The 52,843-nt window shown below is 72.6% G+C and carries 77 protein-coding genes (1 of these 77 cut by a window edge); 12 read left to right on the top strand and 65 right to left on the bottom strand.

What is annotated here, in order from left to right; all coding sequences use genetic code 11:
• Both PSD17_RS20230 and PSD17_RS20225 read left to right on the top strand, forming a co-directional pair.
• Positions 1–791, top strand: partial view of a permease gene (locus tag PSD17_RS20230; protein WP_339124140.1) — the 3' portion only. 190 nt of this gene lie to the left of the window's left edge; 791 of the gene's 981 nt are visible here — the last part of the coding sequence; its start codon lies off the left edge, out of view; the stop codon is at positions 789–791.
• Positions 791–1,483, top strand: coding sequence for a TIGR03943 family putative permease subunit (locus PSD17_RS20225; protein ID WP_013672860.1), 693 nt, complete (start codon positions 791–793; stop codon positions 1,481–1,483). The genes PSD17_RS20230 and PSD17_RS20225 overlap by 1 nt, the downstream gene beginning before the upstream one ends.
• A 6-nt stretch (positions 1,484–1,489) precedes the next feature.
• Here the strand turns inward: PSD17_RS20225 and PSD17_RS20220 are convergent, their stop codons facing one another.
• From PSD17_RS20220 to PSD17_RS20210, 3 genes are all read right to left on the bottom strand, one after another.
• Positions 1,490–2,149 (bottom strand): hypothetical protein, encoded by a 660-nt coding sequence (locus tag PSD17_RS20220; RefSeq protein WP_013672859.1) that lies wholly within the window; start codon positions 2,147–2,149, stop codon positions 1,490–1,492.
• Complete coding sequence (locus tag PSD17_RS20215) at positions 2,146–3,045, bottom strand: ABC transporter ATP-binding protein (protein WP_339124139.1); 900 nt, start codon at positions 3,043–3,045, stop codon at positions 2,146–2,148. Before PSD17_RS20215 ends, PSD17_RS20220 begins: the two co-directional genes overlap by 4 nt.
• Before the next feature lie 75 nt (positions 3,046–3,120).
• On the bottom strand, positions 3,121–3,411 hold the full coding sequence (locus PSD17_RS20210; RefSeq protein WP_013672857.1) for a Dabb family protein: 291 nt from the start codon (positions 3,409–3,411) through the stop codon (positions 3,121–3,123).
• Between the two features lie 124 nt (positions 3,412–3,535).
• On the opposite strand from PSD17_RS20210, the gene PSD17_RS20205 reads away from it, so the two are divergent.
• Complete coding sequence (locus PSD17_RS20205) at positions 3,536–4,909, top strand: acyltransferase family protein (RefSeq protein ID WP_339124138.1); 1,374 nt, start codon at positions 3,536–3,538, stop codon at positions 4,907–4,909.
• On the opposite strand, the gene PSD17_RS20200 is transcribed toward PSD17_RS20205, so the two are convergent.
• Positions 4,857–5,630 (bottom strand): GAF and ANTAR domain-containing protein, encoded by a 774-nt coding sequence (locus PSD17_RS20200; RefSeq protein ID WP_013672855.1) that lies wholly within the window; start codon positions 5,628–5,630, stop codon positions 4,857–4,859. The genes PSD17_RS20205 and PSD17_RS20200 overlap by 53 nt on opposite strands.
• A 119-nt stretch (positions 5,631–5,749) precedes the next feature.
• Here PSD17_RS20200 and PSD17_RS20195 point away from each other — a divergent pair, with 119 nt between their 5' ends.
• Positions 5,750–6,823 (top strand): carboxylate-amine ligase, encoded by a 1,074-nt coding sequence (locus PSD17_RS20195; protein WP_339124137.1) that lies wholly within the window; start codon positions 5,750–5,752, stop codon positions 6,821–6,823.
• A gap of 115 nt (positions 6,824–6,938) precedes the next feature.
• Here the strand turns inward: PSD17_RS20195 and PSD17_RS20190 are convergent, their stop codons facing one another.
• Together PSD17_RS20190 and PSD17_RS20185 are read right to left on the bottom strand one after the other, a co-directional pair.
• A complete protein-coding gene (locus PSD17_RS20190; protein ID WP_339124136.1) occupies positions 6,939–9,101 on the bottom strand; it encodes a 3-hydroxyacyl-CoA dehydrogenase NAD-binding domain-containing protein in 2,163 nt (720 codons plus the stop codon).
• A 1-nt stretch (position 9,102) separates the two neighbouring features.
• Positions 9,103–10,323: an acetyl-CoA C-acetyltransferase gene (locus PSD17_RS20185; protein ID WP_103380739.1), complete on the bottom strand. Its 1,221-nt coding sequence runs from the start codon at positions 10,321–10,323 to the stop codon at positions 9,103–9,105.
• Positions 10,324–10,432: 109 nt separating this feature from the next.
• Here PSD17_RS20185 and PSD17_RS20180 point away from each other — a divergent pair, with 109 nt between their 5' ends.
• Complete coding sequence (locus tag PSD17_RS20180; protein WP_339124135.1) at positions 10,433–11,212, top strand: MerR family transcriptional regulator; 780 nt, start codon at positions 10,433–10,435, stop codon at positions 11,210–11,212.
• Positions 11,213–11,328: 116 nt separating this feature from the next.
• Here the strand turns inward: PSD17_RS20180 and PSD17_RS20175 are convergent, their stop codons facing one another.
• Positions 11,329–11,541, bottom strand: coding sequence for an FDXHR family putative zinc-binding protein (locus tag PSD17_RS20175; RefSeq protein WP_233899284.1), 213 nt, complete (start codon positions 11,539–11,541; stop codon positions 11,329–11,331).
• A 127-nt stretch (positions 11,542–11,668) separates the two neighbouring features.
• On the opposite strand from PSD17_RS20175, the gene PSD17_RS20170 reads away from it, so the two are divergent.
• Together PSD17_RS20170 and PSD17_RS20165 are read left to right on the top strand one after the other, a co-directional pair.
• A complete protein-coding gene (locus tag PSD17_RS20170; protein ID WP_013672849.1) occupies positions 11,669–11,992 on the top strand; it encodes a cupin domain-containing protein in 324 nt (107 codons plus the stop codon).
• On the top strand, positions 11,989–12,408 hold the full coding sequence (locus tag PSD17_RS20165) for an acyl-CoA thioesterase (protein WP_013672848.1): 420 nt from the start codon (positions 11,989–11,991) through the stop codon (positions 12,406–12,408). Before PSD17_RS20170 ends, PSD17_RS20165 begins: the two co-directional genes overlap by 4 nt.
• Before the next feature lie 36 nt (positions 12,409–12,444).
• Here the strand turns inward: PSD17_RS20165 and PSD17_RS20160 are convergent, their stop codons facing one another.
• Both PSD17_RS20160 and PSD17_RS20155 read right to left on the bottom strand, forming a co-directional pair.
• Positions 12,445–13,608: a fumarylacetoacetate hydrolase family protein gene (locus PSD17_RS20160; RefSeq protein WP_013672847.1), complete on the bottom strand. Its 1,164-nt coding sequence runs from the start codon at positions 13,606–13,608 to the stop codon at positions 12,445–12,447.
• 199 nt (positions 13,609–13,807) lie between these two features.
• On the bottom strand, positions 13,808–14,560 hold the full coding sequence (locus tag PSD17_RS20155; RefSeq protein ID WP_013672846.1) for an enoyl-CoA hydratase/isomerase family protein: 753 nt from the start codon (positions 14,558–14,560) through the stop codon (positions 13,808–13,810).
• 127 nt (positions 14,561–14,687) lie between these two features.
• On the opposite strand from PSD17_RS20155, the gene PSD17_RS20150 reads away from it, so the two are divergent.
• From PSD17_RS20150 to PSD17_RS20135, 4 genes are read left to right on the top strand one after another with little or no spacing between them, the layout of a single operon-like run.
• Positions 14,688–15,773 carry an S-(hydroxymethyl)mycothiol dehydrogenase gene (locus PSD17_RS20150; protein ID WP_103380736.1) on the top strand — a complete coding sequence of 362 codons (1,086 nt, stop codon included), beginning with the start codon at positions 14,688–14,690 and terminating at the stop codon, positions 15,771–15,773.
• Positions 15,773–16,492, top strand: a complete 720-nt coding sequence (locus tag PSD17_RS20145) for an MBL fold metallo-hydrolase (protein WP_339124134.1) — start codon at positions 15,773–15,775, stop codon at positions 16,490–16,492. Before PSD17_RS20150 ends, PSD17_RS20145 begins: the two co-directional genes overlap by 1 nt.
• The gene (locus tag PSD17_RS20140) at positions 16,485–16,673 is read left to right on the top strand and encodes a hypothetical protein (RefSeq protein ID WP_339124133.1); all 189 of its coding nucleotides are present in this window, start codon (positions 16,485–16,487) and stop codon (positions 16,671–16,673) included. The genes PSD17_RS20145 and PSD17_RS20140 overlap by 8 nt, the downstream gene beginning before the upstream one ends.
• A 44-nt stretch (positions 16,674–16,717) precedes the next feature.
• Positions 16,718–17,014 carry a hypothetical protein gene (locus tag PSD17_RS20135; RefSeq protein WP_339124132.1) on the top strand — a complete coding sequence of 99 codons (297 nt, stop codon included), beginning with the start codon at positions 16,718–16,720 and terminating at the stop codon, positions 17,012–17,014.
• Positions 17,015–17,169: 155 nt separating this feature from the next.
• On the opposite strand, the gene PSD17_RS20130 is transcribed toward PSD17_RS20135, so the two are convergent.
• The 37 genes from PSD17_RS20130 to PSD17_RS19950 form a co-directional block, all read right to left on the bottom strand.
• Positions 17,170–17,442, bottom strand: a complete 273-nt coding sequence (locus PSD17_RS20130; RefSeq protein WP_339124131.1) for a hypothetical protein — start codon at positions 17,440–17,442, stop codon at positions 17,170–17,172.
• Positions 17,439–17,609, bottom strand: a complete 171-nt coding sequence (locus PSD17_RS20125; RefSeq protein ID WP_339124130.1) for a hypothetical protein — start codon at positions 17,607–17,609, stop codon at positions 17,439–17,441. Before PSD17_RS20125 ends, PSD17_RS20130 begins: the two co-directional genes overlap by 4 nt.
• 190 nt (positions 17,610–17,799) lie before the next feature.
• Complete coding sequence (locus PSD17_RS20120) at positions 17,800–18,240, bottom strand: hypothetical protein (protein ID WP_339124129.1); 441 nt, start codon at positions 18,238–18,240, stop codon at positions 17,800–17,802.
• Positions 18,237–18,512 (bottom strand): hypothetical protein, encoded by a 276-nt coding sequence (locus PSD17_RS20115; RefSeq protein WP_339124128.1) that lies wholly within the window; start codon positions 18,510–18,512, stop codon positions 18,237–18,239. Before PSD17_RS20115 ends, PSD17_RS20120 begins: the two co-directional genes overlap by 4 nt.
• 3 nt (positions 18,513–18,515) lie before the next feature.
• Positions 18,516–18,737 (bottom strand): hypothetical protein, encoded by a 222-nt coding sequence (locus tag PSD17_RS20110; RefSeq protein ID WP_339124127.1) that lies wholly within the window; start codon positions 18,735–18,737, stop codon positions 18,516–18,518.
• The gene (locus PSD17_RS20105; RefSeq protein ID WP_339124126.1) at positions 18,734–18,949 is read right to left on the bottom strand and encodes a hypothetical protein; all 216 of its coding nucleotides are present in this window, start codon (positions 18,947–18,949) and stop codon (positions 18,734–18,736) included. Before PSD17_RS20105 ends, PSD17_RS20110 begins: the two co-directional genes overlap by 4 nt.
• Complete coding sequence (locus PSD17_RS20100) at positions 18,946–19,359, bottom strand: hypothetical protein (RefSeq protein ID WP_339124125.1); 414 nt, start codon at positions 19,357–19,359, stop codon at positions 18,946–18,948. The genes PSD17_RS20105 and PSD17_RS20100 overlap by 4 nt, the downstream gene beginning before the upstream one ends.
• A gap of 234 nt (positions 19,360–19,593) precedes the next feature.
• Complete coding sequence (locus PSD17_RS20095; RefSeq protein ID WP_339124124.1) at positions 19,594–19,827, bottom strand: hypothetical protein; 234 nt, start codon at positions 19,825–19,827, stop codon at positions 19,594–19,596.
• Between the two features lie 2 nt (positions 19,828–19,829).
• The gene (locus PSD17_RS20090) at positions 19,830–20,273 is read right to left on the bottom strand and encodes a hypothetical protein (protein WP_339124123.1); all 444 of its coding nucleotides are present in this window, start codon (positions 20,271–20,273) and stop codon (positions 19,830–19,832) included.
• Positions 20,270–20,509, bottom strand: a complete 240-nt coding sequence (locus tag PSD17_RS20085; RefSeq protein ID WP_339124122.1) for a hypothetical protein — start codon at positions 20,507–20,509, stop codon at positions 20,270–20,272. Before PSD17_RS20085 ends, PSD17_RS20090 begins: the two co-directional genes overlap by 4 nt.
• The gene (locus PSD17_RS20080) at positions 20,506–20,862 is read right to left on the bottom strand and encodes a hypothetical protein (RefSeq protein ID WP_339124121.1); all 357 of its coding nucleotides are present in this window, start codon (positions 20,860–20,862) and stop codon (positions 20,506–20,508) included. The genes PSD17_RS20085 and PSD17_RS20080 overlap by 4 nt, the downstream gene beginning before the upstream one ends.
• 3 nt (positions 20,863–20,865) lie before the next feature.
• A complete protein-coding gene (locus PSD17_RS20075; RefSeq protein ID WP_339124120.1) occupies positions 20,866–21,327 on the bottom strand; it encodes a hypothetical protein in 462 nt (153 codons plus the stop codon).
• The gene (locus PSD17_RS20070) at positions 21,324–21,803 is read right to left on the bottom strand and encodes a YkgJ family cysteine cluster protein (RefSeq protein ID WP_339124119.1); all 480 of its coding nucleotides are present in this window, start codon (positions 21,801–21,803) and stop codon (positions 21,324–21,326) included. Before PSD17_RS20070 ends, PSD17_RS20075 begins: the two co-directional genes overlap by 4 nt.
• Positions 21,800–21,997 (bottom strand): helix-turn-helix domain-containing protein, encoded by a 198-nt coding sequence (locus PSD17_RS20065; protein WP_339124118.1) that lies wholly within the window; start codon positions 21,995–21,997, stop codon positions 21,800–21,802. The genes PSD17_RS20070 and PSD17_RS20065 overlap by 4 nt, the downstream gene beginning before the upstream one ends.
• Complete coding sequence (locus PSD17_RS20060; RefSeq protein ID WP_339124117.1) at positions 21,994–22,302, bottom strand: hypothetical protein; 309 nt, start codon at positions 22,300–22,302, stop codon at positions 21,994–21,996. Before PSD17_RS20060 ends, PSD17_RS20065 begins: the two co-directional genes overlap by 4 nt.
• Before the next feature lie 8 nt (positions 22,303–22,310).
• The gene (locus tag PSD17_RS20055; RefSeq protein WP_339124116.1) at positions 22,311–22,790 is read right to left on the bottom strand and encodes a hypothetical protein; all 480 of its coding nucleotides are present in this window, start codon (positions 22,788–22,790) and stop codon (positions 22,311–22,313) included.
• Positions 22,787–23,413, bottom strand: a complete 627-nt coding sequence (locus tag PSD17_RS20050) for a histone-like nucleoid-structuring protein Lsr2 (protein ID WP_339124115.1) — start codon at positions 23,411–23,413, stop codon at positions 22,787–22,789. The genes PSD17_RS20055 and PSD17_RS20050 overlap by 4 nt, the downstream gene beginning before the upstream one ends.
• Positions 23,414–23,439: 26 nt before the next feature.
• Complete coding sequence (locus PSD17_RS20045) at positions 23,440–23,949, bottom strand: hypothetical protein (protein ID WP_339124114.1); 510 nt, start codon at positions 23,947–23,949, stop codon at positions 23,440–23,442.
• Positions 23,946–24,389: a hypothetical protein gene (locus PSD17_RS20040; protein ID WP_339124113.1), complete on the bottom strand. Its 444-nt coding sequence runs from the start codon at positions 24,387–24,389 to the stop codon at positions 23,946–23,948. Before PSD17_RS20040 ends, PSD17_RS20045 begins: the two co-directional genes overlap by 4 nt.
• Before the next feature lie 625 nt (positions 24,390–25,014).
• Positions 25,015–25,227 (bottom strand): hypothetical protein, encoded by a 213-nt coding sequence (locus tag PSD17_RS20035; RefSeq protein ID WP_339124112.1) that lies wholly within the window; start codon positions 25,225–25,227, stop codon positions 25,015–25,017.
• A 147-nt stretch (positions 25,228–25,374) separates the two neighbouring features.
• Positions 25,375–25,563: a hypothetical protein gene (locus PSD17_RS20030; RefSeq protein WP_339124111.1), complete on the bottom strand. Its 189-nt coding sequence runs from the start codon at positions 25,561–25,563 to the stop codon at positions 25,375–25,377.
• A gap of 215 nt (positions 25,564–25,778) precedes the next feature.
• Entirely contained in the window at positions 25,779–26,441 is a 663-nt protein-coding gene (locus tag PSD17_RS20025; RefSeq protein ID WP_339124110.1) for a hypothetical protein, read from the bottom strand.
• 3 nt (positions 26,442–26,444) lie between these two features.
• Positions 26,445–26,801 (bottom strand): hypothetical protein, encoded by a 357-nt coding sequence (locus tag PSD17_RS20020; protein ID WP_339124109.1) that lies wholly within the window; start codon positions 26,799–26,801, stop codon positions 26,445–26,447.
• Between the two features lies 1 nt (position 26,802).
• The gene (locus PSD17_RS20015; RefSeq protein ID WP_339124108.1) at positions 26,803–28,074 is read right to left on the bottom strand and encodes a hypothetical protein; all 1,272 of its coding nucleotides are present in this window, start codon (positions 28,072–28,074) and stop codon (positions 26,803–26,805) included.
• Positions 28,071–28,793, bottom strand: coding sequence for a hypothetical protein (locus PSD17_RS20010; RefSeq protein ID WP_339124107.1), 723 nt, complete (start codon positions 28,791–28,793; stop codon positions 28,071–28,073). Before PSD17_RS20010 ends, PSD17_RS20015 begins: the two co-directional genes overlap by 4 nt.
• On the bottom strand, positions 28,793–29,101 hold the full coding sequence (locus PSD17_RS20005) for a hypothetical protein (RefSeq protein ID WP_339124106.1): 309 nt from the start codon (positions 29,099–29,101) through the stop codon (positions 28,793–28,795). Before PSD17_RS20005 ends, PSD17_RS20010 begins: the two co-directional genes overlap by 1 nt.
• Entirely contained in the window at positions 29,098–29,505 is a 408-nt protein-coding gene (locus PSD17_RS20000; protein ID WP_339124105.1) for a hypothetical protein, read from the bottom strand. Before PSD17_RS20000 ends, PSD17_RS20005 begins: the two co-directional genes overlap by 4 nt.
• Positions 29,489–29,842, bottom strand: a complete 354-nt coding sequence (locus PSD17_RS19995; RefSeq protein ID WP_339124104.1) for a hypothetical protein — start codon at positions 29,840–29,842, stop codon at positions 29,489–29,491. The genes PSD17_RS20000 and PSD17_RS19995 overlap by 17 nt, the downstream gene beginning before the upstream one ends.
• Positions 29,842–30,237, bottom strand: coding sequence for a hypothetical protein (locus PSD17_RS19990; RefSeq protein ID WP_339124103.1), 396 nt, complete (start codon positions 30,235–30,237; stop codon positions 29,842–29,844). The genes PSD17_RS19995 and PSD17_RS19990 overlap by 1 nt, the downstream gene beginning before the upstream one ends.
• Positions 30,221–30,481, bottom strand: coding sequence for a hypothetical protein (locus tag PSD17_RS19985; RefSeq protein WP_339124102.1), 261 nt, complete (start codon positions 30,479–30,481; stop codon positions 30,221–30,223). Before PSD17_RS19985 ends, PSD17_RS19990 begins: the two co-directional genes overlap by 17 nt.
• Positions 30,478–31,218, bottom strand: a complete 741-nt coding sequence (locus PSD17_RS19980; protein ID WP_339124101.1) for a peptidoglycan-binding protein — start codon at positions 31,216–31,218, stop codon at positions 30,478–30,480. The genes PSD17_RS19985 and PSD17_RS19980 overlap by 4 nt, the downstream gene beginning before the upstream one ends.
• Complete coding sequence (locus tag PSD17_RS19975; protein ID WP_339124100.1) at positions 31,218–31,589, bottom strand: hypothetical protein; 372 nt, start codon at positions 31,587–31,589, stop codon at positions 31,218–31,220. The genes PSD17_RS19980 and PSD17_RS19975 overlap by 1 nt, the downstream gene beginning before the upstream one ends.
• A gap of 66 nt (positions 31,590–31,655) precedes the next feature.
• Positions 31,656–31,892 (bottom strand): hypothetical protein, encoded by a 237-nt coding sequence (locus PSD17_RS19970; RefSeq protein ID WP_339124099.1) that lies wholly within the window; start codon positions 31,890–31,892, stop codon positions 31,656–31,658.
• A complete protein-coding gene (locus PSD17_RS19965; protein ID WP_339124098.1) occupies positions 31,892–32,992 on the bottom strand; it encodes a DUF5047 domain-containing protein in 1,101 nt (366 codons plus the stop codon). Before PSD17_RS19965 ends, PSD17_RS19970 begins: the two co-directional genes overlap by 1 nt.
• Positions 32,993–34,447 carry a hypothetical protein gene (locus PSD17_RS19960; RefSeq protein WP_339124097.1) on the bottom strand — a complete coding sequence of 485 codons (1,455 nt, stop codon included), beginning with the start codon at positions 34,445–34,447 and terminating at the stop codon, positions 32,993–32,995. It lies immediately after the preceding gene.
• 3 nt (positions 34,448–34,450) lie between these two features.
• Positions 34,451–35,314, bottom strand: a complete 864-nt coding sequence (locus PSD17_RS19955) for a hypothetical protein (protein WP_339124096.1) — start codon at positions 35,312–35,314, stop codon at positions 34,451–34,453.
• A 6-nt stretch (positions 35,315–35,320) separates the two neighbouring features.
• Positions 35,321–38,275, bottom strand: coding sequence for a phage tail tape measure protein (locus PSD17_RS19950; protein ID WP_339124177.1), 2,955 nt, complete (start codon positions 38,273–38,275; stop codon positions 35,321–35,323).
• Between PSD17_RS19950 and PSD17_RS19945 the strand changes: the two genes are divergently transcribed.
• On the top strand, positions 38,240–38,599 hold the full coding sequence (locus tag PSD17_RS19945; RefSeq protein ID WP_339124180.1) for a hypothetical protein: 360 nt from the start codon (positions 38,240–38,242) through the stop codon (positions 38,597–38,599). The genes PSD17_RS19950 and PSD17_RS19945 overlap by 36 nt on opposite strands.
• Before the next feature lie 399 nt (positions 38,600–38,998).
• Here the strand turns inward: PSD17_RS19945 and PSD17_RS19940 are convergent, their stop codons facing one another.
• The 19 genes from PSD17_RS19940 to PSD17_RS19850 form a co-directional block, all read right to left on the bottom strand.
• On the bottom strand, positions 38,999–39,490 hold the full coding sequence (locus tag PSD17_RS19940) for a hypothetical protein (protein WP_339124095.1): 492 nt from the start codon (positions 39,488–39,490) through the stop codon (positions 38,999–39,001).
• 37 nt (positions 39,491–39,527) lie between these two features.
• On the bottom strand, positions 39,528–40,106 hold the full coding sequence (locus PSD17_RS19935) for a phage tail tube protein (RefSeq protein WP_339124094.1): 579 nt from the start codon (positions 40,104–40,106) through the stop codon (positions 39,528–39,530).
• 72 nt (positions 40,107–40,178) lie between these two features.
• Complete coding sequence (locus tag PSD17_RS19930) at positions 40,179–40,592, bottom strand: hypothetical protein (RefSeq protein ID WP_339124093.1); 414 nt, start codon at positions 40,590–40,592, stop codon at positions 40,179–40,181.
• On the bottom strand, positions 40,589–40,876 hold the full coding sequence (locus tag PSD17_RS19925; RefSeq protein WP_339124092.1) for a hypothetical protein: 288 nt from the start codon (positions 40,874–40,876) through the stop codon (positions 40,589–40,591). Before PSD17_RS19925 ends, PSD17_RS19930 begins: the two co-directional genes overlap by 4 nt.
• The gene (locus PSD17_RS19920) at positions 40,873–41,163 is read right to left on the bottom strand and encodes a hypothetical protein (protein WP_339124091.1); all 291 of its coding nucleotides are present in this window, start codon (positions 41,161–41,163) and stop codon (positions 40,873–40,875) included. Before PSD17_RS19920 ends, PSD17_RS19925 begins: the two co-directional genes overlap by 4 nt.
• A 13-nt stretch (positions 41,164–41,176) precedes the next feature.
• Complete coding sequence (locus tag PSD17_RS19915) at positions 41,177–41,524, bottom strand: hypothetical protein (protein ID WP_339124090.1); 348 nt, start codon at positions 41,522–41,524, stop codon at positions 41,177–41,179.
• The gene (locus tag PSD17_RS19910; RefSeq protein WP_339124089.1) at positions 41,524–42,060 is read right to left on the bottom strand and encodes a hypothetical protein; all 537 of its coding nucleotides are present in this window, start codon (positions 42,058–42,060) and stop codon (positions 41,524–41,526) included. The genes PSD17_RS19915 and PSD17_RS19910 overlap by 1 nt, the downstream gene beginning before the upstream one ends.
• A 5-nt stretch (positions 42,061–42,065) precedes the next feature.
• The gene (locus PSD17_RS19905; protein WP_339124088.1) at positions 42,066–42,332 is read right to left on the bottom strand and encodes a hypothetical protein; all 267 of its coding nucleotides are present in this window, start codon (positions 42,330–42,332) and stop codon (positions 42,066–42,068) included.
• Positions 42,333–42,456: 124 nt separating this feature from the next.
• Positions 42,457–43,809, bottom strand: a complete 1,353-nt coding sequence (locus PSD17_RS19900; protein ID WP_339124087.1) for a phage major capsid protein — start codon at positions 43,807–43,809, stop codon at positions 42,457–42,459.
• Between the two features lie 22 nt (positions 43,810–43,831).
• The gene (locus tag PSD17_RS19895; RefSeq protein WP_339124086.1) at positions 43,832–44,788 is read right to left on the bottom strand and encodes an HK97 family phage prohead protease; all 957 of its coding nucleotides are present in this window, start codon (positions 44,786–44,788) and stop codon (positions 43,832–43,834) included.
• A gap of 70 nt (positions 44,789–44,858) precedes the next feature.
• Positions 44,859–46,844, bottom strand: a complete 1,986-nt coding sequence (locus PSD17_RS19890) for a phage portal protein (RefSeq protein WP_339124085.1) — start codon at positions 46,842–46,844, stop codon at positions 44,859–44,861.
• A 3-nt stretch (positions 46,845–46,847) separates the two neighbouring features.
• Positions 46,848–47,138 carry a hypothetical protein gene (locus PSD17_RS19885; protein WP_339124084.1) on the bottom strand — a complete coding sequence of 97 codons (291 nt, stop codon included), beginning with the start codon at positions 47,136–47,138 and terminating at the stop codon, positions 46,848–46,850.
• On the bottom strand, positions 47,135–48,877 hold the full coding sequence (locus tag PSD17_RS19880; protein ID WP_339124083.1) for a terminase large subunit: 1,743 nt from the start codon (positions 48,875–48,877) through the stop codon (positions 47,135–47,137). The genes PSD17_RS19885 and PSD17_RS19880 overlap by 4 nt, the downstream gene beginning before the upstream one ends.
• Complete coding sequence (locus PSD17_RS19875) at positions 48,849–49,316, bottom strand: phage terminase small subunit P27 family (protein ID WP_339124175.1); 468 nt, start codon at positions 49,314–49,316, stop codon at positions 48,849–48,851. The genes PSD17_RS19880 and PSD17_RS19875 overlap by 29 nt, the downstream gene beginning before the upstream one ends.
• Complete coding sequence (locus PSD17_RS19870; protein WP_339124082.1) at positions 49,309–49,974, bottom strand: formyltransferase family protein; 666 nt, start codon at positions 49,972–49,974, stop codon at positions 49,309–49,311. The genes PSD17_RS19875 and PSD17_RS19870 overlap by 8 nt, the downstream gene beginning before the upstream one ends.
• Entirely contained in the window at positions 49,971–51,140 is a 1,170-nt protein-coding gene (locus PSD17_RS19865) for an ABC transporter ATP-binding protein (protein WP_339124081.1), read from the bottom strand. The genes PSD17_RS19870 and PSD17_RS19865 overlap by 4 nt, the downstream gene beginning before the upstream one ends.
• On the bottom strand, positions 51,140–51,706 hold the full coding sequence (locus PSD17_RS19860) for a ParB N-terminal domain-containing protein (RefSeq protein WP_339124080.1): 567 nt from the start codon (positions 51,704–51,706) through the stop codon (positions 51,140–51,142). The genes PSD17_RS19865 and PSD17_RS19860 overlap by 1 nt, the downstream gene beginning before the upstream one ends.
• A gap of 52 nt (positions 51,707–51,758) precedes the next feature.
• Positions 51,759–51,962 carry a hypothetical protein gene (locus tag PSD17_RS19855; RefSeq protein WP_339124079.1) on the bottom strand — a complete coding sequence of 68 codons (204 nt, stop codon included), beginning with the start codon at positions 51,960–51,962 and terminating at the stop codon, positions 51,759–51,761.
• A 194-nt stretch (positions 51,963–52,156) separates the two neighbouring features.
• Positions 52,157–52,552 (bottom strand): hypothetical protein, encoded by a 396-nt coding sequence (locus PSD17_RS19850; protein ID WP_339124078.1) that lies wholly within the window; start codon positions 52,550–52,552, stop codon positions 52,157–52,159.
• Positions 52,553–52,843: the final 291 nt, after the last annotated feature.

Genomic DNA, 52,843 nt, shown 5'->3' with positions numbered 1-52,843 from the left:
CGGGGGCGATCGCCGCGTTCGTGTCGCCCGCCGCGCTGCGCCGCGTGCTGCCCCGGCGCCCGGGCGCGGCCGTCCCGGTCGCCGGCCTCGCCGGGCTGGCCCTGCCGGGCTGCGAGTGTGCATCGGTCCCGGTGGCGCGCAGGCTGATCGGGCAGGGTGTGCCCGAGGCCGCGGCGCTCGCGTTCCTGCTGGCCGCGCCCGCGGTGAACCCCGTCGTCCTGGTCGCGACGGCGGTCGCGTTCCCCGGCGAACCGGGCATGGTCCTCGCCCGGGCGGCGGGGTCGCTCGCGACGGCGTGCGTCATGGGCTGGCTGTGGCAACGGGCCGGCAGGGCGGAGTGGATCGCGGCACGGGTACGGAGCCCTGCCCACGCGGGCGGCGGCCGGTGGGCGGTGTTCGCCGAGTCGGCGCGGCACGACCTCGTGTCGGCCGGCGGGCTGCTCGTCGTCGGGGCGCTGGTCGCGGCGGTCCTGTCGGTGCTGGTCCCGACGTCGTGGACGGTCGGGCTGGCCGACCGGTGGCTGCTCGCGGTGCTCGTCATGGCCGTGCTCGCGGTCGTGCTGGCGCTGTGCAGCGAGGCCGACGCGTTCGTCGCCGCGTCGCTCTCGGCGCTGCCGCTGGTGCCGCGGCTGGTGTTCCTGGTCGTCGGGCCGGCGGTCGACGTCAAGCTCGTCGCGCTGCAGGCCGGGACGTTCGGCCGGGGGTTCGCGGCCCGGTTCGCGCCGGCGACGTTCGTCGTCGCGGTGCTGTGCGGGGTCGCCGCCGGAGTGCTCACGCTCGGGGTGCGGTGATGCGTCGGGAGACCCAGCACGCCGTGCTGTTCCTGCTGGGCGGGGCGCTCGTGCGGATCGCGGCCGACGAGACGTTCCTGCGCTACGTCCGCCCCGCGCAGCGCTGGTGGCTGATCGGCGCCGGCGTCGTGATGATCGGGCTCGCGGTGGTGGCGACGGTCCGCGACGTCCGCGGCCGTACCGTCCCCGGCGCCGACGGCCACGACCACCGGACCGGCCCGTCGCCGTGGCTGCTCGTGCTGCCCGTCCTGGTCGTCGCGCTCGTCGCGCCGCCCGCCCTCGGCGCCGACGCGGTCGCCCGGCAGCCGACGACGGCCCCCGCGGACCTCGCCGCGCCCGCGTTGCCACCGGGACCGGCCGAGCTGGGGATCGGCGAGGCCGTCGCCCGCTCGATCGACGGCACGCTCGGCGACGGCCGCGACCTCACCGTGACGGGGTTCCTCGCCCACCGCGACGGTGACGTCGTCGTCGCCCGGCTCACGATCTCCTGCTGCGCCGCCGACGCCCGACCGCACACGGTGCGGTTGCGCGGCCCGGGGCTGCAGGGCGCCGCGGCGCTGCCCGTCGACACCTGGGTGCGGGTGCGCGGCACGGTCGTGGCGCAGGCGGCGAAGGACAACCGCTGGTCGCCCGATCTCGAGGTCGCCGAGCTCACCGTCGTCGCCCCGCCGGACGACCCGTACGAGCTCTGATCCGGGTCAGTCGGTGCGCGCCCCGACCCGCGCCGACACCGCGGCGGCCCCGACGGCCAGCAGCGCGCCGAGCGCCACCCCGGTGACGACGACCGTGCCCGAGCCGGGGAGCCCGCCCTGGGTGATCGCCCGCACCACCGTGCCGACCGGCGGCACCCGCGACTGCGTCCCGGTCACGACGACGACCGTGCCCGCTGCCAGCAACGACCAGCCCACCTTGCCGATCAGCGGCCGCGCGCACAGCAGCCCGACGGCCGTCCCGGTGAGCGCGCACGCCAGGTGGGCGCCGAACCCCAGCGCCAGGACGGACAGCGGATGCGGATAGTGCGTCGTCACCATCGGCCACACCACCGACAGCGCGGAGAGGACGACGTCGCCCGCGACCGCCAGCAGCAGCACCCCGCCGACGACGCGCCGCACCCCGCCCGCGGAGACCACGGTGACGTGCCGCTGGACCGGGTCCTCGGTGTTCGCGACGACGATCCCCAGCCAGGCCGCGATCGGGTACAGCGCGAGCGCCGACGCGGCCCAGGGCGCGGGCAACGGCCCGGGGTCGCCGCCGAAGAGCACGGCGAGGAGCACGGCCTGGCCGACGACCGGGACGATCGCCCGCTGCGACCGGTAGAGGTCCGACAGCAGGAACCGGGAGACGGCGACGGCGCTCACCGGTGCGCCTCCTGCGCGTGGCGCCCCGCGGCCACCGGCCGGTCGACGGGCTCGCGGCGCACGGCCAGCACCGTCGCCCCGCGCGCGATCGCGGCGGCCAGCACGGCGTCGCCCTCGCTCGCGGGGACCCGCAGGCGCAGCCGCCAGGACGCCGGTCCGGGGCCCGGCACGACGCGCGTCTCCGCGCCCGGCGGCAGCGTCCGGACGGCGGCGCGCGGATCACCGTCGCCCGCGAGTTCGATGACGGTGATCTCGTCGGCCACGGGCGCGGGCTCCTCCGGGCGCAGCGTCCCCGCCTCGACCCGGTACACCTGGGCGCCCGCCAGCCGCGGTCCGTGCGCGGTGTGGTCGGCGACCAGCACGACGATGCCTGCCGCGGACATCGCGTCGAGCCGGGCGGCGAGGACCGGCGACGCGTCGGCGTCGAGACCGGACCAGGGCTCGTCGAGCACGACGAGCCCCGCCCCGCAGGTCAGCGCCTGCGCCAGGCCGACCTTCTGCGCGTTGCCCTTCGACAGCTGCAGCATCGGCGTGGCCGCGCCCGCGGTGAAGCCGAGGACGGCGAGCAGCTCGGTGGCCTCACGGACGGCGTCGGGCCCGGCGCCGTGGATCGCGGCGAGGTGGCGCAGGTACACCCCGACGGGCATGCGCTGCTGGGCGGGGAACCGATCGGGCACGTAGCCGACGGTCCGCGGCCGCCCGACGACACGTCCGGCCGTCGGCGACGACGCCCCCGCGGCGATGCGCAGCAGCGTCGACTTGCCCGAGCCGTTGCCCCCGCGCAGCACGACGGGACGGCCCGGCCGCAGGTGCAGGTCGATCCCTACGAGGACCTCCGACGACCGCCTGCCGTACCGCTTGCGCACCCCCTCCAGGCGCACGCCCTCGACCTCCATGACCGTCATCGTGCCCCGGGCCACACCCGGCCGGAACCGCGGAACCGCCGGGCGGGCGTCCGGTGCAGGGAACGGTCAGAGCGTGAACTGGATCCGGTCGATCGACGCGCTGATCGGCGCGAACAGCTCGCGGCGGACCCGGTTGTGCTCCTCGTCGGCGTCGTAGCGCCGGTAGGCGTCCTCGTCGGGCAGGTCGACGGTGATCGCGAAGTTCGCGTTGCCGTCGCGCAGCCCGAGGTCGACACCCGTGCGCACATCCATCTCGACCCCGTCGATCGAGAGCGCGCGGATGGCCGCGAGGGCCTCCTCGATCTGCTCGACCGTGACGCCGTCCTTGACCTTGCCGACCACCACGTTTCGGATCACCCGCTCACGGTGCCACAGCGTCCCGGGGGTGGGGACAGCCCCACCCCCGGGAGTCGGGAAGCCCGCGCCGACGACGCCTGCTGACCCCGCTGTCCTCGCCGCTCCCCGGCGACAGGCTCGACGCATGACGACGCCCACCGCCACGCCGCCCCGCGATCGGGCCGCGGCCGCCCACGGCCGAGGTCGCGACGTGCTGCTCGACCTGATCCGCAGCGGCGCGATCGCGCTCGTCGTGGTGCAGCACTGGCTCATGCCGGTGATCACCCGTGACGGCGACGCGCTCGTCGCCGGGAACGCGCTCGCGGCGCCCGGCGCCTGGGTGTGGACGTGGGCCGGGCAGGTCATGCCGCTGGTCTTCTTCGCCTCCGGCGCGGCGGGCGCGATCTCGTGGGCGCGTACCCGCGACCGGGGTGGCGACGCCGCGGGCTGGCTCGTCGGCAGGGTCCACCGGCTGGTGCTGCCCGTCGCGGCACTGGTCGTGGTGTGGCTGCCGCTGCCGGTCCTGCTGCTCGCGCTCGGGGTGCTGGGGCAGCCGGTGCACCTCGCGGCGAGCACGGTGCCGCAACTGCTGTGGTTCCTCGTCGTCCAGCTGGTCCTGGTCGCGCTGACGCCGCTGACGGTCGCGCTGCACCGCCGGTTCGGCCTGGCCGTGCTCGTCCCGCTCGTGGTCGGCGCCGCCGCGATCGACGCCCTGCGGTTCGCGGGCGTCCCGCTCGTCGGCTACCTCAACGCGGTCCTCGTCTGGGTCGCCGTGCACCAGGTCGGCGTCGCCTACGCCGACGGCCGATTCGCCACGCCGGGCCGCCGCGGGGCGGCGCTCGTCGGGTTCACCGGCCTGGCCGCGACGGCCGCCCTCGTCGGGTTCGGGCCCTACCCCGCGTCCATGATCGGGATGCCCGGGGCGCCCGTCTCGAACATGAGTCCGCCCACGCTGTGCCTGGTGACGCTGGCGATCGCCCAGCTGGGTCTGCTGCTCGCGCTGCGCCCCGCGCTGGTCCGGTTCGCGTCGTCGCGACCCGTCGCCGCCGGGCTGGCCGTGCTCGCCCCCCGCACGATGACCGTCTTCCTGTGGCACATGAGCGCGCTGGTCGTCGGCGTCGGGGTGCTGACGCTGGGCTTCGGCTCGCACACGCCCGACCCGTTCGGCCCGGTCTGGCTGGCCGGTTCACCGCTGTGGATCGTGGGGCTGCTGGTGGTGCTCGTCGTACTGGTCCGCGCGTTCGGGTCCCTGGAGACGCGCTCGGCCGCGGCCGCCCGCCGGGGCGCGTCGCCCGCGGCCGTGTACGCGGGACTGGTGCTGGCCGCGGCCGGGATGCTCGGCCTGGCCGCACGCGGCTTCGCCTCGCACGTCGACGCCGGGCTGCTCGCCGTCGTCGCCGAGCCGGCGGCCTGGTCGGCGCTGGTGGCCGTCGGCTACCTGCTGGCGACCCGCCCGTTCCCTCGCGTCACAGTTCCGCGCGCCGGGACGCCAGCGTCTCGGCGAGCTGCGCGAGCTTGACGTTGAGCGACTGCGACGCCGACCGCAGCACGTCGAACGCCTCCGCGGCGCTGATGCCGCGCCGCTCCATCAGGATGCCCTTGGCCTGCCCGATCACGTCCCGGCTGGCCAGGGCCTCCTTCAGCTGCGCCGCCTCCAGCTCGGCGGCCGTCACGGCCTTCGTCCCGACCAGCGCCGTCGACGCGTGGGCCGCGAGCACCAGTGCGATGTCCGGGTCGGCGGCGGTGAACCCGTCCGGCGCGAACGAGTAGAGGTTCAGGGCGCCGAGCCGCGGGATCTCGCCGCCGGGGAACAGGCCCACCGCCAGCACGCTGCGCACGCCCGCCCGCGCCGCCGCGGGTCCCCACGCCGGGAACTCCGCGCCTGTCGCCAGGTCGGCGCTCGCGACGAGGCCCAGCCCCGGCGTGCGGGTGGCCTCGACGCAGGGACCCTCGTCGAGCCGGTACTGCAGCTCGTCGAGCCGCGAGGCCAGTGAGTCCGTCCCGACCGGGGTGTGGAACTGCCCGTCGGAGTCGCGCATCGTCACGCTGACGAGATCGGCTCCGGCGACGACGGCCCTACCTGCGTCGACGACCCGCGTGAGGACCTCGTGCACCGTCGAGGCCTCGAGCAGCCGTTCGGCCAGGCGGACGAACTGCCCCGCCAGCAGCCCGCTCGACGCCCCTTCGAGGCCCTCGACGAAGGCGTACCGGTCACCGGCCCAATCGTTCTCGGTCGCCACGCCACTCCTTCGTCGTCCCGTCGGGGGAACACATGTTGCGACGGCCGTCACCGACTGACAAGCCGCCCGCCCGACCCGGCACCAGGATGCCTGCTGCCGTGCCCGCTACGTTGCTGCCCGTGACCGTACGCACTGTCGGCGTCGAGGAAGAATTCCTGCTCCTCGACCCGGACTCCGGACGTCCGAGCGCCGTGGGCGGCGTGGTGCTGCGCCGGGCGGACGACGACGGGCCCGAGCTCACGGCCGAGCTGCACGCCGAGCAGCTCGAGACGGGTACCGACCCCGCCCGCACGCTCGACGAGCTCGACCGCGGTCTGCGCGCGGCCCGCGCCGCCGCGGTGTCGGCCGCCGCGACCGCGGGCACGGTCCCTGCGGCGATCGCGACGTCTCCGCTGCCCGCGGAACCCACGCTGTCCGACGGGCCCCGCTACCGCCGGATGGCCGAGCGCTTCGGCATCACCGTCGCCGAGAGCCTCACCTGCGGGTGCCACGTGCACGTCGCGGTCAGCTCCGACGAGGAGGCCGTCGCCGCGCTCGACCGGGTCAGGCCGTGGCTCGCGCCGCTGCTGGCGCTGACCGCCAACTCCCCCCTGTGGCAGGGCGAGGACTCCGGCTACTCGGCCTACCGCCAGCAGGTGTGGTCGCGCTGGCCGTCGGCCGGGCCGACGCCCGCGTTCGGCTCGGTCGCCACCTACCGCGAGACCGTCGAGACGATGGTGCGCAGCGGGACCGTCCTCGACGAGGGGATGGTCTACTTCGACGTCCGTCCGTCGGCGCAGCACCCGACGCTGGAGATCCGGGTGGCCGACGTCTGTCGCGACCCCGCCGACGCCGTGCTGCTCGCCGCGCTGGCCCGGGCGCTCGTCGAGACGGCCGTGCGGTCGTGGCGGGCGGGCGAGGCGGCGCCGCAGGTGCGCGTCGAGGTGCTGCGGCTGGCGTCGTGGCGGGCGGCCCGGTCGGGTCTGGACAGCTCCCTGCTCGATCCCCGCACCTGGCGCCCCGCCCCGGCGCCCGACGTGCTCGACCTGCTGCTGCGGCACGTCGGCGACGCGCTCGACGAGGCGGGCGACGCGGCGACGGTCAAGTCGCTGCTCGCCGACGTGCAGTCCCGCGGCACCGGCGCCGTGGCCCAGCGTGCCGTCCTCGCCCGCGGCGGCGACCTGCGCGACGTCGCCCTCTCCGCCACCCTGTGAGCGGCGGCCGGGTCGGCGGCGCAGGCCGCCCCCTGTGTGCAGGAACGGCACTTTCCCGCAGTCCAGCTGCGGGAAAGTGCCGTTCCTGACGTTCGGGGCGCACGCCCCCGCGGGCCTACGCCGCGGCGGCCGACGCCCGGGCGCGCAGCGAGTCCGGCACCCGGAAGCGCTCGCCGTACTTGGCGGCGAGCTCGTCGGCACGGGCGACGAAGCCCGCGACGCCACCCGGGTAGCCCTCGACGTACTGCACCACGCCCCCGGTCCAGGCCGGGTAGCCGATGCCGAAGATCGAGCCGATGTTGGCGTCCGGCACCGTCTCGAGCACGCCCTCGTCGAAGCAGCGCTGCGTCTCCAGCGCCTCGATGACGAGCATCCGCTCCGACAGCTCGTGCAGGTCGACGTCGTGGTTCGTCGCGCCGAACTCGGTGCGCAGCCCCGGCCAGAGCCCGGCGCGCCTGCCGTCCACGTACTCGTAGAACCCGGCGCCGCCCGACTTGCCGGGGCGCCCGAGCTCCACCAGCCGATCGACGATCGCGTCGGCGGGATGGGCCACCCACGAGTCCCCTGCGGCGGCCTTCGACTCGAGCCGGATCTTCTGCGGCAGGGTGAGCGTCAGCTCGTCGAGCAGCTGCAGCACGGGCGCGGGGTACCCGGCCTGCGACGACGCCTGCTCGATCGTCTGCGGGTCGATGCCCTCGGCCAGCATCGCGACGCCCTCGTTGATGAACGTCCCGATGACGCGGCTGGTGAAGAAGCCGCGGCTGTCGTTGACGACGATCGGGGTCTTGCGCATCCCGAGCGTGACGTCGAACGCCTTCGCCACCGCCGCGTCGGACGTCCGCTCGCCACGGATGATCTCCACGAGCGGCATCTTGTCGACGGGCGAGAAGAAGTGCAGGCCGATGAAGTCGCCTTGGCGGTCGAGGCCCGCGGCGAGCTCGGTGATCGGCAGCGTCGAGGTGTTCGAGCAGAGCAACGCGTCGGGCTCGATCACCTTCATGGCCTCGCGGAAGACCTCCTGCTTGAGCGCCACCGACTCGAAGACGGCCTCGATGACGATGTCGCAGCCGGCGAGGTCGTTGTAGTCGTCGGTCGGCGTGATGCGCTGCAGCAGCGCCTCGCCCTTCTCCAGGGTGGTCTTCCCGCGCTTCACACCCTTGGCGACGAGCCCCTCGGAGTACGCCTTCCCGCGGGCGGCGGCCTCCAGGGAGACGTCCTTGAGCACGACCTCCCAGCCCGACAGGGCGCACGAGTACGCGATGCCCGCACCCATCATCCCGGCGCCGAGGACCGCGACCTTGCGCGGCTGCCACTTCTCGAAGCCGTCGGGACGCGAGCGGCCGCCGTTGATGGCCTGCAGGTCGAAGAAGAACGCCTTGGTCATGTTCTTCGAGACCTGACCGACGACGAGCTCGACGAAGTAGCGCGACTCGATGCGCAGGGCGGTGTCGAAGTCGACCTGAGTGCCCTCGACGGCCGCCGCCAGGATGTTGCGCGGACCGGGCATCGGAGCGCCCTTGAGCGTCTTGCGCAGGTTGGCCGGGAACGCCGGGAGGATCGCGGCGAGCTTCGGCTGGGCCGGGGTGCCGCCGGGAACCTTGAAACCGGGCTTGTCCCAGGGCTGGGCCGCGTCCGGGTTGGCGGCGATCCAGGCGCGCGCCTTCTCCAGCATCTCCTCGGGCGTCGACGCGAGCTCGTCGACGATCCCGATCTCCAGCGCCTTGGCCGGCTTGTGCCGCTGGCCCTGCGCGAGGACCTGCATGAAGCCGTTCATGATCCCGAGCATGCGGGTGATGCGGGTGACGCCACCGCCGCCGGGCAGCAGGCCCAGCGTCACCTCGGGCAGCCCGTAGACCACGCCGGGCGCGTCGAGGCCGATGCGGTGGTGGCAGGCGAGCCCGATCTCCAGGCCGCCGCCGAGCGCGGTGCCGTTCATGGCGGCGACGACGGGCCTGCCGAGCGTCTCCAGCTTGCGCAGCTGCGCCTTGATCTCGGTGACGTTCTCCATCACGGCGCCGGCGTCGGACGGCTGTGCCGCCGAGAGGGCCTCGAGGTCGCCACCGGCGAAGAACGTCTTCTTGGCCGACGTGATGATCACGCCGGCGAGCTCGTCCTTCGCCGCGACCAGCGCGTCGACGGTCGCACCCATGGCCGTCTTGTAGCGGTCGTTCATGGTGTTGGCGCTCTTGCCGGGGTCGTCGAGGGTGACGACGGCGATCCCGTCGGCACCCTTCTCCCAGCGGACGGCCTGCTGCTCGCCGTTCTCCACAGAGGTCATCTCACACACGCTCCACGATCGTCGCGATGCCCATGCCGCCGCCGACGCAGAGCGTGGCGAGGCCGCGGCGCAGGTCCCGGCGTTCCAGTTCGTCGACGAGGGTGCCGAGGATCATCGCGCCGGTCGCACCGAGCGGGTGTCCCATGGCGATGGCGCCGCCGTTGACGTTGGTGATCTCGTGGGAGATCCCCATGTCGCGCATGTAGCGCAGCGCGACGGCGGCGAAGGCCTCGTTGATCTCGAAGAGGTCGATGTCGTCGACGGTGAGCCCGGCCTTGGCGAGCGCCTTGCGGCTCGCGGGCGCGGGACCGGTGAGCATGATCGTCGGGTCGGCGCCGGAGAGCGCCGTGGCGACGATCCGGGCGCGCGGGGTCATCCCCGCGGCCGCGCCGGCGGCCTCGGTGCCGATCAGGCAGAGGGCGGCGCCGTCGACGATGCCGGACGAGTTCCCGGCGTGGTGCACATGGTCGATCTTCTCGACCCAGTGGTAGCGCTGCAGGGCGACCGCGTCGAAACCACCCTCGGCGCCCATCATCTCGAACGAGGGCTTGAGCCCGGCCAGGTTCTCCAGCGTCGTGCCGGCCCGGACGTGCTCGTCGCGCTCCAGGACGGGCAGGCCGTTGCGGTCCTTGACCGGGACGACCGAGCGGGCGAAGTAGCCGTTGGCCCAGGCCTTGGCGGCCCGGGTCTGCGACTCGACGGCGAAGGTGTCGACGTCGGTGCGCGAGAAGCCCTCGAGCGTCGCGATGAGGTCGGCGCCGATGCCCTGGGGCACGAAGCCGGTGTCGTAGGCCGTCTCCGGGTCCATGGCCCAGGCTCCGCCGTCGGACCCCATGGGGACGCGGGACATGGCCTCGACGCCCCCGGCGAGGACCATCTCCTCCATGCCGGACCGCACCTTCTGCGCGGCGGTGTTGACGGCCTCGAGGCCGGACGCGCAGAAGCGGTTGAGCTGCACACCGGCGACGGTGTGCGGGAGCCCGGCGGCGATCGCGGCAGCCTTGGCGATGTCGCCGCCCTGGTCGCCGATCGGGGACACGACGCCGAGCACGACGTCGTCGATCGTGGCGGGGTCGAGCCCCGGGAACCGGTTGCGGAGCTCGTGGATCAGGTCCACGACCAGGGAGATCGGCTTGACCTCGTGCAGCGAGCCGGAGGCCTTGCCCCGGCCACGTGGGGTCCGGATCGCGTCGTAGATGTAGGCCTCGGGAATCTGGCTCATGCGGACCTCTCGTCTGAGGACGGCCCTCTCGGCTGAGGACGGCTCTGTCGGCACCATCTTTGTTACAGCAGCACTGTCACATAGGTCAAGGTCGTCGTAGCCTCCTGACATGGCAGTGCACCCGACCGCGCCCGCGAGCCCGCCCGCGAGCCCGGAGACGAGCCCGGCCGCCGAGCCGGCCGGCGCGGGCCCGGCCGCCGAGCTGACCGTCGACCAGCTCGCCGAACGCACCGGGATCAGTGTCAGGACCATCCGCTTCTACGCAGGTCGCGGTCTCATCGGGCCGCCGCGGCTGCGCGGCCGGACCGGGCTGTACGGCCCCGAGCACGTCGCGCGGCTGGAGCTGATCGGGGAGATGTCCGCGCTCGGCTTCACCCTCGCGGCGATCGAACGCCATCTCGGCCGGGTGCCCCACGACGCCGGCCCCGAGGACCTCGCCCTGCACCGCGCACTGCTCACGCCGTGGGTCCCCGAGCACCTCGAGGACGTCTCCCGCGACGAGCTCGACCGGCGCGCCGGCCGCCCGCTCGACGACGCCGCCGTCGCCGACCTGCAGACCCTCGGCATCGTCGAAGTCCTCGACGACGGCACCGTCCGGCTGCACGGCGCACTGGGTCCGGGCCTGGACATGCTCGACTCGGGCCTGCCTCCGACGCTGTTGCGCGACTCCCAGGCGCTGATCGCCGCCCACACCACCGCGCTCGCCGAGGACCTGATGGAACTGTTCCAGCGGGAGGTCCTGCAGCCCTACCGCGACGCCGGACGTCCTGCGGCGCAACGGGTCCGCCTCGCCGCGGCCCTCGCCCGGCTGAAGCCGATCACCGTGCAGGGCCTGGTCGCCGCCTTCGGCCGCGCGGTCAACCGGACGATCCGCGACCAGGTGGGCTGACCCGGACGCCGTCGGGACCGGGCGCCGGCACGCCCGGCCGGAGGCCGTGTCGATCAGAGGCCGTGTCGATCAGAGGCCGTGTCGATCAGAGGCCGTGTCGATCGGAGGCCGCGTCGTCAGGCCGTCGGACGCAGCCAGATCCCGTTGCGCGTCTGCACGAGGTCGAGCTCCCGCGGGTCGCGGCAGCGACCGGCCCGGCGGTGCGCGTCCCACAGCGCGGCGTCGTCGTACACCGCGCCGCACCCGCCCGTCCGCCGGCAGCAGTGCGCCCTGTCGGCGCCCACCCACTCGACGCCGCAGCAGTGCATCCGCAGGATCTCCGTCGCCACGACACTCCCCCCGACCAGCGGCCCGAACACATGTTCGCACGCCGCCCGCGGGCGGGCAACGGCCGGTCGGCGGCGCCGGGCCGGTCGGCCGACGCGTCGGGCCCGGCCGCCGGTATACGTTCAGCGCGTGGAGATCCTGCGAGCCGCCGGCGTCTTCGCCGTGCGCGACGGTGAACCCAACCAGTACCGCGAACACGTCCGCTCCGCCGCGCTGTCCGTCGGCACCTACTGCATCCCGGTGGGCGGCAAGGACGGCCAGCACCCGCACGTCGAGGACGAGGTCTACATGGTCGTCCGCGGCCGCGCGACGCTACGCACCCGGGACGGCGACCACGAGGTCGGGCCCGGCAGCGTCGTGTTCGTCCCGGCCGGCGAGCACCACCAGTTCGACGACGTCAGCGAGGACCTCTCGATCGTCGTCGTGTTCGCGCCGCCGGAGGGCGCGCGGTGACCGAGCCGTTCGTCTTCCCGGTGACGGTGCGCTACCTGGAGGTCGACGCCCAGAACGTCGTCTTCAACGCCTGGTACCTGGCCTGGTTCGACGAGGCCATGGCCGCGTTCCTCGCCCACCGCGGGCTGCCCTACCCGCAGATGCTCGGCCAGGGCTACGACGTCCAGCTCGTGCGCTCGGAGATCGACTGGCGGACCGGGGTCGGCTGGGGCGACGAGATCGGCGTCGCGGTCTCGACGGCGCGGTTGGGCCGCACCAGCTTCGTCCTCGACTTCGACGTCCGCCGCGGCGACGAGGTCACCTGCGCGGGCCGCACGACCTACGTCGTCATCGCGACCGACGGCTCCGGCAAGCGCGAGATCCCGCCCTTCGTCGCGGACGCACTCGGCACGCCGGACCCGCTGCGCCCGCTCTGACCCCGCGAGCGGCGCCCGCGGCGGGCCCGGGGCCGCTCAGCGTGCCGGGAGCACCCGGTTGCGCACCTCCGGCAGGGCGAGCCGCGCACCGTCGGGGCCGGGGAACGTCGCGGTGATGACGACCTCGTCGCCGTCCTCGAGGTAGGTGCGGGTGGTGCCGTCGTCGAGCGCGACGGGGTCCACACCGCCCCAGGACAGCTCGAGGAAGCTGCCCCACTGCTCACGGCGTCCGCCCGAGACGGTGCCGGAGCCGAGCAGGTCGCCGGGGCGCAGCGACGCACCGTTCGACGTCAGGTGCGCGACGAGCTGCGCGGGCGTCCAGTACAGGTCGGCCGCGGGCGGCGACGAGACGAGCGTGCCACCCACCCGCACCTCCATCGTCACGTCGAGCCCGCGGTCGGCCTTGCCGCGCAGGTACGGCAGCGGCTCCGGGTCGCGCGGGGGCGGGTCGACCCAGGCGCCCGCCAGCGCGTCGAGCGGGGTCACCCAGGCCGAGATCGCCGTCGCGAAGGACTTGCCCAGCATCGGTCCGAGGGGGCGCGACTCGAAGGACTGGATGTCGCGCGCGGACCAGTCGTTGAGGAGCACGACGCCGAACACGTGGTCCAGCGCCTCGTCGATCGGTACGGGCTCGCCCGCGGGGCGGGGTGGGCCGCCGCACACGAACCCCAGCTCGGCCTCGACGTCGAGCTGCCGCGTCGGCCCCCAGTCGCCTGCCGCGCGCTGCCCCCGCGGGCGGACGACGGGCGTCCCGCTCACCACGACCGTCCCGGCCCGGCCGTGGTAGGCGACGGGCAGGTGCCGCCAGTTCGGCGCCGTCCGGGCGGTGCCGGGGCGCAGGATCTCGGAGCCGTTCATCGCGTGCTGCTCGCAGGCGTAGAAGTCGACGTAGTCGGCGACGGTGAACGGCAGCACCGGCGTCACCCCGTGGGGCGGCAGCAGGAACGGCCCGATCCGTGCCGGGTCGGCGAGCCGCTCGCGCAGCCAGCCGAGGACGTCGCTCCACGCGCCTCGACCTGCCGCGAGCAGCGCGTCGAGCGTCGGGTGGGTGAGGAGGTCGGCGAACGCGGTGTTCTCGGTGGTCGCCAGCGCACCGACGTCGAGGAGGCCTTCTGGCGTCGGTGCCGCGATCCGCGACGGCCCCGGACGACCGACCCCGGCGACGACCCCGATCCCGAGCGCCGCCCGCGATGATCCCATGGGCCGAGACGCTAGCGGCCCCTGCGGCCCTTGGGCCGAGCCGTTACTCGGATGTGAACGTGTAGCGGTGCTCGCCCCGGGCCGTGCGGCTCCCCGTCGGGAGTCCCGGCCGGTCCGACGAGCTCGCCGCTGCCCGAGCCACGCACGACGGACACCGCCGGCCGGGTCGCCGACGGCGGTGTGCGGCAGCACGAACCGGCTACCGCCGGGTGACGCGGGCGAGGTACTCGGCGACCCACCCGTCGGTCGCACGCGTGCTCCACAGCCGCAGGACGGCCTCGTCGTCGTCGGCGTAGCGGTCGGCGCGTTCGCTCGCCTCGCGGCGCAGCGCGGCCTTGGTGACGGCGAAGGTGTCGGCCGGGACGTCGTCGGCCATGGCGCGGGCCGCGGCGACGGCCCGGTCGCGCAGCTCGCCGGGGTCGACGATCTCGTCGACGAGCCCGAGACCGTGCGCGTCGGCGGCCGTGTAGGTGCCGGCACCGGTGATCATCCGGCGGGCCGTCGTCTCGCCGACGGCGAACCGCATGGCCTCCAGCGCGATCCGCGGGAACGGGACGCCGACCTTCAGCTCCGGGACGCCGATCCGGCCCTTGCCGTCGGCCATCAGCACGACGTCGGCGCACGCAGCGAGGACGCAGCCGCCCGCGATGGCGTGCCCGTTGACCGCGGCCACTACCGGCTTGGTCAGGTCGAACACCGCGCGGAAGCTGTCCGCGAGCGCAGGCAGGAACTCCTCGGCGTAGGGCGCCCCGCCGTCGAGGAACCGCTTGAGGTCCACCCCCGCGGAGAAGGAGCCACCGCCCGCGGTCAGCACGACCGCGCGTGCGGGATCCGAGGCCAGCCCGCGAAAGGTCTCCGCCACCGCCCGGCACAGCTCGATGTCCATCGCGTTGACGGGCCCGTGGGCCATCGTCAGGACCGCGACGCCGTCGTCGTCGACTCGCTCGATCACCCCCGGAACCTAACCCGACAGGCAGCCACGATGAGGCACGCGTGATCCGGGTCGCTAGGGCAACATGACAAGCTGCCAGCGATGCGGCCGTGATCCGCGTCGAACCGAGCAACCGGGAGAGTCAGCCATGTCGCAACAGGTCCGCGCGGTCGTCGCCCACTCCAAGGGCGCACCCGTCTCGGTCGAGACGATCACGATCCCGGATCCCGGCCCCGGCGAGGCGGTCGTGCAGATCCAGGCGTGCGGGGTCTGCCACACCGACCTGCACTACCGCGAGGGCGGTATCAACGACGAGTTCCCGTTCCTGCTGGGCCACGAGGCCGCGGGCATCGTCGAGGCCGTCGGCGAGGGCGTCACCGAGGTCGCCCCCGGCGACTTCGTGGTCCTCAACTGGCGCGCGGTCTGCGGCGAGTGCCGGGCCTGCCGCAAGGGCAAGCCGTGGTACTGCTTCGCCACCCACAACGCGTCGCAGAAGATGACGCTGGCCGACGGCACGGAGCTCTCGCCCGCGCTCGGGATCGGCGCGTTCGCCGAGAAGACGCTGGTCGCGGCCGGCCAGTGCACCAAGGTCAACCCCGAGGCCCGGCCCGCGGCGGCCGGCCTGCTCGGCTGCGGCGTGATGGCCGGGCTGGGTGCCGCGATCAACACCGGCGGGATCGGGCGCGGCGACTCCATCGCGGTCATCGGCTGCGGCGGCGTCGGCAACGCGGCCATCGCGGGCGCGAACCTCGCCGGGGCGACCACGATCATCGCCGTCGACGTCGACCCCACCAAGCTGGAGTGGGCCAAGGGCTTCGGCGCGACGCACCTGGTCAACTCGCGCGAGGTCGACGCCGTCGAGGCGATCAAAGAGCTCACCGGGGGCAACGGCGCCGACGTCGTCGTCGACGCGGTCGGCCGGCCGGAGACCCTCAAGCAGGCGTTCTTCGCCCGCGACCTCGCCGGCACCGCCGTCCTGGTCGGCGTCCCGACGCCGGACATGACCTTCGAGGTCCCGATGATCGAGATCTTCGGCCGCGGCGGCGCGACGAAGTCGTCCTGGTACGGCGACTGCCTGCCCACCCGCGACTTCCCCGCCTACATCGACCTCTACCTGCAGGGCAGGCTCCCGCTCGACAAGTTCGTGTCCGAGGAGATCGGGCTCGACGCCGTCGAGGAGGCGTTCCACCGCATGGAGCGCGGCGAGGTCCTGCGGTCGGTGGTGGTGCTCTGATGCCGCCCGTCGACCACGTCGTGACCTCGGGGACGTTCTCCCTCGACGGCGGCACGTGGGACGTCGACAACAACGTGTGGATCGTCGGCGACGAGAACGAGGTCATCGTCGTCGACGCCGCCCACGACCTGGAGAAGATCACCGAGGCGGTCGCGGGTCGCCGCGTCGTGGCCGTCGTGTGCACCCACGCCCACGACGACCACGTCAACCAGGCCCCCGCGCTGGCCGACCGGTTCGACGCGCCGATCCTGCTGAACCCGGCCGAGGCCCCCCTGTGGGAGATGACCTGGCCGGACCGCAGGCCCGACCGCGAGCTGAACGACGGCGACGTGCTCACCGCGGGCGGGGTCACGCTGCGCGCGATCACGACGCCGGGCCACTCCCCCGGCTCCACCTGCCTCTACGCCGAGGACCTGGGCACCGTCTTCACCGGCGACACCCTGTTCCCAGGGGGTCCAGGACGGTGCACAAGCCAGGCCGACTACGAATCGATCATTACCGACCTTGACCAGCGGATATTCGGGGTTCTCCCCGATGAGACCTGGGTTTACCCCGGCCACGGGGACGACACGGTCCTGGGGCGCGAACGGCCCCATCTGCCCGAGTGGCGGGCCCGCGGGTACACGGGCCCGTGCCCAGCCGGGGGCGAACACGACACCACCGCCCGGCCAGGCGGCGGACTGGTCTGCCGGAAATGTGGGGGACGGTTCGATGGCTGACAACGACGACCGACGTCCGGTCGACCCTGACGAGGCGGCACGCGCGGCCCGCATCGCGGCCCTGGTCGACGCCGCACCGCCACTGACACCGGAACAGCGGCGACACGTCCGGGACATCCTGGCGGGCGTCCCACGGCGCGCTGTGGCCATCCCAGACGCCGAGGACGACGACGAGGGTTGACCGACGGTCGGTCGCACGGCCCGGTCGACTGCCCTGGGTGCGCGGTGATCGTCGACCGGGGGCCGCGGTCGTACCCGGCGCTGTGCCCCGACGCGCCGACGCACATGGGCACCCGGTGGTACCCGCACACGCGGGCCGGTTACCGGGTGGCCGTGTGCTCGGCGCATCTGGACACGGTCGACGACCCGCACCCGCTGACGGCGGCCGACCGCGCCGAACTCGACGCGCGGGCGCTGGCGCGGTGGCGCGGTGAACGCGGCCTGTCGTTCGTGCGGATGACGACGCCGCTATGGCGCGGTCCGCGGGACCGGCGGCCGGACGACTGGGCCGACTCGTTCTGACCGGCCCTCGACGGGGCCGAGGATGTCGGCGAGGACGTCCACGACGGCGCGGCACTCGGCGCACGCGTGCGGGCCGGTGGTGGGGAGCCAGCGGCGCCACGTCCAGCCGACGTGGCGGGCGTGTAGGACCGCGGCGGCGGCGTCGAGGCGGTCGGTCACGGCGTAGTCCTCTCGGTCAGCGGTGGGTTCAGGTCCACGACGCGCCGTTCCCAGCCGCCCTCGACGGGGTCGACCCGCCACAGGACGTCAGGACAGCGGCAGGCACGCCACAGGCCCGGCCCTGGGCCGTCGACGTTGCGGCGGATCGGCCACCCGCACACGACGCACGCGGGCCACAGTTCGATCACCTCGGCCGGGTACGTGGCCTCGCCGCGTTCGCGGGCGGCGGCGCGTCGTCGTTCGTTCGCGGCCTCGACGGCGCGACTCATCGCGCGCGGTCCTGACGGTCGGCCGGGCGCAGGAAGATGCTCGCGATCCGGTCCCGTTGGGCGGGGGTCAGCGGCGGCGCCTCGTCCACGGTGCGTACGACCGCCGCCCTCATCCGTTCACGGTTGCGGGCCGCCAGAGTCCGGGCCGCCTTCTCGGCCGGGGTCATCGGGGACCCACCACAGCCGGGCCGTCCAGATGGGCGCGCCGCCAATCGGACGCCGCTATCTGATCGGCCAGGCCGTCGACGCGTTCCCCGCAGGAACACACCACGAACCAGCGACGCGGCGGGTAGTGGCCGCCGCTGTCCCACGACGTAGCCATGCAGGCCACTTGCCGGTGCTCGGCTTCCGGGGCTGTCATGACACGTCCTCGGCGGGCAGGTCGATGCACGCGCCATCGGGGGCGACCACCATCCGGAGGCGGCGGGTGCGGCGGGCGTAGCGGATCGTCGACCAGGTCCCGGACCGCTGGCGTTCCAGGCGGCTGTCGGGGTAGCCGAGGAGGAACCAGACGGCGTCGACGATGTTGCGGTTCCGGTCCAGGTACAGCGCGGGCGGCATCGTCCGGTCCGACGGCACGAACGCGCGGAGGCCCTCGGCGGTCGGCGGGTGAGCGACGAGGACGTACCCGAGGCGGCGGGCGATGTCGGCGACCTCGGCGTCACCCCCGACACAATCGCCGTGGTGCAACTCGTCGGCGCCGTGGATCAGTTGCAAGCCTCGCAGCATCAGGTGTGCGTGTTCGCGCTGTTGCGCCGAGAGGCCGTACCGGGTGGCGGTCACCCCGACGGCCCTCACCGGGCGTCCTGGCGGAACTCGGCGCACCGCTCGGGGGTGTGGTGGCGCAACGTCCACGACACGCCACCGTCGGCGTCCTGGGTGGCCTCGGTGTCGACCATGCGGGGGTTCTGCTCGGCGACGTCCAGGCCCGCGCACAGCCGCGCCAGGGCGAGGAGGTCGACGTACTGCACGGGGGTCCCGCACGACTCGCACGGTTCGCTGTCCGGGCCCATCGGGGCCGGGGCCAGGACGGTGTCGGGGTCCGGCTGAACGGACAGGGCCAGTTCCATCGATCAGTCCTCGTGTCTGGTGCACAGGGTGCGGTGGTTCGGGACGGGCGTCGAGCACCCCCGGTGCGGGCACGGGTGGTTCCAGTACCCGAACGAACACTGGGCGTCGTACTCGACGTCGGCGGCCCGGTAGGGCGGCATCGCCGGGACGGGGTCCGGGTCCGGTGGGGCGGGGACGGACACGAGGCGCCGCGACGGCATCACGGCCGGGGATGGGGCGCTCACGGCCGCGGGTCCTCCCCTCGGAACCACAGGCGCGCGTTCAGCATCGCGTCGACGTGCTCGACGGTGCCGCGTTCGTTGCCGGTGATCGCGTCGCGGAACTCCTTGGGCAGCCGTTCCCAGTCGGGCCCGCACGCGTAGTAGCGGTCCGGGACCTGGCGTCCGCATCCGCCGGGGCAGGTGTGGGTGCGCTCACTGGCGCGTGGCTTTCTCACTGGTGCGCCCGGTGGATCGCTGATACCTCTTCGGCGCGGGCGGCCAGGCCCTCGGGGCACGACCCGTTCCAGCCGTCGGGGTCGACGTCGCCGACGATGACGACCGTCCCGCGGAGGTCGGGGGCGTGGTAGCCGTAGGCGCGGACCATCGCCAGCGCCAGGCTGTTCGTGGGGACGTCGGGGACCAGGGCCGAGTGCCCGCCGACGTAGGCGCGGACGTCGCCCCACGGGGTGGGGATGGCGCTGGTTGCGTCGACGCCCTGGCGTTCGCCGTCCTCGATCAGCTCGTACAGGACGTCGAGGAGCCGCTCACGCTTGAACGGGACGCGCTCGGGCGCAACGTTGGTGTCGGGTCGGATCACCAGCGCGAACAGGTCGTCGGCGTTGGGGTTGGTCTTGTCGGTGGTCATGTCGTCGCCTTTCGTTGATACGGGGTTTCGCCCCCAGCCTCGCCGCGCGCCATGTCGGCGGCGGGGCCGGGGGCCTACACCTTGACGCGCGGCCCCAGTGCGTCGTCACGGCTGTCTGTGTGGGCCGTCAGCGGCCCAGGCACGACCGGGCGGCCAGGAACACCAGGGCGGCGGTGGGGATGGCCCACAGCGCCCACCTGATGAGGCGTTCGCGGTGCCGGTGGTCGTCGTCGGTCATGGCGGCGCCGGGTAGGTCCACACGTCGCCGGTGGCGAATCGGAACCGCACAGCGACGCGGACGCCGTCGCGCGGTTTGGGGATGTCGACCACGCCCGCGTCGGGGACCTCGATCGACCACACCACCGTCTCGTCGGGGGTGCCGAGGTCGCGGATCGCCTCGATGGTGAACGGGAACGCCTCGGGCCGGAACACGCCGTACGGCGACTCGGGGATCGTGACGCCGCTCATGATCAGAGGTACTGGCCGACGTTCGTGGCCGGGGCGTCGTCCTCGTCGGGGCGGCGCATCCCGCCCATGCCCGCGGCCATGGCGGCCATGGCGGCCATCAGGCCCTCCGAGCTGCCGAACTGGACGCCGATTCCGGCGCGGTCGCCGATGTGGCGCATGGCCGAGGCGAGGACCGACAGCGCGGCCTCGGGGTCCATCCGGTTGAACACGGCCAACTCCGTGCGGTTGTGCGGGTCGCGCTGGTCGTCCTCGCCGCACCGGTCGCACGGGGTGTCCGTCTCCCGCAGGGCCAGGACCAGGAGGTACCCCTCGGGCAGGTGGGTCTCGTCGGGCTGGTCGGGGTTGGCGGTGGCGGAGTCCACAGTGGCCAGGACGTCGTCGGCGATTTGGCGCGCCTGGGCGTCGGCGTCGGGCGGGGCGTCGGGGGTGTCAGTGGTTGTGGTCACGGGCGTGTCTCCCTTGGGGGTCGGTGGTCCTCGGCCGTGGCGCGCCAGTACTCGATCTCTTTCTGGTCGGCGCACGGGCCGGGATGGAGTGGGGCCTCGAAGTTGATCTCGACGTATCGGGTCGGCTGGCCACAGTGCCAGCACGGTCGTTCGGGCTGGTCGGCGAGGAACCGGCCGCCGGACCGGTCGGCGGCGCGGCGCATCAGCGCGTCGCGCAACACCTGGGCCAGGCTCATCCCAGCGCCCCCGCGTGGACTCGGCGCTGGACCTCTCGGGCGGCGTCGCGACTGTAGGGGTCCCAGCCGGTGCACGCGCAAACCCCAACGACGTGCCCGACGACCCCGGCCAGTTGGCATTCGCGGTGCGTGGCCGTGAGGCTGACCCCGCGGCCGTAGACGTTGCGCAGGCCCACGAGGAAGTCGGGGTCCAGGCCGCTACCGATGTAGGGCTGGACGTATCCCTGGTCGCCCTCGACGAACAGTTCTCGGCACCGCAGGCACCGGGCGTAGGTGGGGGTCTCGGGGAGCTGGACGGCCTCGGGGTCGTCGAGTAGGGGCGCGTCCCAGCGGGGTCCGAAGAACATCGTCATCTGTCATCGCCTCCGTTTCGGCTTGGCCTTGGGGCGGCGGCCTCGGGCGCCTGGCCGTTCCCGCGGGGTTCGGCCCTCACAGCCGCGCACCCACTTGCGGCTAACGCGGGTGTACCGGCACTGGCCCGCGGCGGTGATCTCGTCGAGGGTCCAGGTCGTCCCGTCGGCCATGTGGGCGCCGGGGTAGGCCGTCGCGCCGTCGTCCGACAGCGCCGTCAGGCCCCCGCAGTGCGTGCACCGGCCGCCGGTCAGCAGGCGCCGGACCATCGCCTCGACGGCCTCGACGGGCCCGCGGTGGTGCTCGACGATGATCCGCGCCCCGCGGTAGTGCGCGGAGCAGTACCAGTCCGCCAGGTGAACCGGTACGCCCTCGTTCAGATACCCGATCTCCACCTGGCGGGCGCCGGTGCGGCCGATCAGGTCGAGGCCAGCGAACAGGGCGTCGTCCTCCACGTCGACGGTCACAGCGGCAACCTGGCCACGCCGGTGACCTCCTGGGATAGGCGTTCGATCGCGACCACGATCCGGCCGAACTCGGCCAGGCTGATCGTGCCGTCGGGGATGCACCCGTGGTCGCACATCATCGGGCCGGTGTGCGGGAGCGGGTTCTCCCGCTGGTGGACCAGGCCGAACGCCCGGCACACGAACGGCCGGACCTCGTACACGGTGCAGTTGTTCAGCGGGCCGAGGGCTGGGCAGCGGCGGTCCTCGGGCCGGGCGCGGGCGACGTCGACGAGGCCGTGGGCGTCGGGGCGGAGCCGGGCCACCCGGTCGGCGGCGGGTTCGTCGGGGAGGTTGACCCCGGCGGCGGCGATCCGGCGGCGTTCCAGTTCGGACGCGTCGATCGAGGTACACGTGTCGTGGCACAACCCCTTGCACTCGATCGCCGGGAGCTGGCCGTACAGGTCGTCGAGCATCGCCAGGGCCTCGGCCTCGGTCACAGACCCTCGGGGCATGCGTCGCCCAGGATGTCCCGCACGACCTGGCGCGGGACGCGGAACGATCGGCCGACCTTGACGCATGGCAGCTCTCCTGAGTTGATCTGTCGGTAGACGGTCATCCGCGACACCCGCAACAGCGCGGCGACCTCGGGGACGGTCAACAGCGGGGACGGCGGGGTGGCTGGGGCGGTCATCGACGGCCGCCCCAGCCAGCGCGGATGGACCGCGTGATGCGGGTCCGGCGCCAGTCCCAGGTGCCGGTGCGGACCCACCACAGTCCGCACAGCACCAGCCGCGACACCCAGAACGACGCGACCGCGGCGGCGGCCATGACCGCCCACAGGCCCACCGGGTCGTCACCGACCAGTAGGCCGCCGACGAACGCCAGCGCGACCGGGACGCCGATCATGCCGACGGTCGCCATGACGTACACGGCGCCGCTGATCACGATCAGGCCCAGTCGGTGGCGGTGGCGCACCACCCACGGAACGTCGTTCATCGCTCCCCCTACGGTTGTCGCGCGGCGCGTAGCTGCGCCTTGATCCTCGCGATGGACTGGCCCGCCAGGGCGGCGGTCGCCATCGACCCGCGCACCTGGCGCGGGGTCATGCGCCCGCGGCCGGGGGGCGACTGGTAGCGCTCCCCGGTGCGCGGGTCAGGCCGGTACTCCAGGCGGCCGTCGATGAACTCGACGCGCTGGTTCCGGCCACGGCCGACGGTGTCCCACAGTTCGCGGAACCACGCCAGGCCGCACGACTGACACTGGACGTGCCGGACCAGGAGGTCGTCGTCGGTGATGTCGTCGAACACCAGCCGCGTGCGGTCCGGTGGGGCGAACAGGTGTCGGCCTCGGGCCCGGCACGCCAGTACGCCGTCCGAGGCGCCGTCGACGTAGGCGTCTACGTCGCCGTCGGTGGCCAGCGGGACGGGTTCGCGCTGGTGTCGTTCGCCTTGGATCGATAGGGGCCGTTCGGTCAACGCGGTCACGCGTCCTGCTGCTCAATCGCGGTGGGGCCGTTGGCGGCCTCGAACTTGGCCAGGACGTCGTCGCTGATCGCGCCGCGGGGCGCGACGTTGACCCCGGCGGGTCCGGCCCAGGCCCGGATCGCCTTGTTCCGCTCGGCCCGCGTCGCGTACGTCGTGATCGGGGCGTCGGCGGTTGTGGTGTCGGCCCGCTGGGCGGGGACCGCGGCGGCCGTCGTCTCCGTCGCGACCGGGGTCCCGTTCACGCCGGGCCGCTGGGTGGCCTCGGGGCGGTGGGCCTCGTTGTAGGCGTCGACGATCTCGGCGGGGATGCGGCCCCGGTCGGACACGTCCATCCCCTGGCGCTTGGCCCAGTCGCGGATCGCCTGGTTCTGCTCACGGTTGGGGGCCGGGCGACGGCGGGCCGCCGCGACGGCGGCGTAGCCGTTCGAGCGGGCCGGGACGCGGCCGGGGCGGGCGCGGCGCGCGGCGGCGATGAACGGCGCCAGGATGCCGTCGAGCTTGGCGCGGTTGGCCGGGGACAGGTCGATGTCGTACGCGCGCCCGTCGAGTCCGAACGTCGTCGCGGACGCGTTCGGACTGCCGTCGAGGTCGTCGACGACCGTCACAGTTTCTTGTCGTGCCACTTGGGGGGCCTTTCTCGGGTGGTCGGTTACATGGGTCGTGGTCGTTCGTCGCGAGAATCCCGGCGCATGGCCAGGAGGGAGACGAACGTCTGAGTCATCGCCGACGGCCCGGTGGCTAGCGCGTAGCGATAGAGGAGCTGGTGCGCGTCGTTCCATTGGCCGTTCATCGCCGTGACGACGGCGCCGAGGGCGACCTGATCGTGGGCGTCCAGGGTGTCCCAGGTCCGGCCGCCGACGATCCGTCGGATGCCGTACTGGTGGTCGGGGCACGCGTCAGCGGTCAGCCGGTCAGCGGTCTGGCGGACCAGGACGCCGCACAGGATCGCCAGGCGGGTCGCGGCCAGCATCGGGTACGGCGCCGCGCTGGGTGCCTTGCGGAAGACGAACTCGGTCATGACCTTGTCGAGGCACGCCTGTGCGGCCGGTTCGTCGCCGCGTTCGTCGGCGTCGACGAGGTGATCAAGCGCGACGAGGGCGGCCACGGTGGCGATGTGCTCGTCGTGGGTCTGCGACACCGACTCCCCCAGGGCTGTCATCCGGCGGCCTTGTCCCGCAACGCCACAGCCAGGACGGTCTTGCGGTCGACGCGGACGACCATGCCGTTGACCAGGCGGGCCTCATCGGGGACGACGGCGATCCAGCGGTGGCGGGTCGCGTCGAACGCGCTGGGTCCGTCGTACATGCAGTCGAGGGCGTGCGTGTGGCCGTCGGGGTAGTGCAGCGTGACCCGGCTCGGCGCCGAGGGCGCGGGTTCCACCACGGCGTCGGCGGCGGGGATGCGGGGGATGACGCTGGTCGGGGCCGAGTCGGCGTCGAGGGGGGCCGGGGGGTCGACGGGGACGGTCCGGATGACCGGGGATGCGGCGCGCGTGGGCGTGGGATCGGTGTCGTCGGCCTCGACGGGCGCGGGCGCGGGGGTCTCGGGCTGGGGGCGCCGCTTGAACCAGCGGCGGGGTGTGGCGCGGTGGCTAGGCACAGTGGACGGCCCTTCCCTCGGGATTCGATCGTGTGCCACGACGCGTAAGACTAGACGCGTCGCGTGATGTGTATTGCACCGGGCGTCACGTGAGGGGGCAATGCGACGCGCGTTGTGCACGTTTCCAATACCGGATCGGTTGAATGTGGCACCGCGTGCCGGGCGAGGGCACGGTGCGGCGCTAATAAGCGCGCGATGACTACGGATCACACTTCTAACTCAGCGTGATTGCGGGCATGGGCCGTCCGGGTCGCTGTGTGGCGAGCTGTAGCGCATCGTGCGCGCTGGCCCTACCGTGAGGTCGTTCGGGCACGACCACGAGAGGCGACGACGAGACATGAGCACGCTTGACGACGACCACCCGGCCAACGGCGGCCCCAGGGGTGACCGGTTCCACGATGAGACAGGGCGTCATCGCACGTCACCACCCCCCGGCGACGGCGGGCCGTCCTGGGATCGGGCCATGCGCCTGCACCGGGAAAGTCACGGCACAGCGCGCTACGTCGCAACACTGTTGGCCGATATCGCCAGCGGTGGGCGTTAGGAGTACCCACGTTCGCGACCAGCCAAACATCGGGGACACGAACGCCCCTCCCGGAGAGCCCTCGGGAGGGGCGTTCGTGCGCTACAGGACGCCGTGGAGGCGACAGGCCGGGTGGGCCAGATGGGTGATTGGGTCGATACGTCCCGGCCCGGTCCGGACACCCGCGCCGTAGCCGTTGATCCACGCCGGACAGATACACCCGGCGATCCGGGCGGCGGGCGCCCCTGGGTCCAACTGGACGGCCGCGGTGTCGGCCTCGACGCCGGGCACCGGACGTTCGTCGGTCGTGCTCACGCTGACCCCCTCTAGTCCATCCGGGCGAAACCGTAGCGCGCCGTGTGGCGACACACTGCGCCGGGGCACGACAAAGCGGCCCCCCGCCGCGCGGGTGGGCGCGGCGGGGGGCCGTGTGGTGCGGGGTGCCGCTCTAGCGGCCCTCGGTCAGCGGAGGACGTCGTCCAGGTTCAGGACGCCGCCCAGGTCGTTCAGGACGCCACGGTGGACGTCGGCGGTCGCGTCGTTCAGGACGCCGCCGTGGACGATGTCCATGTTGGCGTGGTCGAGGATGTGCTGTCCTACAGCACTCCCGGCGCGGTCGGCGTCGACGTTCACGACGTCCGCGCTGGCCACGCCAGCGCCAATGGTGGCGAGCCCGAGGGCGACGAGACTGCCAAGTATCACGCTGTTTCGCATCTTGCGGAGAACTCCCAACTAATTGGGGGCTTACTTTGGACATTTCGGGCGTATCGGACACACTCCGAAGATCATTCACCCGGCAATTACCGGTCAGTTCACCACCGTTTCCGCCGACATAGTTAGGTTTGCCAAACACGATCCCGGCGGGGCTAGACGGCCATCATCATCCGGCCAGGCTCCAGCGGCGGCGGGGTCCACAGCGACTCCAGACCAGACCCGGTCAGGACCGCGTTCCCCACTCGCGTCGTGACGCCGGACTGGTCGGGGGTGGCCACGTCGTAGTCGGCGCCGCCGCCGTCGCCGTACCAGATGGTCGCCGTCCTGGACGACGACGTGGTGTTGGCGGCGCGCACCCCCATCTCGAAGACCAGCCGGTCCCCGGCTTGCGCGCTGACCGCGGACACGACGCCGGGGTTCCAGCCGCCGTTCGCCTGGCCCGTGCCCCAGTAGCTCGAACCGACCTTGTTCTGGAGCACGCCCCGGACGGAGCCGTCGGGGGCCATGACGTAGATGTAGATCACCGAGTAGAACGACGATGCGGCGCTGGCCTGGCGGCCGACGGTGAGGCCGATCGTCTCCGTGGCGGCGATCGAGGCGTCCCGTAGGAACGGCGCCGACGTCCAGGAGCCCTGGACCATGTCGTAGGTGCTCGACGTGCTGGTCTCGGACTGGGCCACGGACGCGTTGGGGCCGACCTTGTCCAGGCCCAGCGCCTTGACCACGGCGCCGGTGGTCTTGTCCCAGTTCGTCCCGCGCCAGGCCGGGGGGGCCATGTCGGGGTCGTCGTTGTTGAAGTAGACCTTGATCGTCATGGGTCAGGTCGCCGAGATCGTCGCGGCCACCAGCGTGTACGCGGCGATCAGCGCGGAGTACCGCATCAGGACGAACAGCACCTGCCCGGACGGGACCGAGTACGGGCCGCGGGTGACGCCGGTCGAGGTGCGCACGCCCGAGGCGACGGTGACCGTCCTCGTCGCACCGGACGCCAGGATCGCGTACTCGGCCAGGTACGGGTCCGACGGCGGTGACGACGGCCCGTTCAGGGTGGTGATGTTGCCTGTGGCGGTGATGTTGAACCGGGACCCCAGCGACCCGTCGGGGGTGATCGTGGCGGCGTACGCGACGGTGGCGGCGTCGTCGACGCGGCCGGACCTGAACGGAATGAGGGCCATATCAGTAGTTCGTCCCTCCGACGGAGACGGGCAGGCCGACGTCCTCGACGGTGATCCGCGCGGGCCACGCGTCCGAGGTCGCACCCCAGGCGGCGCCGGTCGAACCGATGATCGTCGCGAACAGGACCAGCCCCACGGTCTGGTTGGCCGGGGGGACATAGAAGTCGTCGGTGATCGCCGTCGACACCCGCACCCCGGCCGGGAGAACGGCCGAGGTGTGCTCGAACGCCGCCGAGGCCGCGGACGGGGTGCTCCCGTCGGTGGTGTAGCGCAGGAACACGTCCGCGATGGTCGGGCCGTTGTCGGCGTAGAACCCCGCCTGGGACCGGAACCGGTACATCCGCCCGGCCAGCAACGGCGCGGACAGGCCGACGATCGGGTACGTGGTGTTCGCGGCCATGGTGATGTTGCCGGTGTTGCGGCGGGCGCGGGCGATCACCCCGCGCGGCTGGTCGGCGGAGTAGGACCCGCCGGTGGCGATGATGTATCGGTACTGCCCCGACGTCGGCGCGGTGGAGAACGTCAGCCGGACCGTGTTGACGTCCAGCGTCTCGTTCGCGACCGGCGTCCAGATACCGGTCGCGACCTCACGCACCCACACCGTGACGTCGGTCGTCCCCAGGTTGTGGACGATCGACGGGGTAACCGACCCGGACGGGACGACCCCGGCGACCGACAACGGGCTGGACCCACCCCCACCGGCCGAGGGCGGATCGACCCATCCGAGCGCGTAGTCAGTCGCCGAGGTCTTGGCGAGGAGCTGGCCGCCGGTGCCGCCGCTGGGAACGCCCCGGTTCCCGGCCGCGACGGTCGTCGAGGTCGTGCCGACGTCCTTCGTGGCCGCGGTACCGAGGTCGGTCACGTCGGCCGCGACGAGGGCCGCGCCCGCCCAGGCGCCCGAGACACGCTTCAGAACTGACCCGTTGGTCGGGGACAGGCCCGCGATCGTCGTCAGGTCGACGTCGACGGGTTGGGCGCCGATGTCGCTGGGCGCCAGGGCGTCGCTGCCGCCGGTGGCGTGCGAGGACTTGTGTGCGGTCGGGGTGCGGGCATCGGAGAGCCGGGAGTCGTCACGCCGGACCGGGTGCGTGCCCAGCGTGCCGACCGGGATGACCGGCGCCGCGCTGAACGTCTTGGTCCCGGCGACGGTCTCGTTGCCCGTGAGGTGGACGACGGCCGAGTCCGTGGCCTTGCCCGCCAGCGCGGTCCGGACGGAGTTGATCTCCTGGGCTATCCGGGTCGCCAGCGCTGAGACACCGGATGCCAGGCTCACGTCAGGCCAGCCTCGAACGTCGTCACGAAGTTGGTGTTGGTGTCGCCGACGTTCGCCGTCAGCGCGGTCAGGGCCGCGTCGGAGGCGGCGCCGATGTTGGCGCGGCCCTGGGCCTGCTGGGGTGCGGTGAACGACTGGGCGGCGTCGACGCGGACCCGGTTGCCGAGGGCGGCGTTGATCGTGGCGGCGAAGTTGGGGTCGTCGCCGAGGGCGGCGGCCAGTTCGTTCAGGGTGTCCAGGGCGCCCGGCGCGGTGTCGATGATTGCCGCGACCGCCGCGCTGATCTGGGCGTCGGTCTTGGTCGAGGAGTACACCGACGTCGTGGACGGGGCCGCGTCGTTGATCACGTCGGTCACGTCGATGGCGCCGACCGCGGCGGCGATCTGGGCGTCGGTCTTGGTCGAGGAGTAGGCCGTCGACGTCGAGGGCGTGGTGTCGTCGATGACGTCGGGGAAGTCGATCCCGGCCACGGCCGAGTCGATCTCGTCACGGGTCTTCTGGCTGGACCAACTCGTCGACGTCGAGATCGTGCCGTCGTCGATGCCCGACGCCCCCGCGACGGCCGCCGCTACCTCGTTGATCGCGGCGACGAGGTTGGCCTTCGCGGTGGTCGTGAGCGTGGCGAGGTCGGGGTTGTTCCCGTTGATCAGGGTTCGGAGGCTCTTTGCCTCGGTGGCGACGCGCGTCGCCAGGTCGGTCACGTTCGTGGCAAGCGACATCAGATGAGTCCGTTCTCGAACAGGAGCCGGAGGCTGGGGAGGTCGTCGTAGGCGGGATGCGGGGCGGGCGCGGCGACGTGCGGGGCCAGGACGGCGTCACGGGTCACCGGCCGGACGATCTGGTCGTCCTGGCGTTCGAGGAGACCGACGACCGCCGGGGGCGCGTCGACGTCGAGGAGGTCGTCGACCCGTGTCGCGGCTGGGGGGAGGGTGACCCCGCCCGTCTCGACGACGGTCACGCCGGGCCGGTCGAGGCGGACGACCTGAACCGGGCGGGCGGCACCGATGGACACGACCTGCACGCTCACGCGTCGGTCACCCCCCGGTCGGCGCGGACGGCGGACTCCTCGACGATCGCGTACGTGGCGTCGGGGTTGTCGGGGTCGATGACGAGGACGTCGTACACGCCGAGGGTCCAGCGCCAGGCCGCCGAGTCGCGGGCGGGCACCATCAGCGACACCGCGGCGGTGGTCACCTGGTGCTCGGTCCCGGCGTCGTCGAGGTAGGTCACCTGGACGTCGGAGACCACGACGTTGCCCTCGTCGGTCGACCACTCGTACAGCACGTCGGCCGCGCCGACCGCGGGCCGGACCTGGGCGTGAATCTTGCGGCCCGCCAGGCTGACGGCCTGGCCCTGGTCGCCGACGAGGGCCCAGAACGGCCCGGCCCAGGCGCGGCCGGTGGGGATGACAAGGTCATCGCGGATCGGCATCTGTCCCCCCGTCGTCGCGGAGCGCGTGGCGGCCCGCGGGGTCGTCGGTGGTCGATGCGGCGGCCGGTGGGGTCACCGGGGGCGCCGCGGTCGCGTCAGGGACGGTCTGGGCGGGCACCAGGGGCGTCCCAGACGCGTCGACGGGGTTGGCCACGGGGGTCACGTGGGACCGGGCAACCCAGGTCGTCACCGCGGCGATGACGGCCGCGATGGCGGTCGCGACCGCCGCGGTGGCGGTGTCGTCGAGGCGGACCCAACCGAGGGTCACGATCGCCGCCAGGATCGCCTGCACCGTGGCCGCGGTGACCACCGGGCCGGGTGAGGTGTTCTGGCCCATCAGCCACCGGCCGCCGGGTCGCCCGGCTTGCACGCCGGGATGGCCTGCCGGACGCCGTCGGCCTTGACTGTGGCGGCCTGGTAGCCGTCGAGCGCGGCGCGGATCGCGGGGCCGTCGCTGGCCTTGATCGCGTCGAACACCGGCCGTAGGCCGTCGCGCTCGATGTTGGCGGCCTCGCGGAGCTGCTCGGTCTGGCCGGACTGGCAGTCGATGCGCTGTTGGGCCGCCCGCAGGTCCAGGCCCACGGTGACGCTGTACACCGACGTGGCGATGGCCACGACAGTCAACAGTGCCAGGAGGACCAACTGGGCCAGGGTCAGCGCCGAGACGCCGCGGGGCGCGGCGGGGGGATCGACGACGACGGGCACGACGGGCGGGTCACTTGGCAGTGACATCGAGGGCCTCCAGCAGCTCGGCGGGCTTGGGTGGGGTCGGCACGCCCGCGGCGGCGCACGCGGTTTCGAGCGCGAACGTGTAGCGGGTGAGGGCGACGACCCGTCGCTGTAGGCGCTCGGTCCAGTCCCGGTCGATCATCATCTGGCGGTGGGTGGCCTCCCCGCGCTTGGCGACGAACGCGGTGGACCCGGCCAGGAGCGCGGTGATGATGCCGCCGATGGCGACCAGGGTTTCAGGGGTCATGCCAGCCCCAGCTTGGCCAGCGTCGCCGGGCCGACGATGCCGTCCACGACCAGGCCCGCGCGGCGCTGGAACTCCCGGACGGTGGCGTCGGTGGCCGGGCCGAACACCCCGTCGACGGCCAGGTGCGAGTACAGCGGATAGTCGCGGTTGAGCCGGGCCTGTACGGCCTTGACCGCGTCGCCGGTCGATCCCTGGCGCAGCAGCGTCGACGAGGGCACCGCGGGCGCGGCCGGGGTTGTCCCGCCGGACCCGCGGAGATCGGCCAGGGCGCGGGCGGTGCACTCGTCGGCGTCGGCGGGGGTGCCCATGAACTCCAGGTGCATCCAGTCGCGCTTGCCGCCGGTGTACCAGCCGCCCCAGCCGAACCCGTAGCGCGACCACATCGCGGGCATCCAGTCGGGCATCGCGTGCACCGACGAGGTGGAGTACGGGTTGTCGTTCCAGTTCCAGTCGACGGCCAGGCCCCAGGCGTGGTTCGACGACGTGTTCGTCCCGGCGATGGCCCGGCAGTTGTAGGCGCCGGTCTGGGCGGGCTTCGCGAGATAGCCCTGTGCCTCGGTCCAGTCGGCCAGCGCGTCGACGAGGACCGAGATACGGCGGTGGACGTTGAGCCGGGCGCCGGACCGGTCCGCGGTGACGGTGACGATGTTCCCGGACGCCCCAGCGCAGCTCGGCCACCCGGCGCCCCAGCCGCGCTGGGCCGCGGTCTTGGAGTAGTCCCGGACGTTGACCGTCATCAGTCGTCGTTCCCCTGGCTGACGGTGTCGCCGTCTAGGTCGCCGCCGTCCCCGTCGTCGGCGGCGGGGTCGTCGGCGGCGGGGTCGTCGGCCGTCGGCTCGGCGGCCGGGGTGTCGGCCTCGGGCGCGGTGGCGCCCGCGTCGGTCTCGGCCTCACCGGCGGCGGCCTCGGTCGAGGTGTCCGCGTCGGTCTCGGCGTCGGTCGTCTCGGCGTCGATCGCGGCCTGGTCACGCTCGGTCGGCTCCGACCCCCAGTTCTCGGGGAACTCGGTGTGGTCGGCGTTCGGGTCGTACGGGCTGATGCGCGGGTACGTGTCGTCGTGCTCGGGGGCGTCCGGGGTCGGCTGGTCCGGGGTGCTGGGCGTGGTCACGACTGATCTCCTTCGGGCATGACGGGACGCGGGGCGGCCGGGTGGCCGTCCCGTAGCGGGCGGGGGTCAGGAGGTGGCGATCTTGCCCAGGACGCACCAGGCGCCGTCGGGGCACGCGATCAGGACGACGTCACCGGCGGCCGGGGTCGTGTAGGCGGCCAGCCGCGGGAGCGTCTTGGAACCGCCGAGGACGGTCACGACGACCTTCGGCCCGGCCACGGAGGTGACGACGCCCGTGGCGAACGCGGCCCCGCCGGTCATCGAGGCGATGGCCCCGGCCAGGGCGTCCACGACGTCGGCCATCAGCCACTCTCCGCGGGTAGTTCGATCGAGCGCGTGGTGTACGCCTGGACGCCGGGGCTGAACGTCAGCGGGACCTTGTCGAGGATGTGCCGCTGGCGGGTGCCGTCGAGGAGGCGGACCTCGATCACGTCGCCGGGTTCCAGGGCCGGGTTCGGGACGGCGGTCACCTCGACCGACGCGACGTAGCCGCGGACCCGTTCCAGCAGCGACGCGGCGGCGGCCTCGGCCATGTCCTGGGACGTCAGGAGCGGGCTGGAGTAGAACCGCGGTTTGCGCCCGAACGGGCCGCCGTAGCGGGTCGGCGAGTCCGGGTCGTCGTCGGTGACCTTGGCCCAGACCGGCGGGATGCCGTCGGAGCGCTGGCCCGAGGCGATCACGGCGTTGTACACCTGGTCGCGGGTCAGTTCCCGTTCGAGCTTGACCAGGACGCCGGTCGACCCGGCATCGACGACCCAGGCGGGGTCGTCGAACAGTGTCGGCTGTGGGCGGATGACGAACCGGCCCACCTGGTCGGCGAAGACCTCGGCGCCGATGCTGTCGGCCAGCTTCTCGATGCCGTCTTGCCAACGCTCCTTGTCGATGTCCAGGACGGCGGCCACGGTGGTGTCCCCGGTGCGGTCGATGACCTCGACGTTCGGGAGCGTGGCCCGGATGAGACGGGTGATCTCCTGTACGACGGTGTTCCCGGCGATGGTCTGGGTGGGCACGTCGAACCGGTCGTCGGCGACCGTCTTGGAGCGGTCGGACAGGTCAACCGACAGCGCGTCGGTGATCGGCATGTCGAGGCTGGCCGTCTGCACTGGGCCCCGGAACACCGGCACCCACTCGACGCCGGTCGACAGCACGATCCCGTACTCCAGGGCGATCTCCGCGCCGACCGGCGACAGGGCATCGAACCCCGACGAGGGCCACATGCTCGGGTCGGCCACGGTCAGCGTCGCGGTGCGCCGCACCTGGGACTTCGCGTCCGCGGTGATCGACGCCTCCTTGATCGGGAAGTCGGCGAGGACCCCACCCGAGGGCGTGTACGCGGTGGCCCGGCCGGTGATGCCGTGCGCCCCGCGCAGGGCGGCGCGGGCCGCCGCGCTGATGTTCCACACCTACGCCACCGCCAGGGTGTCGTCGGCCGGGGGCGCGTCGACCACGACGTACGGGAGCGTGAACTCGCGGGTGTGTTCCCAGGCGCCGTGGCCGACGACCTTGTACTGGACGTCGCCGATCGAGAGCCACTCCCCGTCGCCGTGGCCCAGTTCCGCCGGTGCCCGCAACAGCAGCGGGGTTCCGTCGTCGAGCATCGCCAGTAGGGCGTCGCGCTCGGCGAAGGTCTCCGTCCACACCGTCAGGCTGGCCGACGACGACTGGCGCTGGCTGGCGTTGATCGCGATCGGGCGGGCGCGGCCGATCACCTCGAACACCCCGCGGGAGATGGCGCGGGTCTGGTCGGGCTCCTCGGCGACGGTGACGACGACCGAGGCGCCGCTGTAGGGGTGGGTCAGCCAGGTCCGGCCGCCGCTGTCGAGGGTGACCGGTTCGCTGATCGCCCGGAACGCGGGCTGGTCGGGCGCGGACAGTTCGTAGCGGATCGGCACGTCCAGCGGGGCTTCGGTGTCCACGAGGGACACGACGCCCGCCTGGGTCGACACGCTGGCGTGCGGGGTCCCGGCCCAGGCGGTGTTCGCGTTCGGGGTGGACCCGTCGAAGTAGTCGCCGCTCGACGACCCGCCCTCGATCAGGACGGCGTCGAGGTCGGCGGTCGCGTTGGCCGCCATCCCGGCCACGGAGATCGTCATCACGCCGGTGGCGATGGCCGCCGCCCCGGCGCCGAGGCCCGGATAGGGGACGGTCAGGACCGGCGTCCGGCCCCACCGGTTGACGTAGCCGGTCAGCGACCCGGCCGCGATCGTGGCCGTGGTGGTGGCGAGGAGGGCGTTGCTGGCGTCGCGCCAGGCCACCGACACCGTCAGCGCGCCGGACGGGGCGGCCGACAGCCGTAGTGCCAGCGACACGCACGGCGCGCCATCGGGCAGCGGGAGCGCGACCGGGACGGTGGCGTTCACCGCGCCCGCCGCGGTCGCCTTCAGCCGGAACGCCGCGACCCCGGCGGGCATGGCGGCCTCGACGATGCGGGTCAGGGTGGTGTTCGTCCCCGACAGCCAGCCGGTGGTATCGACCTCGGCGCTGGGGTTGGTGCACCGGTTGCGCCGGGTCGTGGTGGTGACCGGCGCGGGGTAGGCGCCGCGGACCGGGGTCCGGACGCCCTTCACGATGCGCACGACCCGCAGGTACGGCGCATCCGACCACCAGGCCGAGAGGCGCACCTGGCCCAGCAGCGGGTCCGGGGTGGCCGAGATACCGCCCGAGGCGGGCCGGACCAGTCCGCCGCCGCCGCCGTAGGCGAACCCGGCGTACGGGCCGGACCCGGTGATGGCCGACCCGATGGTCCAGCCGGACCCGCCGGGGTTGGTCGGGTCGACGATCGGGGCGCCCGACGCGGCCGGGACCTCGACCGTGCCCCCGTAGGCGGCCCCGGCGTACTGGCCGCGGGAGTACCCCATCGGTCAGGCCGCCACGTACAGGGCTTCGAGCCAGGACCCGTTATAGCCGGTGGAGCCGTACGTGCTGGCGGCCCCGCCACCGCCGCGGACGTAGAGGCGCAACACGTCCCCGGCGTTCAGGCGCCGCTCGCACGACCCGACGGCGAAGTAGTCCGCGGAGTCTTGCTTCCAGAACGACACGTTGGGGCCGAACCCACTCGTTGCGGGCGGGACGGCGGCGTCGTTGATCGTGACGTCGCCGAAGAACTGGTAGACCGTCGAGCCGGTGGCGTACGCCTTGCACGTGAGCCGGTAGCGGCCCGCGATCGGCACGGTCAGCGACGACGACCCGGCGTTGAACGTCATCCCGCCCGCCGAGTCCTGGAGCGTCAGCGGGCAATACAGGCCGTTGGCCGGGACGCCCACGAATCCGGTCGTGATGCCCGCGTGTGCGAACGGGGCTTCCGAGGTGCGCCACCCGGCGGCGGTCTTCTCGACGATGCGGCCCGACTCGTCCTGGAGCTGGGCGCGCATCCCCAGGTGGGCGTCGCCGGGCAGCGTGGCGCGGGTCCACGTGCTGATCACGTCGCGCACCGTCGGCGCGCACTTCCACACCGAGGCCGTGGCCCAGGCGCGCGCGGTCGTGCCCTCCCGGCCGCGGACCACGGTCACGGCCGAGGACCCGGCGGCGTGCCCGGTGATCCACACCGTTTCGTAGAGCCGGGCCGAGTCGTCGACGATGGTCATCGGGACGTACTTGGTCACCGACAGGTCCGAGGGCAACGACGCGAAGTCGGGGGACGTCAGGGTGGTGTCCAGGGACGTCACACCGGCCGAGAGCTGCCCGAACTTGTCGTCGATCGGGCATCGAATGTCGTAGTTCGCCACGGGTCGTTACGCCCTTCGTCCGTTGCTGATGGAGGTTCCGACGCGGCGAATCCGGCCGTCGACGATCCGGGCCATGCCGTCGCCGCGGATTTCGAGGTAGCCGCTGGTGATCTCGAACTCGTTGGAGCCGTCGCCGTCGGCGGCGTCCTGGATCGACGACCACTGGTCGCCGGTCAGCACGGGTTCGGGGGTGCCGGTGCCGTTGAACACCGCCGACCAGCCGGGCGGGAGGTATCCGCCGTCGTCGTAGGTGAACGTGTACTTCGACGGGAACAGAGAGCTGGACGTGCCGATCGCGGGCGGACCGACGGCCGGGCCGCGACCGCCCGCGCTCTCCACGTTGACGCCCAGGAGCGTCCCGGCCATGTGCCCGATACCGTCGCCGGTGTTGGTCGAGACACCGACGGTGAACGGGCCGCTGGTGCCGGACACGAACCCCGGCCACGGCATCGACGCGGTGGTGCCGATGCGGCCGGGGGTCTCGCCGCGGATCACCCGGACGATCCCGCCGATGAACCCGGAGCAGTCCCAGCCGGACCCGCCACCGCCGCCCCACACGTACGGGAGGCCGACCTGCGTGCGCGCCCAGGCCAGGCCCGCGCCCAGGTTGCCCTTGGGCGCGTTGTCCTCGATGAACGACGTCAGCCAATGGATCACGCCGTCGATGGCCTTGGCCGGGAACGCCACGATCGCCTTGGCGAACTCGCCGACGGCGCCCCCGGCCCCCTGGGCGACCTTGGCGAAGGTCTTGCGGATCGACCCCACGGGGTCGGCGATGAACTCGGCCACGCCGCCGATGAAGTCGCCGACGTCGACGATCCGGTCCCAAATCCAGCCGACGATCCCGCCGTCGGCGAACCCGACCGTCATCGGGTAGGTGTCCAGGCGGCCGATGTCGCCCGCCTGCGGGTCGACCAGCGACGGGTTCCCCTTGCCGGGGCGGCGACCGGCGCGGGTCTGGGCCCACCGGTTCAGGGCCAGGATGTTCGAGGGGCCGAGGTAGCGGACGGCCTCGGGGACGAGGACGGCCTCCCCCGGAGACAGCATCGCCGGAACGGTGTCGTTCCCCGGCGAATAGCCCGGAACAATGCCGCCCTTCGCGAAATGCAATTCGGGGAGCTGGCCGAGGTCGAACAGTCCGGCAATGAAGTTCCACGCCGGGCGGATGCCGTTGTTGTAGACGAGATTCACGACGAACTCGACCGGCGGGCGCACAATGCCCATGATCCGATCCCAGGCCGCCTTGATCCCATTCACCGCGGTACCGAAGGCATCACCCACGGCGCCGACCCCGGCGCGTAGCGCGTCGAACACCGGACGCAGAATCGAATTCCACACAAACGAGGCGGCGGTGCCGATTCCATCGAGCGCGGGCTTAATGAGGACCGAATAGACCCATCCGAAGAAGGAGCCGACCGCGTTCAGCCCGGCCTGAATCCAGCCGAAGATCACTTGCAGGCCGCCCCACAGGACCTGGGCGCCCGCCGCGATCAGCGAAAACACCGGGGCGATGGCGACGTTGTACAGCCAGGAGAAGAACGACCCGAGGACCTGGAGTCCAGCCTGGATCGCCGAGAACACCGGCAATAGAACGGTATTCCACAGCCAGGTCGCGATCATTCCGATGAAATTGAACACCGGCGAGATCACGGCCGACCACAGCCATTCGAACAGCGCGCCGAGGGCCTGAATAAGAAGCATCAGGGGCGCGACAAGAATGGTGAAGATCACGGCGAACAGAATACGCGCGGCCTCGCCGATGAATGAGAACACGGGCGAGATCACGGTTTGCCAGAGCCACACGAAGAATGAGCCGACGGCCTGGACCGCGACGACGATTCCGTTAAAGATGGCGGTCAGGATGGACCAGGCGACCGACGCGGCGGTCTGTATCCCCGACCAGACGGCCATCACGACATTTCGGAACCCCTCGAAGTTGTTCCAGGCCCAGATGACGACGCCGACCAGGGCGAGGATCGCCAGGACAATCCACGTGATCGGGTTGGCCAGCAGCGACAGGTTCAGCGCGTCGTTCGCCCAGGTCCACAGGTTCACCGCGGCGGCCAGGGCGAGGATCACGCCGACCACGACGCCGCCGGTTCCGGCCAGCCACCCCATGAACGACTTCACCGGCTCCCAGGCCGCGCCGAACAGTTGCGATCCCCAGGCCGAGACCTTGTCGAAGATCGGGAGCACGGCCCCGCCGATGAAATCGACGATGCCCATCTGGAGCGACCGCTTGAACCCCTCGATGCGGGACTCCGCGGTCTGGCCGAGGGTCTGGTTCATCCGGTCCGCGGCGCCGCCGACGTCGCCGAGGGCGGTCACCGCGGACGACGGGTCCAGGGAGTACAACGCCTGGCCCAGGTCCTCGGCCTGGGTGCCGAACAGCTCGACGGCGGCCTGGGACCGCTGGACGGGGTCGGGGATGGCGCGTAGGCGGTCCAGCACCATGTCCAGGCCCGCCGAGGCGGCCGGGCCGCCCTGGGCGATCTGGGAGGCCATCTTCTGGGCGTCGAGGCCGAGGGTCTGGAACCCGGCGGCGGTGGTCTTGGACCCGTCCACCGCGCGGATGCTGAACTCCTTGATCGCGTCGGCGACCAGGTCCGCGTCGCGGGCGCCCGCCTGGAGGCCCTGGGACAGCAGGCCGGTGGCGGTCTGCCCGTCGATGCCCAGCTTCCGAAACTGGGTGCTGTACTCGTTGAGGGTGTCGAGGTAGTCCCCCGCCTTGTCGACCCCCGCCTGGAACCCGGACGTGATCACGTCCAGGGCCGTCTTGGCGTCCGGGGCCAGGCCGGTGCGGAGCATCTGGCCGACCGCGGCCGTGGCGCCCTGGAGGTCGACGCCGAACGCCGAGGACAGCGACAACACGGTGGACGTGATGCCCTGGAGGTCGGCGTCGTTGAGGTTGGCGTCGATGTTGCGGTGGACCGCGACGACGGCCTCGTTGACCTGGTCCAGGGACTCGCCGTAGGCGTTGGCGTAGACCTGTCCGGCGATGGCGCCGTAGCGCTGGGCGTCGGCGCCCGAGGCACCGAGTTGGACCGCCAGCTTCGCGCGGGCCTGCTCGATGTCCAGGGCGTTGGTGATCGCCCCGGCGACGGCCAGGCCGATCCCGGCGCCGACCGCGGCGACGGCGGCGACCTTGCCCTTCAGGCCCTCGGCCGCGCCGTCGCCCATCCCCTCGCCCGCGCGCTTGCCGCCGGACCGGGCGACCGGTTCGACGCCCTCGGTCAGTTGCGACCCGAAGTTGCGCATCGACGGGAGGACGTCGAGCCACACTGACCCCACGGTCACACCGGCGGATGCCGCCACACGCTCACGCTCCCTTCGGTTTCAGGCTGTCCAGGTAGGACACGACGTCCTCGGTCGAGCGCCCGCCGCGGTCGCCGATCCGGTCGTATCCGGGGCGGTCGCCGGGCCGGGCGTAGCGGCGCGGTTGCGGGACCCGCTTGCGGCCCGCCTGGGCCTGGTAGACCGAGTGGCTGACGTGCTGGGTGGCGTCGATCAGGTCGGCCAGGACGTAGTGCAGCTCGGTCCAGCCGTTGCCGTGGATCGCGCGGTAGGCCGTCCCGCCGGGCGGTAGGCCCTCGATCAGGACGCGCAGCTTCCGGAGGCTGATCTCCCCGCGCCAGTACTCGGCGATCGGGTCACGCGGGGCGTACCGCGCGCACAGTTCGGCCTCTATCGCCTCGGGCGCCGACGCGAGGAGGTCGACGGCCGTGTAGGGCGGCCGTCGGCCATCTCATCGCGGAGCGACTGCTGAACCTGCTGGACGATCAGCATCACGAACCCCGCCTGGCCGCCGAGGGCGTGGAACCGGTCGTACTGGTCCTCGCCCAACATCGCGCGGACCTGGTCGACGTCGCCGACACCAGCCTCGGCGACCTCCTCCTTCCACTCGTCGGGGGCCAGGAGGGGGTGCGGGAACGAGAACGTCTCGCCCTTGAACGTGAACACGATGTCGTCGCCGCCGACGGCCTCTCGGCGCTGCTCGACGATCGCGTCGAGGTCGAACGTCGCGGGGGTCTTGGCCTTGGTCACGGGTGATCCTTCGGGTGGGTGTTCGGGTGGTTGCTCGGGCGGGATGCATCGGGTGATCAGGGCGCGCGCGGACAGCGCGACGAGGACCGCCAGGACGAACGCCTGGGGGTCGAACACCGGCGGGTAGCTCACCCGAAGAAGCGCCCGCCGGTGTCCGTCTGGGGGGACATCAGGGGGTGGTGGGCGGCGCCCAGCCCTCCTGGAACATCCGCATGATCGAGATGCCGTCGGTGCCGGGGTAGGCGGTGACGGTCATCTCGTAGGCGATCAACTCGTCGGACTTGTACACAACGTCGCCGCGGTCGGTGACCTCACCGAGAGGCACGACGGCGCGGCGGTGGTACGTGCCGTCGATGACGTCGAACCCGAACGCGCGGAGCTGGCGCTTCGGCTTGCCCTCCTCGTTGAACGACACGATCTGGTTGGGCGCGTCGCCCGAGACGGTCACGTCGTCCTCGTCGACCCGGTAGTACAGGGAGACGGTCTGCCAGTTCGTCTCCCAACACGTGAACTTGAACGTCTTGGTCGACTTGGTCACCTCGACGCGGATCGGCGTCGCCGACTGCCACGGGGTGAATTCCTGCTTGTCCTCGTCGAGGGACTCCGAGAGGCCGTCGTCGCTGATGTACCCGCAGTCGTTCCAGCCGGTCGCCCAGGCGTCCAGGTTGGTCGGGGCCGTGGTGCCGGTGGGCGCGGTCATCACCATTCCGGTGACGCCCAGGCGGGCCAGGGTGGCGTTCAGGGTCATGGTGTTGGTGCTCCTCTGGGCATGACGAGAACCCCCCGTGCACAGCGCGCGGGGGGTGGTGGCCTGCTCGGGTCAGGTCGTCGGGCGGATCGTCAGCACGTACTGACAGCCGAAGTGGTAGAGGGCCGGGTTGGGTTCGGGCCGCCACGACGGCCCGATGCCCTCCTCCACCGACGTGATCAGGCCACCCGCGTAGGTGCGGGCCTTGGCCGTCCACATGTGCGCGGCGACCTCCCGGCAGAGCTGGGACGCCTCGATGCGCGACCGGTGGTACACGTCGATGTCGATCAGCGGGCCGTCGAGGACGAGGGGCCGCACCTGGGCGCCCCCGATGCGGGACACGCGCATCACCGGTAGTTCGTCCTCGAACCCGACGTACAGCTCCGTGACGACCTGGACGTCCGGGAACGTCTCGGCGAGGAACGCCACGGCGATCTCCTCGGCGTCCGGCATGATCACCACGGGGAGGACGCCGGGGCCGGTCACGACTTGGCCGGGGTGGACTTGGCCGGGGTGTCGCCCGAGGACTTGGGTTCACCCGCGGGCGCGGGGGTCGGCTGGGCGCCGGGGACCTGCTCGGCCAGCGGCGGCACGACGTCCGGCATCGGGGGCTGGACGGTCGGGGCCTGGTGCGTGACGGGCAGCTCGGCGGACGAGTCGGCCGGGCGGGCGCGGCCCTCCCGGATCATCACGGCGGCCTCGGCGTCGTCGACGGCGACCGTCTTGCCGATCCGCTTGTGGTCGCGGTCGAACGCGATTACGACCTTCACTGGCTGGTCCTTCCCTGCTCGGCGGCCCGGCCGAGGACACGGCGGCGGGCGGTTCTACTGGTGCCGAACTCGGCGTCGGCGGCGGTCGAGGTGACGCGGCTGTACGGGCGGCCGGTGCCGCGGGTGCCGGACTCGGTGGTGACGCGGGCGGCGACGTCCTCGGCCTGGTTGATCGCGCGGGCGCGGTTGGCCAGGGCATCGGCCCGATCGGCGATCGCCCGCCGGACGCCGGGGAGTTTCATCGCCGCCCCGACGCCCTCGAAGGAGATCGTCAACCGTGTGGGCATGGGCGGGGCTCTCCTAACCGGAGGTGCGGACTAGGGCGACCTCGACGTGGTGGACGCCGCGCCCGAACGGGTCCTGGTGGCGGGCGACCTCACCGAGGACTTCGCACACGGCGCCGTCGGCCAACTCGACGCGGTCCGTGGCGTCCAGGTCGAGGTCGCGGCCGGGCGGGGTCTGGAGCCGCCAGCCGGTCGTCAGCCGGTCCCGCGCGCCGGGGTCGGCCTGCTCGGACTGGCTGAACGGCTGGATCGACACCCCGACGATGGGTTCGCGGGTGGCCTGGTCCCAGTCGCGGGCGCGGTTGCCGTGGCGGTCACGCACGATCGGGGCCCGGAGCCGGGTCGCGGACTGGTCGAAGAACATCAGGACGCCGCCACGATGCGGTACCGGTCGAGGACGCGCTCCTCTGACTGGTTCATCGTCGGGCCGTTGGTGCCCGCCCACGTGACGGTCTGGGAGCCGACGGTCATCGACGCGACCCCGGCCGGGATCGACGCCCGCCCGGCCAGGCCGCACACCACGGCGGCGACCTCGGGCGGGGCGACCTCGTACCCGCCGCTGTAGGTGACCTGGACGGTGCGGAACCCGCGGGGCCACCCGGCGGCCCGGTACAGCGCACCCATCCCCGACCAGCGGTAGTCGGTGATCGGCCAGTCGTCGTCGGCGGAGACGTCGACGACCTCGTGAACGGCGGTCAGGTGTAGGCACGGCACCGTGAGGACCCGCCCGCCGAGGCCGTCGAGGGTGACCTCCTCGTGGTCCACGGCGCTGATCGACCAGCCGCAGTACGCGCGGACGGTCGACGACGCGGCCCGTAGCGCGGTCAGCGCGGCCAGTTCGTCCGGCCACGACGTACCGGTCAGCCGTCGCAGGTCCTCGACGCTGGCGAGCGGGTCCACGGCGCCTACTTGTCGGCCGGGGCGTCAGGGGCCGTCTGGGCGGCCCCAGGGGCGGCCGTGCGCGCCTTGTTCGACGCGGCGCGGGTCTTCCGTGCCGGGCGAGCCGAGGCGCCGTCAGCGGACGCGTCGGCCGTCGTGTCGGTGGTCGTTGCGGACTCGCCGCCGTCGACGCGCACGGCGTCCGGGTGGAACGCCTTGGCGTCGGCCTCGGTGAGCTTCAGGACGGTGTCGTGGCCGTTGACCTTGACCCGATACCGGTTCAGTGCGCCCACGTGGGGGCTCCTCTCGATCACGCGTGTGTCGACCGGCACCACGGAGGTCGCCGGTCCACACGCGACGTGCGGTTCACCGCAGACGCGGCACGACCGGCGACCCCCGTAGGTGTTCATCCGGCGATCACGCCACCGTCAGGTCGACCTCGACGAACGCGTTCGGCTGAACGACGCCGAACGCCGCGCGCATCTCGGCGAGGATCGCCACGAGGTTCTTCACGAAGAAGTCGGCGTGGCTGTCGGTGACCGTGATCGACGCCTGCTCGCGGTCCCACAGGATCGCCTTGCGCCAGTCACCGACGACGGCCGTGCCCTCGGGCATCCCCTCGCACTCGATGACCGGCAGGCCCCAGAGGGTCTGGGTCGGGCCGTTGGTGCCGAACGGGCCGTTGCCGTAGAACCGGCCGTCGTTGTCGGACAGCTCGTCCAGCGACTCGACGTCGTTGGGGTTCATCACGTAGGCGTTCGCGATGGCCCGGCCCGCCAGGCGGACCTTGGTCTTCGCCCGGCGCAGCGCCAGGAGCATCCCGAACCCGGCGGGCTTGCCCGAGGGGTCGGCGACCGCGTCCTGGGTCTGGGTGCCCGAGACGGACAGAATGCCGGTGAAGTTCTCGCCGGTGCCGTCGCCCGACACCATCTGGTCTTCCAGCTCCTCCTCCAGGCCGTAGAGGAGGAACGCGTCGATCAGGGTCCGGACCTGGGCGGCGTCAGACAGCGCCCGCTTGGTCGCCGGAATCCAGTGCGCGATCGTGCGGACGACCGCGGTCCCGCGGCTGGTCGCGAATCCCGACTCCGGCTTGGTGCCGGTCGACGTCGAGGTGGCCTCGGCGACGGGCGCGGCGTTGTTCGTGATCGACGTCAGGATCGGGTACTCGATCGTGTCCGACGTGGTCTGGCCCGGCGTGACGACGTCGCGCAGGGACAGCGGCCGGGTCAGGGCGTCGAGGCCGACCTGAAGACCCAACTGGTCCGAGGTGATGAACGCGCCCGCGGACGTGTCCGACAGGCCGGTCACGAGGGCCTTCTGCCCGCGCTGGCCGAACGTCTTGTATCCGACCGGCGCGGACTGAACGCGCATCTTCTCGCCGAACTGGCCGTTCGGCGCCTGGGCCAGCAGGCCCTTGTACGCGTCGGAGTCGACGAAGATCTCACCGAGGGACCCGGCGCCCTTGGCGGTCGGGTCGATCAGGCCACCGCGGCGGGCGGCGTCCTGGCGCGACTTGCGCTCGGCCTCCTGGTCGACGAGGCCAATGCCGTCGCCCAGGTCGGCGATGCCCTTGCGGAGGGCGTCGTCGGCGCGGGCCTGGTCGAGCTGGGCCTTCGCGTCCTTGGCCTTGCCCATCGCGACGGCGACCTGGGCGCGCTCGTCGTCGGTGAAGTCGCGGCCCTCCTCGTCGGCCTTGTCGGCGATCGCCTTGGCCGTCTTCAGGTGAGTCTTGACCTCGTCGACGAGGCGCCCGATTCGCGAATCGGTCATGGTGGGGTGCTCCCTTGAATGTTCAGTCGCCGAACTCGGCATCGAGTGCCGCGATGTCGGCGTCGGTGGACAGACGGAGGGAGGCGGGGCGGACCCCGGCGGGCCGATCCGACTTGCCCTCGGGGGCCTCGTCGGTGGCGGACCGGTCTGGCTTGGCCTCGTTCTCGGTCTTGGCATTGCTGGTGTCCGCCGACTTGTCGTCGTCGGACGTTCCGATGGAATCCAGGACGGCCTTAATGCCCTTGGACCCCGCGGAAATCTGGGCCAGCGCCTCGGACAGCGCCGTCTCGTTCTTCGCCGACAGCACCCGGCCCGCCTTGGCCTCGGCGGCCTCGGTGGCGGCCTGGTTGTCGGCGGTGGCGCGGTGGTGGCGGGGGTCGGCCGAGGCGGCCTTCAGGGCGGCCTCGACGGCGATCCGGATGGTGTCGGCCTCACCGGGGGCGATCGAGCGCCCGGTGACGGCCAGGTTCAGGTCCCGGCCGTCGGCGGCCTTGACCGCCAACAGCTCCGTCTCCTGGTTGACGCCGATCAGGCACGGGCCGACCTCGTACAACTTGAGCTGCCGCAGCTCGTAGTACGGGCGGTCGTCGGCCTTCTCGATCCAGGCGCCCTCCTCGACGTCGTACGCGAACGAGAACTGGGTGACCCGGCGGCCCTTCATCAGCCGGTACACCTGGGCGGCCTTGGGCTGGTCGAGGTCGAGGCGCCCCTTCACCCACAGGCCGTCGTCGGTCTCCTTGGCGTCGACCACGACGCCGATGTGGGCGTCGGGGTCGTAGGACATGTGCGACCAGATGACCGGGATGGGGTCGCCGCTGGCCTTCCAGTCCTCCAGCGTCTTCGCAAACGCGCCGGGGACGATCTTGTCGCCGTACGAGTCGAGGTCGTACGTCGCGACGATGGCCTCAAACTCGCCGTTGCCGGTGTCGTCCTGTTCCCCGGCGGCCTTGACCCGGATCGCACAATTCTTAACGCGCATTGTTTTCGCGCACCTTTCTATGGCCCCCATTCGTCGGAATGGCGGCGGTGTGAATGGCTGGCGGAATTGCCTAGTCGGAGAACTCGACGTCGACTTCGCACGTGCACCCGGCGCGTTCGTCCTCGTCCAGCGACGAGTCACCGGGCCACTGGGCGCCGTTGCTGAACGTGTCGTGGAGGCCGACGGTCTCGCCGTCCATCCGGGCGTGCGACTTGCGCGGGTTCGAGGAGCGGACCCGCCAGGTCTTGGTCGACTCGCGTCCGGTCTGGCGGGCGGCCTCGGTGGTGCCGAACCCGGCCAACTGGGTCGCGTGCGACTTGGCGAACTCGACCGCCCGCGCGCTGGCGTAGACGGCGAACAGGGCCCCGACGGCCTTGACCGGGTCGTCGGCGGTGTTGGCCAGAACGTCGATCAGGCGCCGCTTGGTGGCGCCGTTGACGGCCCCGGCCACCCGGTCGGCGTTGGCGGTCAACCAGTGCAGCGTGCGGTCCTCGTCGTACTCGTCGGTGTCGAGGCCCAGGGCCTCCAGCGTCGAGTGCGCGCACGCGGTGGCAATCAGGGTGTTCACGCCGAACAGGTCGGCCGACAGCTCCCCGTTCCAGCGGTCGTCGTCCCAGAACGCGGACAGGTCCACGTCGGCCTTGCGGCCCGCGGTCCGCGCGGACCGGACCGCCTTGACCTCGTCGCCGAGGGCGGACACGACGGCCTTGCCCTGGCGCTCGAAGAACGCCGCCATGACCGCGCGGGTGCGCTCGACGTGCGCGGCCGAGGGCTTGGCCTTGCGGCGGATGATCCGGCGCGCTGGGGGCGATCCTGGGGCCGCCTTCAGGCTGTCGGTCGCGTCCGGCGCCGAGTCCGTCGGGGACGCCTGGCCGCCGACCAACACGTTCAGGGGCGTGATCAGTTCGTCGCCGCCCTCGACGGCCGGGAGGTTCTTCCGCGCGCGGGCCTCGTTGCGGGTCATCCACGGTGCGCCGACCGAGGACGAGAGGCTGGCGGCCTCCTCCTCGAACGACCCGGAGAGCTTGGCCGCCAGGTTGAATTCGACGTACGTGTTCAGGGTGTCGGGGAACTCGGGCAACAGTTGCAGCGCCAGCTCCTCGACGATCATCTGGAGCCAGGGGCCGAGGCAGTCCTGATAGAGCTGCTTATGCTGCTCACGGATGTTGGAGAACGTCGCGTGGTCGAGAATGCCGACCATCGGCTGGGGCACGTGATAGGCCGCCGCGACCTCCTCGCGAGTGAGCTTGCGCGACTCCATGTACTGGGCCTGCTCGGGCGTCACCGCGGCCGGGGAGAACGTCATCCCGTCTTCGAGGATCGGCGTCCCGCCGGACTGGGGGCCGTCCCCGACGTACTGGGCCTGCCACTCGGACCGGAACCGGCTGCGCGCACCACTCGACCACGGCGGGGCCTCGACCGGGCGGGACAGGTAGCCGGACATGCGGGCGCCGTTGCGCCACAACTGTTCCCGGTAGTGGTTGGCGTTCCACTCCTCCAAGAGAATCTGGCGGAGCGTCTCGATCGGCGAGCATCCCTCACGCGGGTTGCTCGGGTTGTAGCCGCGGAAGTACACGACCTGATCGGCCGGGAGCTGGCGGGTGCCGCGCGATCCCCTGATCTCGAACCCGTCCGGGGTGAACGGGTTGTCGCCGATCGGCTTGGTCTTGCGCGGGTCCAGCCGGACCAGCGCGCCCGGTGCGCCGTCGGTGCCCTTGACCTTGGCCCAGTACGCGGCGTCGAAGATGCCCAGGTCGTTCATCAGGGCGTCGAACGCGCGGTACCGGGTGGTGTCCGGGCCGGGTCGGCTAAGGAGCTGGGCCACCGGCGAGTCGAGGCGGACCCGGTCGGTGTCCGACACCCGGCGGTAGTGGTGGATCGTCAACTGGGCGATGTTGCGGGCCAGGAACGCCACGACGGTCCGCACCTGGGGCTGGGTGCGCCAGATGGCCGCGTAGTCGGCGGTGTCGCCGCCGGGCAGCGTCATCGCGTACGGGGCACGGTCGGCCGGGCGGTCGGTCTGGGCGAGCGTGCCCGCGGTGATGACGAACGCCACCGGTCAGCCCCCCACCCGCTGCACGAACGCCACCTGGTCGCGGTCGACGATCACGTCCCCGTCGACCGGGCGGGGTTCGCGCTGGCCCGGTGACATCACCGCGGCGTCGCGGATGACCACGAGGCGGCCACGCCGCGACCACAGGACGCCGGTCACGGCGTCGCCGGTCTGGAGGTTCACCAGCACCCGGTCCCGGACCGCCAACCGCCCCGTGGCGATGCGCTCGACGGCCAGCCACACCACGGCGACCACCGCCAGCGCGGCCACGAGGAGGACGGCGTACGACTCGATCACACGACCTCCAAACCATCGTCTTCGTAGGCGGACCGACGAGGCGGCGCGGCGTGTGTCGCGCGGGCGACCGCCATCACGGCGGCCACCACGGCGTCGATCTTCTCCGCGGCCCTGGCCTTATCGGGCTTGACGTTGCCGCTGGGGTCCATCGCCACGGCGAAGTTGTCGACCTGCCAGCGGACGGCGGGGTTCCCGCCGTGGCGTAGCCGGGGGGCCTCGGGGGTGCCCTCCAACATCAGCCGTTGCAGCTCCTTGGTCGGCCCCGACATCGAGGCGAACCCCTGGCGCATCGACACCATGGGCGCGCCGTCGTTGCTCAGGTCCGTGACCAGCGCCGAGGCGTTCCACGGGTCATACGCGATCTCCTGGACGTCGTAGGTGTCCAGGTCGCGGCCGATGGCCTCACGGATGAAGTCGTAGTCGGCGACGTTGCCGGGCGTGAGGGTCAGGAACCCCTCACGCGCCCACACCGACGCCGCCCCGGCGGTGCGCCGGTCGAGGGCGTCGAGGTTGCCCTCCGGGGTCCAGATGCGCCACACCAGGTCGTAGCCAGGCTGGTCCGGGTCCTGGATCGCCCAGCACAGCGCCGTCAGGTCCGAGGTCGAGGCCAGGTCGAGGCCGCCCCAGGCGCGGCGGCCGACGAGGCGGTCCGCGACGACCATCCCGGCGTTGTCGTCCCAGCGGGCCAGGTCGAGGTACTTGGTCGCCTGCTTGGTCCGGCGCCCGAGGTGCAGCCGTAGGTACTTGGCCAGGTCGGCCGGGGATTGCTGGGCCTCGGCGGCGGCCCGGCGCAGGTAGGCCCGCGTGGGGCTGACCCCGAACCCAGGGTTGGCCTTGCGCTGGGTGGCCTCGGCGAACGGGTCGTCGTCCTCGTCGGCGCACCACACGACCCCGTACGTGGTCTCGTCGACCAGCGCGCCGCGGGCCAGTTGCTCGACGCGGGTCCGCTTGCGGTCATAGATCGTGTGCCGTCGCCCGCTGTCGGCGGTGGTGATGATGACGACAAGAGGCTGGCGCCGGGACCCGGTGCCGGTCTCGATCGTCTCCACGAGGTCGGGCGTCTTGTGTACGTGCAACTCGTCGACGATCGCGCCGTGGAGGTTCGCCCCGTGCTGGGCGTCGGCGACCGACGAGATGACCTCGATGTAGGAGCCGGTGCGCGGGTGGATCACGCGCCGGGCCACCGTCTTGACGTGCGGGCGCAGCGCCGGGGACCGCTCGGCCAGGAGCTTGATCGGGCCGAACACGAACCCTGCCTGGCGCTCCGAGGTGGCCGCGGTGACGACCTGTGCGCCGGGTTCCCCGTCGGCACATGCCAGGTACATCGCCAGGCCCCCGGCCAGCGACGACTTGCCGTTCTTCCGGGGCACGTCGACGTACAGGCTGGTGATGATCCGGACGTAGGTGTCGGCGTCGTCGTCCCAGCGGACCCACCCGAACACCGGCGCCAGGATGTAGGCGACCTGCCACGGGTCCGGGCGCAACGGCTTGCCCGCCCACTGGCCCTGGGTGTGGCGGAGCAGGCTGAACGCGGTCAGGACCCGGTCGACGCGCTCGGCGTCGAACCGGGCGCCCGGCACGTCCCGCGGTTCCGGGGTCTTGATCGCGGGCGGACAGTCGGGCAGGCCGATCCCGCGGTCGACGAGGTACCAGGCGACCTCCGGCGACAGGCACAGCCGGTCGAGGGTGTCGGCGTCGGGGAGCGCCTTCCTACGCGTCCGCGGCGAACGGGTTGTCATCGGGCACACCACCGGCCGCGTCCGTCGCGCGGATCGACGACCGCGCCGACGGGGTCAGGCCGAACTCCTGGGCGAACGCGCGAATCGTGTTCGCGGCGTCGCGCTGAATCTGGAGCGCGGGGTTGCGCACCATGTTGCCGTGAATGCCCTTCACCAGGACCGGCGTGCGTTTGAGGATCGCGCTGGCCTTGTGGTGGGTCACCACGGCCTCGCAATAGCAGCGGAGCGCGTCGGCGTCCGAGGGGAACGCCAGGTTCATCGCCTCCAACTCGGCGACGATCCGGCGCCACACGGCCAGGACCTCGTCGCTGGCGCCGTCGGGCTCCTGTAGGTCGGCCGGGCGCGGCGTCGGTTCGTCGCTGTTGATCCGGTCGCGGTGGCGTTCACCGTGGAGCAGCTTCAACACGGTCGGGGTGGGCGCGGGACCACGCTTACCCATGATCGTCACCTCCTCGGGGCAACTCGGGCAGCTCGGGCTTGAACAGCGGGGCGGCGTCCATCGCCGGTTCCCAGGTCGCGCACGCCTCGTCCTGGACCAGCCAGCGCACGTGACCGGCCGCCAGGTCGGCCAGGACGGCGCGGAGCAGCCGGACCCCCATCGGGGCCAGGGCGTCGCGCCACAGTTCGTCAGGCGTGCACCCAGGCGGCACCAGACACCAGTCCTGGGCGGCGACCGGGCCGCCGTCCACCCGGTCGGTCAGGTGATAGACGGTGCCGCCGGTGACGCGGTCGCGGTCGCGGATCGTCCAGCGGATCGCGTCCCGGCCGCGGTGGAGCGGCAACAGCGACGGGTGGTAGCCGACGGCCCAGCGGGCGCGGGCGCGGGACTCGCGGCCGATGAACGCGTGGCTGTGCGCGGCCACGATCACGTCAGTGCCGTCGGGGACCATCGCGGCGCGGAGGTACCCGGCGTCGGTCCACGGGATGTGGCGGGGGTAGGCCCAGGCGCGCAACCGGTCCCAGCCGAGGGCGTCGCGGTCGTCCATCCCGCGGCGGGTGGCCGGGGACGAGACGCCGACAACCTCGTGGCCGTCGTCGGTGATCGCCTCGGCGACGTAGACGGCGAACCGGCCCTGTCCGGCCAGGTAGACCCTCACGACGGCGGCCCGTAGTACCGGAACCCCTGGACGGCGCGGAAGTGGCCGCCGTAGCCGGGGGACCCGACCGGCGTGCCACCCTTGCGCCGGACCGCGGCGACCACCGAGGCGCCCGAGGCGTTGCGGTTCACGCCGTGGAGCGCGGCCGACACCTGGCGCCACCGGGGGTCGCGTCGGAGCGCGGCGCACAGCTGCGGGTGCGACGTGTGGAAGATCGTCGTCATGCGCCGACCGGGGAGCACGCCCTCGCCGAGGCGTTGCAGCTCGCACACGGCGTTCAGGAACCGCATCCCCACCCCGGCGCCCTGCCACTCGGGCATCACGACCAGGCGGCACCCGCGGGCCTCGACGGCGGCCACGCGGCGGCCGTTGCGCTTGGCCGCGACCTGGGCGGTGCCCATCCCCAGGTGCGCGACCGGTTCACCGTCGACGAACGCCACGTAACACTTCGCGCCGATCATGCGGGCGCTGTCTAGATAGTGATGTGGCTTGAACAGCGGCCATAGGTCCCACCCGCCCATCCTGATCTCCACGTCGACCGGCGGGCGGGGTTGAACCGACCCCCTGGTGAACTCGTGGGTCGCGGTGTCGTACACCCAGTCGGGCTGGAGCCACTCGGTGATGTCGTAGTGGCACGACAGGAGCACGGCCTGGCCGGTGCCGCGCTTCCACGCCTTGCCGAACGCCTGGGCGCCGACACGGGCGATCTGGCGGTCCACCACGGAGGTGAACTCGTCGACGACGATCCGGTCCGGGCGCTCGGCGAGGATGCGGGCCAGGTCGGCGCGGAACCGCTGGCCGGTCGAGAGGACCGGGTACGGGCGCAGCCACGCGGGAACGTCACCGAGGCCCGCCTGTGACAGCGCGCCGGTGATCGTGTCGAAGTCGCCGCCGGGGGCGATCGCGTCGATGATCGGGGCGTCGGCGGGCCAGCCGTCGGGCTGGTAGAACGCCGCCCCGTCCCACAGCGCGCGCCCGATGCTGGACTTCCCGGACCCGGACGGGCCGACCACGAGGCCGATCCGCCAGTCGGGGTCGTCGATGTCCAGGTCGGCGGTCAGCCGGAACCGGGTGGCCTGGTCGTCGGTCGCGTTGAACAGCGACTTCACCCGCGCGGCCCGGTAGGAGTCCGAGGCGGGGACGGACTGGTCGACCACGACGCGCATCAGACCGACACCACCCGGCACGTCAGGCCCTGCTCGCGGAGCATCTCGTACGTGGCCTGCTGGGTGTCCTCGTCGATGCACTCGACGATCACGCCGTACTTGGCCTTGTACCGGTCGGCGGCGTCGTCGGGGTCCAGGAGGTCGGCCGATCCCGGCGCGCCCTCCAGGTTCCGGATCATCTTCTCTAGGTCGGCCTCGGTGTAGCCGGTGCCGTCGAGGTCGTCGAGGTCGCCCAGCAACTCGGCCAGGAGGCGTTCGTCGTACTCGCCGAGGTCGGCCGTGCGGTTGTCGGCGGCCACGATGCGCGCGGCCTGGTCCTCGTCGACGTCGACCAGGACGACGGCCAGGGATTCCCACCCGAGGTCGCGGGCGGCCTTCAGGGTGTGGTTCCCGGCCAGGACCTCGGACGGGCGCCCGGTGTGGGTGCCGACGTTGACCACGATGGGCCGGTACTGGCCGTTTGCGCGCAGGCTGGCCGCGATCGCGGCGACGTCGCCCTGGCGGGGGTTGCGATGGTAGGTGTGGAGCTCGGAGACGGCCCGGTACTCCAGCGTCAGGTCGGCCACGTCGACCCCCTCCGCGTGGAGATCAACAGGAGGCCGGCCGGGGGGATGATCTTCATCGGGGCCGCCCGGATTCGACCGGTTCGGCGGGGGCGGTCTCGACGGGCCGGACCAGGCGGGCGGCCTCGGTGAGCAGGTCGGACAGGCTGTAGGCCAGTGCGGCGGGGGTGTCGCCTCGGATCGTGCCGAGGTCGTACACGTGCGCGCCGACGCTGACCCGGACCGGGTACGACAGGCCCCGGCCGGTGCGCTCGGGCATCGGGTGATCCTTCGGGTGAATGTGGCGCCGCGTGCGGCGATGTGTGCGGCGTCGTGGCGTATCTGGCGGCAAGGTGTGGCGTTGTGTCACACATGTGCAGCCACCCGCACGGCTCCCAGCCGCCGTCGGGGACCGGCTGGCCCGGCCGTCGGGCCGATGGGAGCCGACCGGCGGCCGGGCCCGTCGCTGACGCGCTACCGGCGCGGCGCGATCAGACGCGGCGCGTTGCTCGGGTGGGCCTCGGCCGACCGGGACCGGCGCATCTTCTCCACCGCCTGGCCCACCAGGTTGTCGACGTTCGGGCCGGTGACCTCGGTCGGCTGCAACAGGATCAACTCGCCGACCACGTCCCCCAGGACCGCCGAGGGCATGTGCAGGTACACCACCACCACCGGCGCCGGACCAGACGCCGTCGGCGCCAGGTCCAGGGCGATGTCCCACGTCACGCGCTCCCCGCGCGCCCAGCGCGTCAACGCCGTCACGACGAACAGCCGGGCCGCGTCCAGGAGCCGGGGGTGCTCGGGCAACGCCTCGACGTCAGTCGCCGCGTCGCGCAACGGTGCGACCGGGCGCACCACAGAGTCAGTCATCGGGTGATCCGTTCTCGGGTCGAACGAAGGAGGCCGCCATGCGGCACATCAGGGGGCTGATCCAGGCGGCCGTCCGCGCGCTCCGGGGCTGTCCCCGTGAACGCCTCGGCTACCGGTGCCACGCCGACTACCCCGGCGGGTGCGAGGGGTGCGGACGCGTCGCGCCCGTACGGGCCGACCTACGCGCGCCCGACCTACGCCAGCCCCACGAGGCCGGGCACGGCCAGTGAGCCCTGATCCACCGACGTGGTGGGGTGGTCGCTGATCTGGTGGCGTGCTCGGGATCGCGGG

The organism is Pseudonocardia sp. D17, from assembly GCF_036984265.1.
GTDB classification, from domain to species: domain Bacteria; phylum Actinomycetota; class Actinomycetes; order Mycobacteriales; family Pseudonocardiaceae; genus Pseudonocardia; species Pseudonocardia benzenivorans.
The sequence above is the reverse complement of the archived record's forward strand: the minus strand, read 5'-3'. Positions and strand labels throughout refer to the sequence as shown.

Coding starts and splice junctions, on each gene's coding strand:
- PSD17_RS20225 (WP_013672860.1), top strand. CDS start 791: ATGCGTCGGGAGACCCAGCACGCCGTGCTGTTCCTGCTGGGCGGGGCG.
- PSD17_RS20215 (WP_339124139.1), bottom strand. CDS start 3,045: ATGGAGGTCGAGGGCGTGCGCCTGGAGGGGGTGCGCAAGCGGTACGGC.
- PSD17_RS20205 (WP_339124138.1), top strand. CDS start 3,536: ATGACGACGCCCACCGCCACGCCGCCCCGCGATCGGGCCGCGGCCGCC.
- PSD17_RS20190 (WP_339124136.1), bottom strand. CDS start 9,101: ATGACCTCTGTGGAGAACGGCGAGCAGCAGGCCGTCCGCTGGGAGAAG.
- PSD17_RS20185 (WP_103380739.1), bottom strand. CDS start 10,323: ATGAGCCAGATTCCCGAGGCCTACATCTACGACGCGATCCGGACCCCA.
- PSD17_RS20180 (WP_339124135.1), top strand. CDS start 10,433: ATGGCAGTGCACCCGACCGCGCCCGCGAGCCCGCCCGCGAGCCCGGAG.
- PSD17_RS20160 (WP_013672847.1), bottom strand. CDS start 13,608: ATGGGATCATCGCGGGCGGCGCTCGGGATCGGGGTCGTCGCCGGGGTC.
- PSD17_RS20150 (WP_103380736.1), top strand. CDS start 14,688: ATGTCGCAACAGGTCCGCGCGGTCGTCGCCCACTCCAAGGGCGCACCC.
- PSD17_RS20145 (WP_339124134.1), top strand. CDS start 15,773: ATGCCGCCCGTCGACCACGTCGTGACCTCGGGGACGTTCTCCCTCGAC.
- PSD17_RS20140 (WP_339124133.1), top strand. CDS start 16,485: ATGGCTGACAACGACGACCGACGTCCGGTCGACCCTGACGAGGCGGCA.
- PSD17_RS20130 (WP_339124131.1), bottom strand. CDS start 17,442: ATGAGTCGCGCCGTCGAGGCCGCGAACGAACGACGACGCGCCGCCGCC.
- PSD17_RS20125 (WP_339124130.1), bottom strand. CDS start 17,609: ATGACCCCGGCCGAGAAGGCGGCCCGGACTCTGGCGGCCCGCAACCGT.
- PSD17_RS20115 (WP_339124128.1), bottom strand. CDS start 18,512: ATGGAACTGGCCCTGTCCGTTCAGCCGGACCCCGACACCGTCCTGGCC.
- PSD17_RS20100 (WP_339124125.1), bottom strand. CDS start 19,359: ATGACCACCGACAAGACCAACCCCAACGCCGACGACCTGTTCGCGCTG.
- PSD17_RS20095 (WP_339124124.1), bottom strand. CDS start 19,827: ATGAGCGGCGTCACGATCCCCGAGTCGCCGTACGGCGTGTTCCGGCCC.
- PSD17_RS20085 (WP_339124122.1), bottom strand. CDS start 20,509: ATGAGCCTGGCCCAGGTGTTGCGCGACGCGCTGATGCGCCGCGCCGCC.
- PSD17_RS20080 (WP_339124121.1), bottom strand. CDS start 20,862: ATGACGATGTTCTTCGGACCCCGCTGGGACGCGCCCCTACTCGACGAC.
- PSD17_RS20065 (WP_339124118.1), bottom strand. CDS start 21,997: ATGACCGCCCCAGCCACCCCGCCGTCCCCGCTGTTGACCGTCCCCGAG.
- PSD17_RS20060 (WP_339124117.1), bottom strand. CDS start 22,302: ATGAACGACGTTCCGTGGGTGGTGCGCCACCGCCACCGACTGGGCCTG.
- PSD17_RS20045 (WP_339124114.1), bottom strand. CDS start 23,949: ATGACAGCCCTGGGGGAGTCGGTGTCGCAGACCCACGACGAGCACATC.
- PSD17_RS20025 (WP_339124110.1), bottom strand. CDS start 26,441: ATGACGATCAAGGTCTACTTCAACAACGACGACCCCGACATGGCCCCC.
- PSD17_RS20020 (WP_339124109.1), bottom strand. CDS start 26,801: ATGGCCCTCATTCCGTTCAGGTCCGGCCGCGTCGACGACGCCGCCACC.
- PSD17_RS20010 (WP_339124107.1), bottom strand. CDS start 28,793: ATGTCGCTTGCCACGAACGTGACCGACCTGGCGACGCGCGTCGCCACC.
- PSD17_RS20000 (WP_339124105.1), bottom strand. CDS start 29,505: ATGCCGATCCGCGATGACCTTGTCATCCCCACCGGCCGCGCCTGGGCC.
- PSD17_RS19995 (WP_339124104.1), bottom strand. CDS start 29,842: ATGGGCCAGAACACCTCACCCGGCCCGGTGGTCACCGCGGCCACGGTG.
- PSD17_RS19990 (WP_339124103.1), bottom strand. CDS start 30,237: ATGTCACTGCCAAGTGACCCGCCCGTCGTGCCCGTCGTCGTCGATCCC.
- PSD17_RS19985 (WP_339124102.1), bottom strand. CDS start 30,481: ATGACCCCTGAAACCCTGGTCGCCATCGGCGGCATCATCACCGCGCTC.
- PSD17_RS19980 (WP_339124101.1), bottom strand. CDS start 31,218: ATGACGGTCAACGTCCGGGACTACTCCAAGACCGCGGCCCAGCGCGGC.
- PSD17_RS19970 (WP_339124099.1), bottom strand. CDS start 31,892: ATGGCCGACGTCGTGGACGCCCTGGCCGGGGCCATCGCCTCGATGACC.
- PSD17_RS19960 (WP_339124097.1), bottom strand. CDS start 34,447: ATGGGGTACTCCCGCGGCCAGTACGCCGGGGCCGCCTACGGGGGCACG.
- PSD17_RS19935 (WP_339124094.1), bottom strand. CDS start 40,106: ATGACCCTGAACGCCACCCTGGCCCGCCTGGGCGTCACCGGAATGGTG.
- PSD17_RS19920 (WP_339124091.1), bottom strand. CDS start 41,163: ATGCCCACACGGTTGACGATCTCCTTCGAGGGCGTCGGGGCGGCGATG.
- PSD17_RS19915 (WP_339124090.1), bottom strand. CDS start 41,524: ATGTTCTTCGACCAGTCCGCGACCCGGCTCCGGGCCCCGATCGTGCGT.
- PSD17_RS19900 (WP_339124087.1), bottom strand. CDS start 43,809: ATGACCGATTCGCGAATCGGGCGCCTCGTCGACGAGGTCAAGACTCAC.
- PSD17_RS19895 (WP_339124086.1), bottom strand. CDS start 44,788: ATGCGCGTTAAGAATTGTGCGATCCGGGTCAAGGCCGCCGGGGAACAG.
- PSD17_RS19880 (WP_339124083.1), bottom strand. CDS start 48,877: ATGACAACCCGTTCGCCGCGGACGCGTAGGAAGGCGCTCCCCGACGCC.
- PSD17_RS19875 (WP_339124175.1), bottom strand. CDS start 49,316: ATGGGTAAGCGTGGTCCCGCGCCCACCCCGACCGTGTTGAAGCTGCTC.
- PSD17_RS19865 (WP_339124081.1), bottom strand. CDS start 51,140: ATGCGCGTCGTGGTCGACCAGTCCGTCCCCGCCTCGGACTCCTACCGG.
- PSD17_RS19855 (WP_339124079.1), bottom strand. CDS start 51,962: ATGCCCGAGCGCACCGGCCGGGGCCTGTCGTACCCGGTCCGGGTCAGC.
- PSD17_RS19850 (WP_339124078.1), bottom strand. CDS start 52,552: ATGACTGACTCTGTGGTGCGCCCGGTCGCACCGTTGCGCGACGCGGCG.